This is a genomic window from Melioribacteraceae bacterium 4301-Me (assembly GCA_041538185.1).
GTDB lineage: Bacteria > Bacteroidota > Ignavibacteria > Ignavibacteriales > Melioribacteraceae > Pyranulibacter > Pyranulibacter aquaticus.
Genome location: JBGORM010000008.1, coordinates 57,672 through 115,342, shown reverse-complemented (window position 1 = coordinate 115,342; position 57,671 = coordinate 57,672). Strand labels below are relative to the sequence as shown.

At 33.8% G+C, this 57,671-nt stretch carries 38 protein-coding genes, 2 tRNA genes and 1 riboswitch (2 of these 41 cut by a window edge); of the genes, 9 read left to right on the top strand and 31 right to left on the bottom strand.

What is annotated here, in order from left to right; translation table 11 throughout:
• The 8 genes from ABRY23_12755 to ABRY23_12720 form a co-directional block, all read right to left on the bottom strand.
• On the bottom strand, positions 1 to 686 hold the 5' portion of the coding sequence (locus ABRY23_12755; GenBank protein MFA3783922.1) for an LOG family protein. Its footprint begins 133 nt before the window's first position; the window shows 686 of its 819 coding nt (coding positions 1-686); it begins with the start codon at positions 684 to 686; its stop codon lies off the left edge, out of view.
• Positions 687 to 863: 177 nt separating this feature from the next.
• The gene (gene secG / locus ABRY23_12750) at positions 864 to 1,217 is read right to left on the bottom strand and encodes a preprotein translocase subunit SecG (protein MFA3783921.1); all 354 of its coding nucleotides are present in this window, start codon (positions 1,215 to 1,217) and stop codon (positions 864 to 866) included.
• A 22-nt stretch (positions 1,218 to 1,239) separates the two neighbouring features.
• Positions 1,240 to 1,313 (bottom strand) — tRNA-Met (locus ABRY23_12745).
• A 71-nt stretch (positions 1,314 to 1,384) separates the two neighbouring features.
• On the bottom strand, positions 1,385 to 2,380 hold the full coding sequence (gene obgE / locus ABRY23_12740) for a GTPase ObgE (protein MFA3783920.1): 996 nt from the start codon (positions 2,378 to 2,380) through the stop codon (positions 1,385 to 1,387).
• Between the two features lie 6 nt (positions 2,381 to 2,386).
• Complete coding sequence (locus ABRY23_12735) at positions 2,387 to 3,973, bottom strand: hypothetical protein (GenBank protein MFA3783919.1); 1,587 nt, start codon at positions 3,971 to 3,973, stop codon at positions 2,387 to 2,389.
• Between the two features lie 423 nt (positions 3,974 to 4,396).
• The gene (locus ABRY23_12730; protein ID MFA3783918.1) at positions 4,397 to 5,167 is read right to left on the bottom strand and encodes a succinate dehydrogenase/fumarate reductase iron-sulfur subunit; all 771 of its coding nucleotides are present in this window, start codon (positions 5,165 to 5,167) and stop codon (positions 4,397 to 4,399) included.
• Positions 5,168 to 5,243: 76 nt separating this feature from the next.
• Entirely contained in the window at positions 5,244 to 7,154 is a 1,911-nt protein-coding gene (locus tag ABRY23_12725; protein MFA3783917.1) for a fumarate reductase/succinate dehydrogenase flavoprotein subunit, read from the bottom strand.
• Positions 7,154 to 7,822, bottom strand: coding sequence for a succinate dehydrogenase cytochrome b subunit (locus ABRY23_12720; GenBank protein MFA3783916.1), 669 nt, complete (start codon positions 7,820 to 7,822; stop codon positions 7,154 to 7,156). The genes ABRY23_12725 and ABRY23_12720 overlap by 1 nt, the downstream gene beginning before the upstream one ends.
• 237 nt (positions 7,823 to 8,059) lie before the next feature.
• A riboswitch (cobalamin riboswitch) is annotated at positions 8,060 to 8,303 on the top strand.
• 185 nt (positions 8,304 to 8,488) lie between these two features.
• Here ABRY23_12720 and ABRY23_12715 point away from each other — a divergent pair.
• Entirely contained in the window at positions 8,489 to 10,411 is a 1,923-nt protein-coding gene (locus tag ABRY23_12715; GenBank protein MFA3783915.1) for a TonB-dependent receptor plug domain-containing protein, read from the top strand.
• 191 nt (positions 10,412 to 10,602) lie between these two features.
• Here the strand turns inward: ABRY23_12715 and ABRY23_12710 are convergent, their stop codons facing one another.
• From ABRY23_12710 to ABRY23_12695, 4 genes are all read right to left on the bottom strand, one after another.
• Positions 10,603 to 11,742, bottom strand: coding sequence for an aminotransferase class V-fold PLP-dependent enzyme (locus ABRY23_12710; GenBank protein ID MFA3783914.1), 1,140 nt, complete (start codon positions 11,740 to 11,742; stop codon positions 10,603 to 10,605).
• A gap of 326 nt (positions 11,743 to 12,068) precedes the next feature.
• The gene (locus ABRY23_12705) at positions 12,069 to 14,054 is read right to left on the bottom strand and encodes an OPT family oligopeptide transporter (GenBank protein MFA3783913.1); all 1,986 of its coding nucleotides are present in this window, start codon (positions 14,052 to 14,054) and stop codon (positions 12,069 to 12,071) included.
• Positions 14,055 to 14,188: 134 nt separating this feature from the next.
• The gene (locus ABRY23_12700) at positions 14,189 to 14,953 is read right to left on the bottom strand and encodes a hypothetical protein (protein MFA3783912.1); all 765 of its coding nucleotides are present in this window, start codon (positions 14,951 to 14,953) and stop codon (positions 14,189 to 14,191) included.
• Between the two features lie 97 nt (positions 14,954 to 15,050).
• Positions 15,051 to 15,404 (bottom strand): Spx/MgsR family RNA polymerase-binding regulatory protein, encoded by a 354-nt coding sequence (locus ABRY23_12695; protein MFA3783911.1) that lies wholly within the window; start codon positions 15,402 to 15,404, stop codon positions 15,051 to 15,053.
• 227 nt (positions 15,405 to 15,631) lie between these two features.
• Between ABRY23_12695 and ABRY23_12690 the strand changes: the two genes are divergently transcribed.
• Positions 15,632 to 16,222 carry an SIS domain-containing protein gene (locus tag ABRY23_12690; protein MFA3783910.1) on the top strand — a complete coding sequence of 197 codons (591 nt, stop codon included), beginning with the start codon at positions 15,632 to 15,634 and terminating at the stop codon, positions 16,220 to 16,222.
• Positions 16,223 to 16,511: 289 nt separating this feature from the next.
• Positions 16,512 to 19,007, top strand: a complete 2,496-nt coding sequence (locus ABRY23_12685) for an aconitate hydratase (protein ID MFA3783909.1) — start codon at positions 16,512 to 16,514, stop codon at positions 19,005 to 19,007.
• A gap of 486 nt (positions 19,008 to 19,493) precedes the next feature.
• On the opposite strand, the gene serA is transcribed toward ABRY23_12685, so the two are convergent.
• Complete coding sequence (gene serA, locus ABRY23_12680) at positions 19,494 to 20,735, bottom strand: phosphoglycerate dehydrogenase (GenBank protein MFA3783908.1); 1,242 nt, start codon at positions 20,733 to 20,735, stop codon at positions 19,494 to 19,496.
• Entirely contained in the window at positions 20,732 to 21,697 is a 966-nt protein-coding gene (locus tag ABRY23_12675; GenBank protein ID MFA3783907.1) for a YpdA family putative bacillithiol disulfide reductase, read from the bottom strand. Before ABRY23_12675 ends, serA begins: the two co-directional genes overlap by 4 nt.
• 116 nt (positions 21,698 to 21,813) lie before the next feature.
• Between ABRY23_12675 and ABRY23_12670 the strand changes: the two genes are divergently transcribed.
• Positions 21,814 to 22,341, top strand: coding sequence for a hypothetical protein (locus ABRY23_12670; protein ID MFA3783906.1), 528 nt, complete (start codon positions 21,814 to 21,816; stop codon positions 22,339 to 22,341).
• A 42-nt stretch (positions 22,342 to 22,383) separates the two neighbouring features.
• On the opposite strand, the gene ABRY23_12665 is transcribed toward ABRY23_12670, so the two are convergent.
• Positions 22,384 to 22,671 (bottom strand): HU family DNA-binding protein, encoded by a 288-nt coding sequence (locus ABRY23_12665; protein MFA3783905.1) that lies wholly within the window; start codon positions 22,669 to 22,671, stop codon positions 22,384 to 22,386.
• 228 nt (positions 22,672 to 22,899) lie between these two features.
• On the opposite strand from ABRY23_12665, the gene ABRY23_12660 reads away from it, so the two are divergent.
• Positions 22,900 to 24,969: a putative porin gene (locus ABRY23_12660; protein MFA3783904.1), complete on the top strand. Its 2,070-nt coding sequence runs from the start codon at positions 22,900 to 22,902 to the stop codon at positions 24,967 to 24,969.
• A gap of 52 nt (positions 24,970 to 25,021) precedes the next feature.
• On the top strand, positions 25,022 to 25,474 hold the full coding sequence (locus tag ABRY23_12655) for a DinB family protein (protein ID MFA3783903.1): 453 nt from the start codon (positions 25,022 to 25,024) through the stop codon (positions 25,472 to 25,474).
• Here ABRY23_12655 and ABRY23_12650 read toward each other — a convergent pair.
• Entirely contained in the window at positions 25,471 to 26,238 is a 768-nt protein-coding gene (locus ABRY23_12650; protein ID MFA3783902.1) for a TrmH family RNA methyltransferase, read from the bottom strand. The two genes, ABRY23_12655 and ABRY23_12650, sit on opposite strands and share 4 nt — an antisense overlap.
• A gap of 101 nt (positions 26,239 to 26,339) precedes the next feature.
• Here ABRY23_12650 and ABRY23_12645 point away from each other — a divergent pair.
• Positions 26,340 to 26,412, top strand: a tRNA-Thr gene (locus ABRY23_12645).
• Between the two features lie 126 nt (positions 26,413 to 26,538).
• On the opposite strand, the gene ABRY23_12640 is transcribed toward ABRY23_12645, so the two are convergent.
• Complete coding sequence (locus ABRY23_12640) at positions 26,539 to 29,100, bottom strand: PAS domain S-box protein (GenBank protein ID MFA3783901.1); 2,562 nt, start codon at positions 29,098 to 29,100, stop codon at positions 26,539 to 26,541.
• Between the two features lie 516 nt (positions 29,101 to 29,616).
• Between ABRY23_12640 and ABRY23_12635 the strand changes: the two genes are divergently transcribed.
• Positions 29,617 to 30,687 carry a sensor histidine kinase gene (locus ABRY23_12635; GenBank protein MFA3783900.1) on the top strand — a complete coding sequence of 357 codons (1,071 nt, stop codon included), beginning with the start codon at positions 29,617 to 29,619 and terminating at the stop codon, positions 30,685 to 30,687.
• Between the two features lie 31 nt (positions 30,688 to 30,718).
• The gene (locus ABRY23_12630; protein ID MFA3783899.1) at positions 30,719 to 31,093 is read left to right on the top strand and encodes a response regulator; all 375 of its coding nucleotides are present in this window, start codon (positions 30,719 to 30,721) and stop codon (positions 31,091 to 31,093) included.
• A 100-nt stretch (positions 31,094 to 31,193) separates the two neighbouring features.
• Here the strand turns inward: ABRY23_12630 and ABRY23_12625 are convergent, their stop codons facing one another.
• The 14 genes from ABRY23_12625 to ABRY23_12560 all read right to left on the bottom strand — a co-directional run.
• The gene (locus tag ABRY23_12625; GenBank protein ID MFA3783898.1) at positions 31,194 to 32,024 is read right to left on the bottom strand and encodes a family 16 glycosylhydrolase; all 831 of its coding nucleotides are present in this window, start codon (positions 32,022 to 32,024) and stop codon (positions 31,194 to 31,196) included.
• A 114-nt stretch (positions 32,025 to 32,138) separates the two neighbouring features.
• Entirely contained in the window at positions 32,139 to 35,309 is a 3,171-nt protein-coding gene (locus ABRY23_12620; GenBank protein MFA3783897.1) for a glycoside hydrolase family 3 C-terminal domain-containing protein, read from the bottom strand.
• A gap of 169 nt (positions 35,310 to 35,478) precedes the next feature.
• Positions 35,479 to 37,971, bottom strand: a complete 2,493-nt coding sequence (locus tag ABRY23_12615; protein MFA3783896.1) for a glycoside hydrolase family 3 C-terminal domain-containing protein — start codon at positions 37,969 to 37,971, stop codon at positions 35,479 to 35,481.
• Between the two features lie 19 nt (positions 37,972 to 37,990).
• Entirely contained in the window at positions 37,991 to 39,223 is a 1,233-nt protein-coding gene (locus tag ABRY23_12610; GenBank protein MFA3783895.1) for a glycoside hydrolase family 5 protein, read from the bottom strand.
• 161 nt (positions 39,224 to 39,384) lie between these two features.
• Positions 39,385 to 40,131: an alpha/beta hydrolase-fold protein gene (locus ABRY23_12605; protein ID MFA3783894.1), complete on the bottom strand. Its 747-nt coding sequence runs from the start codon at positions 40,129 to 40,131 to the stop codon at positions 39,385 to 39,387.
• A gap of 29 nt (positions 40,132 to 40,160) precedes the next feature.
• Positions 40,161 to 42,020: a glycoside hydrolase family 3 protein gene (locus ABRY23_12600; GenBank protein ID MFA3783893.1), complete on the bottom strand. Its 1,860-nt coding sequence runs from the start codon at positions 42,018 to 42,020 to the stop codon at positions 40,161 to 40,163.
• 23 nt (positions 42,021 to 42,043) lie between these two features.
• A complete protein-coding gene (gene fucP / locus ABRY23_12595; protein MFA3783892.1) occupies positions 42,044 to 43,372 on the bottom strand; it encodes an L-fucose:H+ symporter permease in 1,329 nt (442 codons plus the stop codon).
• A gap of 26 nt (positions 43,373 to 43,398) precedes the next feature.
• Entirely contained in the window at positions 43,399 to 45,210 is a 1,812-nt protein-coding gene (locus tag ABRY23_12590; protein MFA3783891.1) for a family 16 glycosylhydrolase, read from the bottom strand.
• A gap of 7 nt (positions 45,211 to 45,217) precedes the next feature.
• Positions 45,218 to 47,254 (bottom strand): glycoside hydrolase family 9 protein, encoded by a 2,037-nt coding sequence (locus ABRY23_12585; protein ID MFA3783890.1) that lies wholly within the window; start codon positions 47,252 to 47,254, stop codon positions 45,218 to 45,220.
• A gap of 275 nt (positions 47,255 to 47,529) precedes the next feature.
• Positions 47,530 to 48,561 carry a PorV/PorQ family protein gene (locus tag ABRY23_12580; protein ID MFA3783889.1) on the bottom strand — a complete coding sequence of 344 codons (1,032 nt, stop codon included), beginning with the start codon at positions 48,559 to 48,561 and terminating at the stop codon, positions 47,530 to 47,532.
• 13 nt (positions 48,562 to 48,574) lie between these two features.
• Positions 48,575 to 51,643, bottom strand: coding sequence for a hypothetical protein (locus tag ABRY23_12575; GenBank protein ID MFA3783888.1), 3,069 nt, complete (start codon positions 51,641 to 51,643; stop codon positions 48,575 to 48,577).
• Between the two features lie 22 nt (positions 51,644 to 51,665).
• The gene (locus ABRY23_12570) at positions 51,666 to 54,368 is read right to left on the bottom strand and encodes a TonB-dependent receptor domain-containing protein (GenBank protein ID MFA3783887.1); all 2,703 of its coding nucleotides are present in this window, start codon (positions 54,366 to 54,368) and stop codon (positions 51,666 to 51,668) included.
• Between the two features lie 152 nt (positions 54,369 to 54,520).
• Positions 54,521 to 57,163 carry a sugar-binding protein gene (locus tag ABRY23_12565; protein ID MFA3783886.1) on the bottom strand — a complete coding sequence of 881 codons (2,643 nt, stop codon included), beginning with the start codon at positions 57,161 to 57,163 and terminating at the stop codon, positions 54,521 to 54,523.
• A gap of 114 nt (positions 57,164 to 57,277) precedes the next feature.
• On the bottom strand, positions 57,278 to 57,671 hold the 3' portion of the coding sequence (locus tag ABRY23_12560; protein ID MFA3783885.1) for a sodium/solute symporter. 1,232 nt of this gene lie beyond the right edge of the window; 394 of the gene's 1,626 nt are visible here — the last part of the coding sequence; its start codon lies beyond the right edge, outside the window; its stop codon occupies positions 57,278 to 57,280.

Below are 57,671 nucleotides of genomic sequence, written 5' to 3'. Positions count from 1 at the left end.
ATTTCACGCCAGTATTTTTCATCATAAACTATCACTTTCATTTCCTTTTTAATTTTTTTCGTTTGTACAAGCGTTAAAACCTCCATAAATTCATCTAAAGTTCCAAATCCGCCCGGAAAAACAATAAGCGCCTTTGCTAAATAAACAAACCAAAACTTTCTCATAAAAAAATAATGAAATTCAAAAGCTAACTGAGGTTTAACATAGGGATTAACAAACTGTTCATAAGGAATACTTATATTCAATCCAATTGAATCACCTTTAGCAAGAAATGCACCTTTATTTGCAGCTTCCATAATTCCAGGGCCACCGCCACTACAAATAATAAATCTCTTTTTTTCGGTTGGCAAATTCATCGACCACTCAGTAAGTCTGCGTGACAGCTCAACGGCGTCTTCATAATAGTTCGACATTTCAAGTAATTTTTCTGCATGAACAAGTTTTTGTTTTGTTGCCTTTTTTATTTTAAATAGTTTTTTTACATGTCGAAGATTGGCTAAGGCATCTTTTTTAGAAACAAGCCTCGCCGAGCCAAAAAAAACAATTGTATCAACTATATGGTTTTTTCTAAATCGTGTTTGCGGCTCATAAAACTCCGATAATATTCTGATAGTTCTAGCTTCAGCGGAATTTAGGAATTCAAGATTTTTATAGGCTTTTACAGGTTTGACAGGCTTTTTCATCATTATAACAATAAAGAAAGGTGAATAAATTTCTGCATTCTTAGATTGATTTTTTAATTGTTATTATTTTTATAAAAATGCTTTTTACCAAAAAAACATCAAATCTATAATAAATTTTTCAAAATACAGAATTGATATTCTACCAGTTTTTTGTGGCAGCTTGTGACCTCCTTTTGTTCTTTATTTTGAGTTATTATTCTGCTGAGAAGGAAGCGACTGTTGCGGCAATACTGGAGAAGTTGGAACTGCCTGTTGACTTGAGCTTTGAATTACACTTTCACGATTAGAATTGCCTTCAATTCTTGGTAAAAACAAAAGATTAATAAGTAAAGCCAGCACCAACAATGCACCGCCTAACCACCAGGTAGCTTTACTTAAAAAATCTGCTGTTCTTCTAGTGCCGAACATTGTACCAAAATTACCTGCACCGCCAAACGTGCCTGCAAGTCCCTCTCCTTTACTTGCCTGCATTAAAACAGCAACAATTAAAAGCAATGAAACTATAATTGATACAAATATCAAAAATGAATACATTTTTAACTCCTATGCTATACTGTAGCGAGGGAGGGATTCGAACCCCCGACACGTGGATTATGATTCCACTGCTCTAACCAGCTGAGCTACCTCGCCATTTTTTTATAAATTGGAGTGTAAATATACACCCGTCTAATTGTAACTTCAAGCTGTGCAAAATGAAAAATTTAATTGTATTGTTCGTTCAATATAAGCCATAAATGATTTAGTAACTTTTCAATACCGAAGCCAGTCACAGAAGAAATGAAAAATAATTTTCCATTATAACCATCTACTTTAGCTCTAAATTTTTGCTTTAATTCATCTTCATTTAATAAATCTATTTTTGTAATTGCTAATACTTTGGTTTTTTTAGCTAATACTTTAGAATATTGTTCTAATTCGTTCAATAAAATTTTATAATCTTTAGAATAATTCTTGGATGAGACATCAATCATCAACAGAAGAATTTTTGTTCTTTCAATATGTCTAAGAAATTTCAGCCCTAAACCTTTACCCTCATGTGCACCTTCAATGATACCAGGAATATCAGCCACAGTAAAACTTTGAAAATCTTTGTAAGGGACTATGCCGAGATTAGGCTCTAGTGTAGTAAAAGGATAATCTGCAATTTTAGGTTTAGCTGCAGAAATTTTCGAAATGAAAGTTGATTTACCTGCATTAGGAAATCCAACTAAACCCACATCGGCAATTAGCTTAAGTTCAAGTATAATCTCTTTTTCTTCGCCGGGTTTGCCTGGCTCTGCAAATCTTGGGGTTTGATTAGTTGGTGTTGCAAAATTTGCATTTCCCTTTCCACCTTTACCGCCTTTGGCAACAATAAATTTCATTCCGTCAACTTGTAAATCAGCAATTATTTTATTGCTCAAAGCATCTTTAATAATTGTACCAACAGGAACTTTAACAATAATATCACTACCGTTTCTTCCATCTTTTAACGATGAACCTCCGTTCTCGCCATTTTCTGCAACGTACTTCCGTTTATATTTAAAATCCAGCAAGGTATTTAAATTCCTGTCTGCTACAAAAATCACATCACCGCCTTTACCGCCGTTACCGCCTGCTGGTCCGCCTTTCGGTACATATTTTTCTCTTCTAAAAGCTACTGCACCCTTACCTCCGTTGCCAGCCTTTACATAAATTTTTGCATAATCTAAAAACATTGATAATTACTTGCGCTGGAAAAATTCTGAAATGACTGATTTAAATATTTCTGCCTCTTTCGAATTGGCATTAATTTGATTCTCTTTTAATATTTGCTCTAACATTGTGTTAGCTTCATCAAAATTTTTGCACTGCATTATATTTTCTACTGCATTGGCAAACTCTTCAATATCATAGTCAAAAATTACTTTGATAACTTTAGTCATGTCTTTATGCTCTAATATTTCTGTAATATCAATATTTTCTCTCTTTCCTTCAGTAGAACCATCACTCTCATTTTTCTCGCTTAATTCTTCTTTTTCTTCAATTTGATTTTCTTGTCCTATCAACATACTATCATCCTTTTTTATTTCTACATGACTTTCGTCTGCCGGAATTTCAGATTGTTCATTTGTCTGAGTATTTTCTAAAATGTTATTATCGTAATTGTACTCTTTAACTTCATCCAAAGCCTCTTCTTTATCTATTGTTTCTTTTTCTTCGGCGAGTTCAGTATGTTCTTCTACATTATTAGTTTCTCCATTTAAGGAGGAGGATGTATCTATTAAAGCATTATCTCCTTTAGAAGCTTTAATAATCTCTTCCAAATTCTCTGTTTCTTCCTCCTCTGTCATATCATCTTCAATTACTGGTTGACTTTTATCTTCTTCTGTATCAATCTGCTCAATTTTAATTTCATCGCTGATCTTAATCTTCAGTTTTTTGGATTTGCTTTCTACCCCCTCTTTTATTTCTTCATCTCTCTGTTCAGTCTCAACTTTTTCTTCTTGACCAACAATAATTTCTTCTTTCTCCTCGACTAATTTTTCGGGCTCTTTAAGTTCCATTTCTTTTTCAACGAGTACTTTGCTAAAGACTCTCTTAAAATCACCAATATCATACTTAGTGTTTTCATCTCCAGGCAGAAACTTATCCAGTTTTTCTACGTAATTATCCAATTTTTTTTCAAGAAGAAACGATCTAACTGCCACCAATGGGATTTTGGTTTTCTGAATTTCACCAATATTAAAAAATTCTGACATAGCTTTCAGAGTTGATTCCAAAATATTGTTCAGATATGATTCAATGCTCAACTTTTCAATTCGATTTAATAAATCAGAAAATTCTTTGGCATCTATCGATATTATTTTTTTTGAATTGAAATAGGAATTAATAATTTTAGGAAGATACTTATAATAGTAGACATAATTAAGAATTTGTCTTATTTCAATTGTAGTTTTATGACTACTTTCATCAAAAATAAATTTGTTTAATGTCCAAATAGGGCGAACTAAATAATTAACCGTAAATGATGAGGCATGTAAAATCAGCTTTGATATATAATCAAGTGAAAAGCGTTTTGTTTTTTTTATTTCTGAATTAATCGCTTCAAAATAGTAACCAATTTTTTCACCCGAATAATCAAATACAGAATCTTTTAATAACTTTTGTCTATCCTCAAAAATTAGATAATCAATTTCAGCTGATATGTATTGCAAAAAAGCTGGATGTAAGTTCGTAGTTCTTAGTTGCTCAAAGGTAAAATAAGGACCGAGCTTACTGATTTTGTTTAGATTAAAGTCGTAGATAAATTTAATTTCTCTCTCAAACATTATTTTTGCTTCAAAATAACTTAATCAATAATCAATTATAGCAAATTGGCATAAAAAAATCTCGATTAAACTTAAACCCAAATTTTCCACCCAGCCTGCTGGCAAGTTAGGAAAATGGGAATCCTTCACTTCGTGAAAAGTTAATCATTCATTTTTATCGGCTGTCTTTCTATTGTTATTACGAGTCCCTATGTTTTTTATCGGGACGAGGTAATCTCTAATGCAGATATGAATAACTAAACAATTTATTGCTGAGATTGATTCTCCCGTCGTTGACGGGGTTGCAACGACAGTAAATGAGTTGTAGTAATGATAATCATTTCAAAAAATAATGAGTTCAATTATGAACTTTGATAAGATACAGTGATTTTATCAGCTAATTCACAGAGCAAATAATCAACGATAAAATCAATTTACCAAAGATTATCCCTCAACAAGATCAGAAGCAATAGCAGCTTTAACAAATTCCCTGTTAAGTCTTGCAATATTTCTAACTGAAATACCTTTAGGGCATTCAGCTTCGCATGCGTAAGTATTTGAACAGCTTCCAAAGCCGGCTTCATCCATAACTTTAACCATTGCTTCAACTCTTTTTTGTCTCTCTGGGTGGCCCTGAGGAAGCAGTGCAAGATGAGAAACCTTAGCACTAACGAACAACATTGCAGATGCGTTTTTACAAGCAGCAACGCAAGCTCCGCAGCCAATGCAAGCCGCAGAATCAAAAGCTTCTGAAGCTAAGTCTTTGGGTATTGGTATTGCATTTGCATCTGGCACACTACCGGTATTAACAGAAATATAACCGCCTGCAGCAATAATTTTATCGAAAGCAGAACGGTCTACTATTAAATCTTTTAATACAGGAAAAGCTTTTGCTCTAAACGGTTCTACCCAGATTGTATCCCCATCTTTAAAATGCCTCATGTGAAGTTGACAGGTAGCAATTTTAGGCAATGGTCCATGAGGCTGACCATTAATAACAAGGCCGCATGTACCGCAAATTCCTTCTCTGCAATCACTCTCAAACGCGATAGGATCTTGATTATTTTTTTCAAGTTGATTGTTTAATTCATCCAGCATTTCTAAAAAAGAAGAATCAGGTGAAACAGAAATTTTATATTCTTTGAATTGACCTACAGCGGTTGGACCTGCCTGTCGCCAAATTTTAAGAGTTAAGTTCAATTTTTGTTCGTTCATATTATCACCTATTATTACAAAACTTTTGTATTTAAAATTAACTCTAAGTTCTTTACTTAATTCTCGACTTTATTTTCTACTTATAACTTCTTGTGGCTAATTTAACAGTTTCAAATTTTAGTTCCTCTTTATGAAGGTTCCATTTACCAATTTGTTCAAACTCCCAAGCAGCAACATAAGCGTACTCATCGTCATTTCTGAGGGCTTCACCCTCATCTGTTTGATACTCTTCTCTAAAATGTGCACCACAAGATTCATTTCTGTTAAGAGCATCTAATGCCATTAATTCGCCCAATTCAAGATAATCGGCCACTCTGCCTGCTCTTTCCAAGCATTGGTTTATGTCTTTATCAGAACCAACGACATTTACACTTGTCCAAAATTCTTCTCTTAAATCTCTAATTTCGCTAATGGCTTCTTTCAATCCTTTTTCATTTCTAGACATACCAACTTTGTTCCACATTAATCTGCCTAATCGTTTATGAATTTCATCTACTGTGTGCTTACCTTTAATTGAAAGGAGTTTTTTCACAAAATCATTTATTTGATTTTCAGCTTTAACAAATTCTTGGTGGTCAATAGAAATTTTAGCTGGTTTATAAGTCGCCAGATAATCACCCAATGTATATGGTATAACAAAATATCCATCAGCAAGACCCTGCATTAATGCGCTAGCTCCAAGTCTATTAGCCCCATGGTCTGAAAAATTAGCTTCACCTAAAACAAATAAGCCGGGAATTGTACTCATTAAATTATAATCTACCCACAATCCGCCCATAGTATAATGAGGTGCCGGGTAGATTTTCATAGGGACCTCATAAGGATTTTCACCAGTAATCGTCTGATAAATTTCAAAAAGATTGCCATATTTTTCTTCGATAACTTTCCTCCCAAGTCTTTTAATAGCATCTCTAAAATCAAGATAAACAGCTTCTTGACCTTGTGCACCTCTTCCTTCATCAACTACTTCCTTAGCACTTCTTGATGAAATATCTCGTGGAGACAAATTTCCGTATGAAGGATATTTTCTTTCAAGATAGTAATCCCTTTCTTCTTCAGGTATATCATTTGGTTTCCTTTTATCTCCTGGAATTTTTGAAACCCATATTCTTCCATCATTTCGTAAGCTTTCGCTCATTAAAGTCAATTTAGATTGCCCCTCACCATGAACGGGCAAACAAGTAGGGTGAATTTGAGTAAAGCATGGATTTGCAAATAAAGCACCCTTTTTATGAGCGCGCCATATTGCAGTAGCATTAGAGTTCATTGCATTAGTTGATAAGAAAAATACATTAGAATAACCCCCAGTTGCTAATAAAACTGCGTGTCCAGAATATCTTTCAATTTCTCCAGTTACTAAATTTCTACAAACAACGCCGCGAGCAGCTCCGTCTATTACAACTAAATCCAGCATTTCTCTACGAGTAAATAATTTCACAGTCCCTTTATTCACCTGTCTCATTAAAGCACTGTAAGCGCCTAATAAAAGCTGTTGACCAGTTTGTCCCCTTGCGTAAAAAGTTCTTGAAACTTGAGCGCCGCCAAAAGAACGATTATCTAAATACCCACCGTATTCTCTTGCAAAAGGAACGCCCTGTGCAACACATTGGTCAATTATATTATTGCTTACCTCTGCAAGTCTGTAAACATTTGCTTCACGAGAACGAAAATCGCCGCCTTTTATTGTATCATAAAATAAACGATATACAGAATCGCCATCGTTTTGATAATTCTTTGCTGCATTAATACCACCTTGAGCTGCAATACTATGGGCTCTTCTAGGGCTATCATGAAAAGTTATTGCTGTAACATTATAACCCAATTCCCCTAAAGTTGCTGCTGCTGATGCACCAGCTAAGCCTGTACCCACTACTATTATGTCATATTTTCTTTTGTTAGCTGGGCTAACAAGTTTCATATTAAACTTATGACTTGTCCACTTATCTTGAATTGGTCCACCAGGAATTTTCGAATCTAGCTTTACCATTAGTTACCTCCGTAAAAAAATAAAAAGTATACCGGAATAGAAGCAAAACCAACTGCTGTTACTAAAGCATAAATTGTTCCAAGTTTTTGTATAATTGGAAAATACTTCTTGTTGTTCCATCCAAATGTTTGAAATGCACTTTGAAATCCGTGGTTCAAGTGAAACCCAAGTAAAATCATAGCAAAAATGTAAAAAAGAGAATAAATGGGATTCTGAAAAGTCTCCACTGTAAACTGGTAGTAATGATGTAAGTCTGTCATTGGGTTGCCAAAGTTAAATGCATACCAAAATGTTCTTAGATGAATTACAAGAAAAATAAAAATTATACTTCCTGTAACAAAGGTGGTACGTGAATAGATATCGCTATTTTTAGAAGAAGCATTAATTTTGTATTTAACCGGGCGAGCCTTTTTGTTTTTATACCACAAATATGTACCGTATATTATGTGGAGCAAAAATACAAGTGCTAAAATAACTTCTATCACTCTCACTAAGGGTTTAATTGAATCTAGGTTTTTTACTACAGTGTCAAACAAATCGGGACCCCCGTAAAGTGTTAGATTATTAATTAGATGAACAATTAGGAACAAAATCAAACAAATACCAGTGACAGCCATAACAATTTTTTTACCGATAGATGAATTTAAACTTTCTAAAAACCAGCCCATTAAATTCCTCCCGAATTAGATATTATAATGTAATTACTGAACAAAGAAGAATGTTTTGAAAAGATTAATGATGTGACTGATAAGTTCAAAACTACTACCACAGAAATAACGATGATTAATTGTTTGTGTTAAAAATACAGCGAATAGTTTTTAATTTCAAAAATATTTATGAATTATCCGTTATTATTTTTCATCTAATTGCCTGAATATACTTTAATTCGTATTTTACTTTTGTTCTTAAAAAAATTGTTATACGGTGTCGTAATCGACTTAATAGGGAAACCGGTGAACCATGCAAAAAGTGGGTATTCCGGTGCTGCCCCGCAACTGTAAAAGACAGATAAAGTCGTTTAACTTTATGCCACTGGGAAATTAAAATTAAATTCATAGTGCAAGATTAAATTTTGCATTCTGAATTTCCCCGGGAAGGCGTTAAACGATGTCTTAAGCCAGGAGACCTGCCGTATGATATTTAATTAACTAACAAACCTTCGCGGGTGAGGTTTTGATTAATAAAATTATTCATACCACAGTTTGTTTCAAGCTTAATGTACAAATTTACTTGAAACAAATTATACCTACCCACGAAGTTACATCTTTTAACCATTGTGACAGTTTTTAATGTCACACCTGTTAATAACAGGAAAATAAAAAGGAGTAACTTCTATGAAAAAGATTTATATCTGCTTGTTTCTTTTGCTTTTTTCAGCAACTTCCTTCCCACAATCCGACACACTAAAAACAACACTTTCAGAAATAATTGTAACTGCTAACCGCACTGAAACACCTTATTACACTTTGGCAAGTTCTGTTTCTGTGCTTACACAGAAAGATTTAAAAGAAAGGCAAATAAATACAGTCGTAGATGCTTTACGGGAATTGCCGGGTGTAACAGTAGTTGAACAAGGTGGACCTGGCAAATTAGCAAGTGTGTTCATTAGAGGCGCCAGTCCGAATCATACCTTGGTGTTAATTGATGGAACCGAAATGAACAACCCGTCTTCACCAGATAATGCATTTGACTTCTCATATCTAAATGTTAACGACATAGATAAAATTGAAATTGTCCGAGGCCCCCAAAGTACCCTCTATGGTTCTGAGGCAATAGCAGGTGTAATTAATATTATTACAAAGTTTGGTTCACCAAATAAAAATTTTTCTTTTTACGGTGAAGGTGGATCAAATAATTATTACAGAGGTAATGTCTCTGCTTACGGAAACTACAATAAACTAAATTACTTCTTATCCTTTTCAAGAAATAAAACTGATGGAATATCTGCTGCTGATTCTAAATATGGCAATACGGAAAAAGATGGCTATTCAAATAATTCTTTTACCGGAAAAATTATGATACACCCAAACAATAATTTTAATAGTTCTTTTTTATATAAATACACAAAATCAAATAATGATTTAGACCAAAACGAAAAGTTGGGTGACGACCCTAATTTTAGTTATAAAGTAGAAGAACAACTCTTCTCATCAATTAGCAAACTCGAACTCTTCAATAAAAAATGGAAGCAATCTTTAACTGCTTCTATAATGAAAAGAATTTCTAAAGCAGTGGATTTACCAGATGAAATTAGACCAAATACATCAAGTAATAACTATGCTAATGGAGTACGATATAGTATCGACTGGCAAAATAATTTTTATTTCTTAAGCAATAACCTCATCACTGTTGGTATTGAACATAAAACGGAAAAAGCTTCGTCAAATTATTCATCAACTAGCATCTTTGGTCCATATCAAAGTATTTTTCCAGAACAAAGTGTTTATACAAATAGTTTGTATGCTCAAGATCAAATTAATGTATTTAATAAATTATTTACATCTGTTGGATTACGATACGACAACCATCAAAAGTTTGGTGGTGAACTTACCTACCGAATTACCCAAGCATTTTATTTTGACAAAATTAAAACTAAGTTCAAAGCAACTTACGGAACTGGTTTCAAAGCACCATCATTATTTTACTTGTTTGACCCCGCTTATGGCAATCCTTCTCTAAAGCCAGAAAAAAGTAAAGGTTACGATTTTGGAGTAGAACAATTTTTATTGGGTGGTAAACTATCTTTTGAGTTAAACTACTACAGCTTAATGCTAACGGATATGTTCAGTTTCGATGAAAATTTTAAGGCAATAAACGTAGCAAAAGCCTCAATGAAAGGTATAGAATTTAATTTAACGGGATATAGAATTAATCGCTTCAATTTTTCTATAAATTACACCTTAACAAATACGAAAGACGAGTACGTAAAAAGCACAGATTATAACTTGCCGTTGCTGCGTCGACCTAAAAACCAAGCATTTCTTTTAGTCGGTTATGATTTTAATACTGATGTTAATTTGCAACTTCAAGTAAAATACGTGGGCGAACGCTATGATAAAGATTTTACTACTTACCCAGCACAAAGGACTAAGTTAAGTTCTTACACAATAGTAAATTTACTAAGCTCAATAAAAATATCAGATAACCTAGAATTCTATGGAAGAATACAAAACCTCTTTAATGCTAATTATGAGGAAGTACTTTATTACGGAACATTAGGAAGAACTTTTTATCTTGGCGCTGGAATAAATTTATAAACACTGCGACTTGTTAGAAAATCATAACAAAAATGGTACTAAACTAAAGGGAATGCGGTTTTTGCATTCCCTTCATCATTTCATCATAAAAACGAAACTTCACAATTATTGCAGGCAATTAATCATCACTGTTAAATGCAAATTTAGAATAACTTATTAGCGTATATATGGTTAGGAATAAATTTTTGAGGTTAAAGTTTACTTATGATTAGTTTCAATTCATCTATTACAAAATCAATTTCTTCTTTAGTGTTATAAAAATGAGGCGAGAACCTAATTACCCCTTCCCTTAAAGAACAAATTATGTTTCTTTTTCCCAATTCGGTAAAAATCTGTTCAGATTTTTTGTGTCTGAATGAAACTATCCCTGATAGGTTTTCTCTTTTTGCATCTGCTAAAATTGGCCGAACACCAATAGACAACAGTTTGTTATTGAAGTATTCGGTATTAGATAAAATTTGTTCCTCAATGTTTTTCATTCCAATTTTAGTAAAAAGATTTAGACTTTCATTTAGTGCACAGACACCGATAGCGCTCATAGTTCCGCTTTGAAAGCGGTCAGCATTCTCCCGCAAAGTTAAATCATAATTAAGAAGGTTCCAAGCATTAACTACTGATGTCCATCCAACTACTTTCGGTTCAACTTTATCCTGTAAATCTTTTGAAATATAAAAGAATGATGTGCCTTGTAAGCCCATTAACCATTTTTGTGAACCACCGGCAATAAAATCTGCTTGGTATCTTTGCATGTCGGTATCAACAACACCAATCCCTTGAATTCCATCGATGCAAAAAATAATTCCCTTTAGCTTACAAAGTTCTCCTATTTTTTCTACGTCTGCTCTAAATCCCGAAACGAACTGAACTAAACTGATGGAAATCAATTTTGTTTTTCGAGTTACAGCTTTTTCTATTTCGTCAAATTGTACAGCGCCATTGGAAGATTTCACAAAATCAATTTCTACACCTTCACTTTTAAGATTCAAGAAAGGATAAACATTAGATGGAAATTCCATATCATTTAAAATTATACGGTCACCAACTTTCCATTTCAGTCCTTGAGCAATGATGCTGATTGCTGAAGAAACATTTTGAACAAAAGAAATTCTTTCTGGTCCAACATTCAATATTTTTGCTAATTTTTCTTTTGAGTTTTTTTGAGCATTTAAAAATAACTCATATATATCAATTGAACCTTCACTTCGCTGGTAAATATATTCATTAAGTTTATTTACCACCGGTGTTGATAATGGTCCTATTGCAGCGTGGTTAAAATAAATTTTACCTTTTGCAATATGAGGAAATTGATTTCTAACTTCTTTAATATTCATAAAAGATTTTCTTTTGGGTTAAACATATTATAATCATTTTCGATAATAAAATGAGAAAAAATACTTATCAAAAATGAACACTTTATTAGAAATAGCGGCTTCATTTTATGGAGTGCTCATCCCTAAAAAAGTTAGAAAAGTGTTTATTAGTTTTGTGCTAGAGTACCTTGATGAAAGATATTCAATTGAGACAGCCATAGGGTTAGCACTCCGCCGATTAAAATTGAATTAAACAGCCAGCAGAAATTTATTTTTTTATGAATAAATTCTTGCAAGTAATAAATTTCTGTGAAAATATGTCTTTGCTTATGCAGTTAAGCATTAATTTATTCTTCCTTTTTAGCTCTCATAGAATCCCAAATCATATAAAGTGATAACAGCATAAACATAATAATAGCAATAAGTTCAGCAGAATGAGATTCTTGCCATTCAGTATTCACCCAATTATATCCTGCATAGCGCAGAATAGCACTAATAACACCCATTAGAGCACCGCCGGCTATAAAACCCGAGGCAATGAGGGTGCCACGCTCCTTCCTTGTTTTATTAAGCGATTCATCTTTACTTCTTGTAGAAACAAAATGTGCAATTAGTCCACCTATAAGCAGAGGGGTATTCAGTTCCAAAGGCAAGTACATGCCCAGCGCAAAGGCTAAGGCCGGCACTTTAACTATTGTTAATATTAATGCCATAAAAGCGCCTGCTAAGTATAACATCCAAGGCGCAGCTTGATTAGACATTAAAGGTTGGATTACAGCTGCCATAGCATTTGCCTGCGGTGCAACTAATGCACCTTCACCTGTAAAGCCATAAGTATCGTTCAACACCATTATAATCCATGCTACAGTGGCAGCGGAAAAAATTGTTCCTAAAAATTTCCATCTTTCTTGTTTATGAGGCGATGAACCAAGCCAATAACCAATCTTTAAATCAGTTATAAATGAACCGGCTTGAGAAAGTGCCGTACAAACTACACCTCCAATTATCAAAGCTGATACCATACCTGCAGTTCCAGATAACCCGACAGAAACTAAGACTACAGAGGATAAAATTAACGTCATTAATGTCATTCCAGAAACCGGGTTTGTACCAACAATTGCTATGGCAGTTGCTGCTACTGTTGTAAACAAAAAAGAAATTATTAATACAATTAAAAGTCCAATTAAGGCTAAACCAAGATTGTGTACAACACCAAACATGAAAAAAACCAATATCAATACGGCAGTTAGAAATATTCCAACAAATATAATTTTCATTGGTAAGTCACGCTGGGTTCTAAGTTCATCATTAGTCGATTTAGCACCAAATAATTCCTTAAACCCCAAAGTAAAAGATTTCTTTATAATGTTACTCGATCTAATAATTCCAATTAATCCGGCCATGGCAATTCCACCAATACCAATATGCCGGACATAATTTGAAAAAATTTGTTCTGCCGACATGTCTTTAATCAGCAGTTTAGCATTTGGACCTATGGGGGCTACAATGTAGTTGCCTAAATATGCAAACACAGGAATTATAACATACCACGAAAGAAAAGAGCCAGCAACAATAATTGCACTGTAACGTAAACCTACGATATAACCAAGACCAAGAATTGCAGAGCTTATATTTATCTTAAAAACTAGTTTTAATTTGTCTGCAAGATTTTGTCCTACTTCTACAACACGAGTAGTAAACACTTCGCTCCACCATCCGAAAGTAGCCACAACAAAGTCATAAGCTCCCCCAATTAGACCGCTGATAATCAAAACAATAGCTTGCTTGCCTCCTTTTTCACCTGCAACTAGGACCTCAGTAGTAGCAGTAGCTTCAGGAAAAGGAAACTTACCATGCATCTCTGATACAAAGTATTTTCTAAAGGGGACCAGAAAGAGGATACCAAGGAAACCGCCGAACAACGATGCTAAAAATATTTGGTAAAACTGAACATACTTATCGAGACCAAGAATATACAAAGCAGGCAAAGTAAAAATTCCGCCGGCTACAACTGCACCAGATGTAGCACCAACTGATTGGATAATTACATTTTGCCCTAGTCCACCTTTCTTTTTTAAAATCGTGGTTATTCCTACAGCTAATATTGCAATTGGAATTGCAGCTTCAAAAACTTGTCCAATTTTTAAACCCAGATAAGCTGCAGAAGCTGAAAAAAGCACAGCCATTATTAAACCAGTTATCAAAGAATATGGAGTTACTTCAGGATATTCATTTTGAGGTGACATTACAGGATGATATTCTTCGCCAGGTTTTAATTCTGTATACGCATTATCTGGTAACCCTGGAATTTTAGTTACTTCATGCTCGCTCATTTAGTTTCTCCTTTTGTGAGAAAATTGATTCTATGCAAATTACTTAAATAAAATTCGATGGAGCAGGAAAAAAATAAAATCAAACTAATACCCTTGCTCTTATTAGTGGTTTACTGCTCTTCCTTTTCTTTCTGTTAAGAACTATGGGGTATCATATAAACAATTAACATTACTATTGCAGCTGCAAGCACTGCATATTTTGAACGCATATTTTTTTTAACCATAAAAAATGCAAGCAGCCATGTAATAAATGCTATTTGCGTTTTATTATCCGTCACATCTGTTCCAAAAGGCCAGCCACCCCAAATTTCTCCAAAAGCAAAACCATTCATTGCAAAGCCAAGCGGAAAGCCGCCAATAAATAATGTTATTACAGTCCAAAATGAAAACCTGTTCAACTTAGGCTCTTTATTAAAGAATTCCAAACCAGCGCGAGTAGAAAACATCATAGCTAAGAACATAACGATAATATGTGGAATTAATATCAATGCGGGCACATCATCCTTAAATCTAATTATTACCAAATTATCTTTAGGTATTTTAATTGTTTTATTGTCCTTGTAAAGCTCGATGTAATACTCAAGCTTTTCTAATCTTTTTTGTCGAGGCAGCTCAGCACTTAGAACTTTATTGCCCTTCATCTGAATAGAATTAAATTTCGAGTTAGACTTGTATTTTCTCCAAAATAAATTTCCTTTTATTTCTGATTCACCTGTGTTAATCTTAATTAAATAATTTGAAGAAGTTGAATAACTTCGTTCTAATCTATATTTTATTTCGTGCCCATCGATTAATACTCCACCAGTGAGAGGATAAGTAGGACCTGTAATTCTTTGATAAACAGCTGAGGCTATAGTTATTAGAATAGCGAGAACCCATAAGTAGGTCTGTTTACTCATAATGTGAAATAATGCTGATAAATAATGGTAACTTAGTCAATATCAAACTAAATATGCAATTTTTTTCTTATTATATCTAAAAAGAACATTTATTAACTCAATTAAAAAGCTTTGAAATACTTTCGGGCGGGCGCGCAAGTATTGCTTTTTCACCTTTTTCTACTATAGGTCGCTGAATTAAATCTGGATTTTTTATCATTAATTCTAATATTTCTTCTTCAGAAAGCTTAAGAATTTTTGCCTTTAATTTTTTATATGCTTCATCATTTTTTCTAAGAAGTTCACTCGGTGTCATGTTCATTTTTTTTAACAGCAATTTTAATTGCTCTTTTTTGAAAGGTTCTATGTAGTAATTAATACGTTCGAAATCCACTCCATTTTCTTGAAGAATTTTAATTACCTTCCTACACGTAGTGCATGTCGGCTTTTCGTAAATTGTTATCTTATCCATAAATTTAATCCTTAATTCAATAATTATTATTTAGTTTTAGACTCTTAATATTCACAAGCTCTTAAAAATCACAGCACCATTAAGTTATAATATCTTCTATCCCCACAGATGAACTAATACTTATTTCACAATTCTCTTAAAGATTTTTGCTGATAATTTTTTTAGGGTTAATAATAATAAACTTTGTTATCTTTGACAATAATTAATATTTCGGTGGAGAAGAGAAATTGAATAAAGAAAAATTTATTACAGACTCGCTAAAAGAAAGCGCTGAGACAAAATTAAAAATAGAAAAAGAATGTAAAGCAGAATTAATGAATGCAGTCGAATTAATAACAAATGCTTACAGAAACGGGAAAAAAGTTCTGTTGTGTGGTAATGGAGGCAGTGCTGCAGATTGTCAACATATTGCAACCGAATTAATGATAAGATTAAACCATGACATAAAGCGACCTGCATTGGCTGCTATAGCCTTAACCACAGATTCTTCTAATTTAACCGCAGGCGGGAATGATATCGGTTTTGAAAACATATTTGCAAGAAACGTAGAAGGATTAGGCAACAGCGGCGATATTTTAATTGCCATTTCTACAAGCGGAAACTCTGTTAATGTTCTTAAAGCCGTTGAAAAAGCTAAAGAGAAAGGAATGAAAGTTATTGGATTTCTTGGCGGAAACGGAGGCAAGCTGAAAAGCAATGTAGATTTACCTATTACAATCCCATCTTTTAATATTCAAAGAATTCAGGAGGGACACATTACAATAGCTCATATAATTTGTGAATTAGTTGAACTAGAATTATATGGTAATAAAAATTAATCCAAATTTTTTCCAAAGAATTTACTTATTAAAATTTACAACCAAAAAAATAATGTTAATTAAACCAGATACTAAACAATAAATAAGTAATAAAATCACCCTGTTTATCAACAGCATTAATACTTAGAAAAGAATTAACCATCAATGAATTTTTGAACTAAACAAACAACATAAACTTCCTTTAGAAATATATTTTAATAAACCCATTTTATTTTCTGGAATCCAACAGCAAAACACTTCGTTTTTTGTTATTTTTCAAAATAAAAAATAAATTATAAGGAAAATTAAAATGACCGCAAATTTTGATATGATCCAAGGGGTTTACAGTAAATTAAGAGACAAAGTTGACAGAGCGCGCAAGGTAGTTGGCAGACCAATGACTTATGCTGAGAAAATCCTTTATGCCCATTTATGGAGCCCAGCAAAAAATGAATTGAAGCGGGGTAAAGACTTCGCAGAATTTACACCTGATCGTGTAGCTATGCAGGATGCGACTGCACAAATGGCCTTATTGCAATTTATGCATGCTGGCAGGAAAACTTCAGCAGTACCAGCAACGGCACACTGCGACCATTTAATAGTTGCACAAAGCGGTTCAAAAGCAGACCTCGAACGCGCTATAGAGGAAAATAAGGAGGTCTATGAATTCCTTGAGAGTATTTGCAAAAAATATGGTGTGGGCTTTTGGAAACCAGGCGCAGGAATTATCCACCAAGTTATTCTGGAAAATTATGCCTTTCCAGGTGGAATGATGATTGGTTCCGATTCGCATACGCCAAATGCCGGAGGACTTGGTATGATTGCAATTGGTGTCGGCGGCGCTGATGTAGTAGATGTTATGGCCGGAATGCCATGGGAATTAAAATGGCCTAAACTTATTGGAGTAAAATTAACCGGCAAACTTTCAGGTTGGGTATCACCTAAAGATGTTATTCTTAAAGTTGCTGGTATCCTTACAGTTAAAGGAGGCACCGGTGCAATCTTAGAATATTTTGGTGAAGGTGCTAATTCAATCTCTTGTACAGGCAAAGGTACAATTTGTAACATGGGTGCAGAAGTTGGTGCTACAACTTCAATCTTTGCATTTGACCAAAAAATGGTAGAATATCTAAGAAAAACTGACCGTAATGATGTAGCTGACTTAGCAACTGAACTTTCTGATGTACTAAAAGCCGACGATGAGGTTTACGCTGAACCTGAAAAATATTTCGACCAAGTAATCGAAATAAACTTGAGCGAACTTGAGCCTCACCTTAACGGTCCTTTTACCCCAGACCGTGCATGGCCAATTTCCAAGATGAAAGAGGCTGTCAAAGAAAATAATTTTCCGGATAAAATTAGCGTAGCTCTTATTGGAAGTTGCACAAATTCAAGCTATGAAGATATTGACAGATCAGCTAATATTGCTAAACAAGCGCTATCAAAAGGACTTAAAGCTAAAACACAATTTACTATCACACCTGGTTCGGAACAAGTAAGAGCTACCATTGAAAGAGACGGTCAATTGAAAGTGTTAGAAGAATTAGGTGGATTGGTATTAGCAAATGCTTGTGGACCATGTATTGGCATGTGGAACAGAATGGATGTTAAAACTGGAGAAAGAAACACAATTGTTACTTCATTCAACAGAAATTTTGCAAAAAGAAATGATGGTAATCCGGAAACTTTAGCATTTGTTGCGAGTCCAGAAATTGTAACTGCGTTGGCAATTTCCGGAAGCTTATCTTTTAATCCAGCCACAGATTATATAACAAATGAAAATGGTGAACAAGTTAAGTTAGATCCTCCTATGGGAGAAGAACTCCCAATAGACAATTTTGTAAAAAACTTTGATGGTTTTATTCCTCCTTCACCTGACGGCTACAAAACTGAAGTGAAAATTCCTGAGGGAAGCGAAAGACTTCAACTGCTTGAACGTTTCCCGGCTTGGGATGGGAAAGACTTTATCGATTTGCCATTATTATTGAAAGTAAAAGGCAAATGTACTACAGACCATATTTCTCCCGCTGGCCCTTGGTTAAAATATCGCGGTCATCTCGATAATATTTCCAAAAATATGTTTTTGGGCGCTATTAATGCTTTTACTGGAAACGCCGGAGAAGCAAAAAACCAATTCACAGGTGAATATAAAAAAGTTCATGAAGTAGCGCGGGAATATAAAGCTAAGGGTATTGGATGGATTGTTGTAGGTGATGAGAACTATGGAGAAGGTTCGAGCAGAGAACATGCAGCAATGGAACCTCGTTACTTGGGCGGAAAAGCAATCATTGTAAAAAGCTTTGCTAGAATTCACGAAACTAATTTGAAAAAACAAGGCATGTTACCTCTTACTTTTGCTGACCCAAATGATTATGATAAAATTCAAGAGGACGATAAACTAAGTATAGTTGGATTAAAAAATTTCGCACCTGATAAACAATTAAAATTAATTGTAAAACATAGCGATGGTTCTTCAGATGAAATAATGCTTAATCATTCATTCAATGCTGGGCAAATTGAATGGTTCAAAGCAGGAAGCGCATTGAATTTAATTGCCCAAAAAATGAAACAAACTACAGTGACTCCCAAAGCAAAAAAGGCTGTTAAAAAAGCTAAGGCTGAAATTAAAAAAGTTACTAAAAAGAAATCGGTTAAAGCAAAACCGCAAAAAAAAGTTTCTAAGAAGAAACCCGCTATAAAATTAAAGAAAAAGATTACTAAGAAAAGCTCGGCTAAGAAAACTATTAACGTTAAAACTAAGAAAGGCAAAAATAAATTAACTAGGAAAGCAGCCAAGAAAAAATAATTTCTAATCTATCATTAGAAAAATTTGAGCAGAAATTTTTCAAGAAATTGGATGCAAGAACGTTAACTTCAATTGGCCTGCCTGCTAAAGTGTTTATGGGTAGGCCTTTTTTTTCATAAGTTATTTAATTGGGAAATTATTCTTAGACAGCTTTTAATAGTATGAGCAGTGCTGTCCAGAATAATTTTGAAATCAAATCCCGAAGGCATGAATTACCAAATAAATTTAGAAAACTTCAAGATTTTGGACTATTCTACTTGTCTTGTAAATCAATCCCTATCTCGTCCCTACGGGACTTTTAACTTCAGTTTGATATTTATTATTCTATAACTATATAATCCCTAAAGGGATTACATTGGTTTATACATAATCAAGGCTTTATTGTCCAGTCAGGACAAAATATTTATAGGATAATGAACAAAGAAATAGATTAAGTCCCTTTAGGGACGAAATAAAAAATATATTGGAGAAACATGAGTATGAGTTCTAATACAACATCCTTACTTTAATCGTACCAGGGATTAATTTAAGTTCCTTTAATATATTCTTAGCATCATCTTTACCATCAATATCAATAATTACATAACCAATATAAGGGTCGGTTTGTAGGTACTGTGCTGCAATATTTAAATTTCTTGAAGTAAAAACCTTTGTAATTTTGTTCAGCACTCCGGGGTGATTTTTGTGAATATGTAAAAACCTTTGATTATTTATATTCGGCTGTAAAGAAATTTCAACGAAATTAGTAGCACCAATTGTTGAGCCGACGTCACAGTATTTAACGAGCTTTTCAGAGACTTCTAAAGCAATATTGGCCTGAGCTTCAGAAGTACTCCCTCCTATATGCGGAGTTAAAATCACATTTTGAAATTTTTGAAGGACATTGACAAATGGTTCATTATTCGAAGCAGGTTCAACAGGGTAGACATCAATAGCAGCTCCGCCAAGATGTTTTTCTTCTAATACCTTAGCAAGGTCATTTAAATTAACAACCGTACCACGCGATGTATTTATAATATAAGAACCTCTTTTCATTAATTTAAGCTGCTCATAGGCTATCATGTTTTTTGTCTTTTCAGTTTCAGGAACATGTAGAGTAATAATATCTGAAATTTTTAATAACTCCTCTAAAGAATTGCACGCTTTTGCATTGCCAAGTGTTAGTTTTGGCATAATATCATAATAATAAACATTCATTCCCAAACCTTCAGCTAATACAGAAACTTGTGAACCGATATGTCCATAGCCAATAATACCGATATTTTTTCCTCTAACCTCAAAAGAATTTGAAGCGTCTTTTAACCATTTTCCATTATGAGCATAGAAATTTTTTTCTGGAATTTTTCGTATTAAGAAAATGCACTCGCTTATGACTAATTCAGCAACAGAACGTGTATTAGAAAAAGGTGCATTAAAAACAGGTATTCCCTTAATTTTAGCTGTCTGCAAATCGACTTGATTTGTTCCAATACTAAAACATCCAATTGCAATTAATTTTTTCGCATGTGTTAATACTTCCGATGTGATGTTTGTCCGCGACCTTATACCAAGCAAGTGAACATCTTTTACTTTCTCCTTCAGCTCATCTTTATTTAATGAGTACTTTAAGTACTCGACGTTTGTGTAGCCATTATTTCTAAAATAATCAATTGCATTCTGATGAATATTTTCTAACAGCAACACTTTAATTTTTTCTTTTGGCAAAGAATATTTTGGATTCAGGGTCATTTTATATAACTGTTCTTTATTTCTCTAATTATATTTTCAGCATGGTATCTTGAATTTTCAATAAACCATTTACCAGTATCCATTCCCCCGCAAACAACGCCAGCAAGAAAGAGACCTTTTTTATTTGTTTCAAAAGTTTCTGGGTTATAAGCAGGAGTTAAATTCTCAACTGATTGGAACTCAATACCAATTTTTTCTAGAAAACTAAAATCCGGATGATAGCCTGTCATTGCAAAAACAAAATCATTTTCGATAGTTATTTGTCCCTTAGGTGTATCAATCACTATCTCTTTTTCCAAAATTTCTTTTACTGTCGAGTTAAAGTAAGCTTTTATTGCACCTTCTTTAATTCTGTTTTCAATATCAGGCCGGACCCAATACTTAACGCCATCATCAAGTTTGTCTTTTTTAATAATCATTGTTACCTCTGAACCTTTACGATACGTCTCCAAAGCTACATCAACGCCGGAATTTCCACCTCCTATTACTGCTACTTTTTGGTATGCATATGGGTGAGCATCATCGTAATAATGTTTTACTTTTGGAAGTTGTTCACCTGGAATATTGAGATAATTTGGATTATCATAAAACCCAATTGCCGCAATAACATTTGCAGTCTTATATTCTCTTTTTGCGGTTATTACAGTAAAATTTCCAAATTCACCAACTACACTATTTACTTTTTCGTAAGTATGAACATTAAGATTCCATGAAGATTTTACTCTTCTATAATATTCTAATGCCTCTGTTCTTGTAGGTTTTACGCCGTGTGAGATAAAAGGAACGTTTCCAATTTCTAATCTATCTGAGGTCGAAAAGAAAACCATGTTAGTCGGATAATTATAAATAGAATTCACCAAACAACCTTTATCAATTATTAAATACTTCAAATTATTTTTTACTGCTTCAATTCCACAAGCTAAACCAATCGGTCCAGCACCAATTATAATTACATCGTACATAAAAAATTCACTCCTTTCTTTAAGTAACTTATAGTTAAGTACACCCTAAAAATTATTTTCACAAAAATAACTTTTATCTAATAGATTATTAAATTTAGCAGTAAAATTATAGGGAAATGATGTATACTTTTACTTATCCATTTATTCAGAAATTAATTTATCGATATGGAAATATTCCAATCAATTTAATGTTGATTTTTCATATAATATTTTCTTTCTACATGATTTCAGAAGAATGGTACTTTCCTATTTATATTTTATTCAATTTAGCCATACTTTTTATTGTAAATAAATATTTTTTTAAGACTTATAAACTATTCCCTTTCAAAATAACAGCAAATAACGAAAAGATTATTTGTGAAAATTTTTTTCTAAGCAAAAAAAAGATTGAAATTTATCATCAGAATATTAATAAGATAAGAGGCGGGATATTTTCAGGGTACTTAACAAGACCAATTTACATTATTGACGATAAACAAAATATCACAATTGGTTTTTACCCGCATGCAGGTAATTTTAACAAACTACTAACTATTATTTTACAAAACATCCCACAGAAACTGTACAATGACTTAATAAAAGAAATTACAACTAGAGGTACTGATACACGCTTTAAAAGAAAAACAAAAAAGCCCGTTAATTAAACGGGCTTTATTTTAATTAGCAGTTAGTGAGGTTAAAATGAATTATTTGCTATTACCTAATATAGCTTCTTTAGCTGCTTTAGCAATTCTAAACTTTACAACTTTTTTGGCTGGGATTAGCATTTGTTCGCCTGTTTTAGGATTTCTTCCCATTCTTTCTTTTCTTTCAGAAAGAACTAATTTGCCTAAGCCAGGAACCACAAAACTTTTTTTAGCTTCTCTGTATGCAAGTTTAACAAATTCGTCTAAAAATTCTCCCGCTGCTTTTTTTGTTAAACCTGATTTTTTTGCCATATAATCTAGAATTTGAGCTTTTGTCATTGAACCCATTGTAGCTTCCTTTGTTTTGTTGATGAATAATAATTTGTTAGAAAATTAACAGTTTTTTTATTCAAAATAAATAGTTTCTTTTATTTTATTAAAAAAATGATTAACTGCTCCAATGCGAAATCAGGCTATCATTTTATTTAGTTGTTGATGCTTTTAACTATAATTATTTGGATATTTTGTCACCAGAAATATAAATTTTATATTTGTCACATTTACTTTGTTTATTAAATGAACACATCAAAACCACTCGTAGCGATTTTTGTACTTCTATTTTTTTACTGGTCAAACTGGTGCATAGCCAAAAGTTTTTATGTCCAGCAAGTAATTAATAAGTTCGATACTACAAGTTCAACAAACAAAAACATAGCTGATACAACATCTGCAGAAAAGCAAACAAAAAATGACACATTAAAAATTATTTCAATAAAAAGTACTTTTTCGAATGAATCTCAAAACTCAATTAACAAAACAAAAATAAATTTTGAAGATTACAGGTACACAGGCGACCTTTTCTTTTTACTGCCTTTTGGCTATGTAAATGAATTAGGCTGGCTTGGTCAACCTTCTGAGGTAACCATTTACGGCAACGGCTGGGGAAAAGTATCATATACTGAAAACGGTATTCTTTTAAACAACAGATTATCTAATTCATTTGACTTAAACTACTTTCAATCAGAAAGCATTGACTCAATTGTGGTTTTATCTTTACCTCGAAGCTTTTTAGCCAGTGTTACTCTTAATAATTCTGCTGTCGAATTTATAACAAGAAACAAAATAGAATTACACCCGTATTCAAGAATAAGATTTTATCAAGCACCAAACAACGAGGGTTTTGTAGATGGAATGTTTAATGCTTTTCTATCAAAAAGATTAAAAACTCTTTTTGAGGTTACAAACAACTCTGTTGACTCTAAATTTGTTAACAGCGATTACAGTGGATGGAAATTCTCTTCACGCTTTCATTATTTGCTTTCTTCAACTACTAACATAATATTAGATTATTCGTTCAATAAAAATGAAGTAAAATTAAATGGGGGCGTAGATTTTCAAAAAATATTAACTGATTACCCCCATAGTGATCCAAACAGCATTTTGTATGACAACTTCTTAGCACCTGTTAATTTTCAAAATAGATATATGAAAACTACTGCTCACAGTCTAAACTTACATCTACTAAATAATTTTACTGAACATACCTCAACCAACTTTTCTTTTTATTACAGATATTCATTGAATGAATTTCGTCAAAATGAAAGACCTGATTTAAATTACCAAAGCAATACACCTCAAATTATTCATAATAACAGTTATAACACGATCGGATTAAATATTTCACAAGAATTCCATGCTAAATTTTTAAATGCAACATTCAATAGTAATTTAGAAAATACAAAAATTAATTCTCCGCTTTTACCCTCGGCAAAAACACTTAATATGTATTCTATTGCTGGTGTTATAAAACCCGACTTCTTTACTTTATTACATCCAAATATATTCGGAAAATTATTACAATACGGTGGAAAACAATATTTGGGAGTAGGAATTGATTTTACTTTAAACATTGATACCACAGCAGGACTATATTTCGGTTACTCATCCTTTCAAAAACCGAACGATGTCTGGGAAGAATATTTAACAACACAACCGCTAAATAAAAGTAAGAACAATATCAGCTCTTTGGAAACATCACTGAAAGTGAACCTTAGCAATATTCATTTTTCATTAGGACTATTTCAACAAAAGTCTTCAAACCAATACTTTGCGGCAATACTTTTAAATGATACACTAAAAAGTACTAATGCAATTTATTTTAAAAATTCAAGCACACAAAAAAGCGGAATAAATTTCTCATTCACACTAAAAGAATGGAAATTACTTTTATCTTCAAACATGACTTACTTCTTCCCAAAATTTAGAGAAGAAAATACACTGCCAGAATACTTTTCAAGCGGTGGAATTTATTACTTAGATACTCTTTTTAACAATAATCTTGAACTAAAAGCCGGATTTAATTTTAAACTTTATGGTAACAGACCCGGTTTTGTAATTGATTTTGAAAAGGAAATTTCTGCAGTTTATTTTATAACTGATTATTCTTCACCAGCTAAAAAAATATTTACATCAGAAATTTCACCCTTTTTTAAGCTCGATTTTTTCTTAAGCGGGAAAATCCAAAAATCAGCAATAGTTTATTTCACATACGAAAACGTCTTAGACGGTAATTATTTTGTCGTCCCTTACTACCCAATGTATGGAAGAGGAATTCGTTTTGGTGTTGCATGGGAATTTCTTGATTAAGCTTAAAATTACTTATTGTCATTTCTCGACAAAAAAATTTAGGAGAAATTTTATGATAGAGTATTTTATCGATTTGCTTAATTACAATCACTGGGCTAATTCTTTAATTATGGAATCATTAAAGAAAAATCGTATTAACGGAAAAGCATTAGAGCTTATTTCACACATTATTCTTTCGCAAATTATTTGGCTACAAAGAGTAAAAAATGAAGCCCAATCAATTGAAAATTTCTGGGAGATTTTACCTATTAACAAATTGGAAAATTTACATCAGGCTTCTACAAATGACTGGCTGAATTATCTTTCTGAAATTGACGAGGATGGATTGAATCAAAAAATTAACTACAAAAACACAAAAGGCAATTCTTATGCTAATACTTTAAGTCAAATTATTACACATGTTATCAATCATTCTTCTTATCATCGTGCACAAATAAATATGCTATTAAGACAAAACAATTGTCAACCCGAATCAATAGATTATATTGTATATAAGAGAAACTAAACTATTTTTTTTGTTAAAAAGGCAAGAATTACTGCGGATGCATTTGCAACATTTAATGATTCTGCTTTCCCGAGTCTTGGAATAGTTATTTTTTCATCGGCAATTTTTAGCAATTTTTGAGAAGGTCCAGATGCTTCATTTGAAAATAAAATTACACTCTTGTTATCAATTATTAAATTAAAAACATTACAGCCTTTTAAATCACTGCAGTATATTTTGTATCCTGCCGATTTCAATTCATTTAACTCATCGTAAAAGTTTTCCGCTTCTAAAATTTTCAAATGAAAAATTGAACCAGCAGACGCCCTGATTACTTTTGGATTATAAATTTCAGCGCAATTACTGTTTAACAAAATCTCTTTAATTCCAAACCAGTCACAATTTCTAATGATAGTCCCCAAATTACCAGGGTCTGAGATGTTTTCAAGTCCAACAATTAAATTAGAGCTATGGCTTTTACTTTTTGTATTATTTTTAAAATTAAATACAGCTACAATTCCACTTGGATTTTGAGTATCCGTTACCTTTTTTAACTCTACGTTTTTAACAATTACTTTTCTGATTAATTTTATTCTGTCAAAAATTTCAGTGCTCTCATATTTGCTCAAAAACTCATTGGTATAAAAAACAATTTCACAATTATAATTATAGTCTAACGCTTCTCTAATTAGTTTAACTCCTTCCACTAAGAATTTTTTTTCTTTTTTGCGGTATTTTTTTAGGAGAAGCAGAGAGTAATATTTCAACTCATTTTTAGAAAGCATTTGTTTATTTTTTTGTTTAAAAAATATCTGAAAAATTATAGAACTCAAAATATTGCATAGGAAACCAAATTATATTAGATTTGAGCCTCAAAATTTGATTTGCTGGCGTAGCTCAGCTGGTAGAGCAGCTGATTTGTAATCAGCCGGTCGGCGGTTCAAATCCGTCCGCCAGCTCAAAAAGCCTGTAAATAATTTTTTTGGCTTTTGTTTTAATAGATAACAATCAGATAACCGCTTTTACTAAAGTGTAGTCCATACTTTAAAATATCGACAATATTTTTCTTCAATTTTTCTTCAGCATCATTTAAAAATAACTGTAAAAGCACTACCAACCCCTTTTTTACTTTCGACGAAAATCTCTGCATTGTTAATTTCACAATACTTTTTAACAAGTGCTAATCCCAAGCCATTGCCTTCATATGGCCTGGTATAACCAGTTATCTCCTGTCTAAACGGTTCAAACAGATGTTGAATAAACTCATTACTCATTCCAATGCCAGTATCGGTCACTTTTACAAAAAGGTAATTTTGTGGATTACGATCAATAACTACATCAATCCCGCCTTTTTTGGTAAATTTAATGGCATTATCAATTAAATTAGCAAATACCTGTGTTAGACTGTACATATCACCGATTAGGAATGTGTTATCCGTTTTACAATTAAAACTTAGTTTTAAATTTTTGTTTTCAGCAAGCATGCGGTATTCTGATATGACATTATTAAGGACTTCCTCTCTTAAATCGATTTTTTTGTAATTAGGTTCAAAAGAACTTGCTTGCAGCTCAGAGTAATTAAGAATCAAGTCGATGGTTCTAATAATTCGTTTAGTTGCACTATCTATACTGAAAAACAGTTCTGAGATTTCACTGTTATTTTTTTCTTTAATTTCTTCTTTAATTAATTGGACGCATCCTGTTATTATATTAAGCGGTGATCTTATCTCGTGCGACATTTGTGCCATAAACTCACCTTTAATTCTGTCAGATACTTCTGCTTTTTCTTTTGCTAATTTCAAATCTTGTAAAGCCTTAACGCGAAGGATAAACTGTCCAATTTGAGAAGCTACTATTTCTAAAGTAAGTAAGTCATTCTTAGTATAAGCGTTTTCATCTTTATAATCTTGTAAAGCAATTACTCCTAACACTTCGCCGGTAGATGAATCAAATAAAGGCGCACCCATCCAAACTTTGCATGGGCTGCCTACAAGTTTCACCTCGCCTGCTTCACGCAATTTTTTATCCTCTTCTTCTTTTATCAAATAAGCTTTACCAGTCTTTCTTACATAATCTGTAAGACTTCCATCCAAAGAAGTTGGACTATCTGTTTCATAATTATCAAACTCATCAACATGATATGGGAATGTATATTGATTCAATTCTTTATCATATAATGCGATATAAAAATTATCTGACTTTATTAATTTTTTTAGTTCTTCATGAATTTTTGATAAGTATTCTTTTAGACTAATATCTGTGAATGAAATTTTAGATAGATTATATAAAACTTGGCGAGCATGTTCTTGTTTTTTAACCTCTGTAATATCACGAGTGATATTAAGTATGTGAGGAATTCCATCAAGTTCAATAATAGTTGCTGACATTAGTCCAATCTTGATACTTCCGTCTTTAGCTCTAAAAGGAGCTTCAAGGTTTTCTACTATACCGTTAGTTTTTAATCCCTCTACCAAACGTTCTCTATCTTTTGGATTAACCCAAATATTTAATTCCAAAGATGTTTTACCTATAACATCAGCTTCAGTAAATCCCATAATTTTAGTAAACCCTTGGTTAATTGATACATATTTCCCGTCTGATAATCTGTTGATGTTAATCGAATCTGGACTGGTAAAAAATGCTTTTCTGAATTTTTCTTCACTAATTTTTAAATTCTCTCGCATTTTATATTCCTGGGTAACGTTCCTAAAAACAAGAACAACGCCACTAACAATTCCGTCCTCGTTAATTATTGGTGCCGCTGAATCTGCAATTTGATATTCTTCACCAGACTTTGAAATAAGCTTAGTGTGGTTGGCAAGCCCAACAATTTTACCAGTCATTAAAACTTTTTTTACAGGGTCTAAAACTTTCTCACCAGTTTGAGCATTAACTATATTAAATACCTCTTCAAGCTTTCTGTTCTTAACATCTTCAAAGTTATAGCCTGTAAGCTCCTCTGCAACAGGATTCATGCTGGTAATTTTACCTTCAATATCTGTTGCAATCACAGCGTCGCCAATTGAATTTAATGTGATTCGCAGATTATCCTCCCTCTCTGCCAGGCTAACTTCTGCACGAAAGCGCCTTTCTTCATTCCTAAGCAAAAGTCCTATAAGCAAAGTTGCAATAGGAAAAACAAAAATTATAGGCAACCAAATTTGCTTAATTACTATTATCCCATTTGGGAATGGTTGAATAAGAAGCTGAGAGGCTAACATGACAAGGTGAGCAATTACACCGACCACATAAAGGGAAAGAATACTGATTCTGTCAATTTTGTTTTTATAAAGCCGCCGAAACAGTAATCCGGTAACAGCTGTTCCTAAAATTGTAGAAAGTCCAGCCCAAACACCAGAACCTCCAATTCCAAGACGATAGGCTCCAGCAATTATAACAGATATAATTGCACTTGTACCACCGCCAAAAAGTCCAGCTAAAACTAAAATTATTGAGCGACCATCATAAATAATGCCCGGTGAATAATAAAATGGTATCCTCATACCAATTATAGCTAAACAGCCAAAAATTATCCCTGATATAATCTTAAATAGTTTCTCATTCCTTCTGCGTATTTGCGAAACAAGATTATACAAAGTCGAAAGTGCTACTAACAAAATTGCATTCTGTATAATTTGATAATACATGCTTACCTCGACTAAAATATTTTTACTTTTGTTTTATACGCACAGGTAGCTGTTAATCTCTTTACAACATAATAAACAAATACTTTTAGGTCAATAAATTAAAATTTTCTTTCTATTATGATTTTGATAAAATGAATAACAGATATAAAATGCCCCCTTTAGTCGTCTACACCTTAGACTTTTTGTTTTAAAATAATTCTGCTTTCTCACATTAAGTCATTTGCAATCAAATGGTTAAGCCAAATATGCTAATAATGTGTTTTATTTCGTGGTATGTTATTTGTTTATCACAAAGCAATTTGTTCTGAGAATACTTAAAAAGTCTAATATAGCGGTAAGGTGCAGACTGTTTGAATTTTGGTGTACGTTAAATAGCAATATCTGTAAAGGCTGAACAAGGGCGCAGCCAAGATTTTTTACAGATTATGAGGAATTGAAAAATTACTTTTACGATAACTTGCGGTTGTCCTTTAGTTTCCAGTTAACAAAAAAATTTTTCGTTAATAGAACACAAAAATGAAAGGAAGAACTTTTATTAATTTTTACGGATATGCATCAAAATTCAGAATATTATTAGTAATACTCTGTCTAATTCCAGCTCTTGCACAATCAAATACCAACAGTGAACAGAACATAATAATTAATAAAACAAATCAAGAAGTTCCCAACTCAACAAAAAAATCATTATCTAAAATTACCTTAGCTCAAGTATTCAACATTGAGTTAAAAAATTTTTTATCGCAGAAAACAAATTATATTTTATTGCTTTTAATAATTGCTTTATGCTTAACGACTTCACTCGCTGTCAAGACTTTTCAATCAAAGAAAAAATTAAAAAAATTAGTGGACATTAAAACAAAGGAATTACAGAAAGCATTAGACAAGGCTCAGCAATCGAATAAACTTAAGTCAGAATTTTTAGCTCAAATGTCTCATGAAATTAGAACTCCTATTTTTGTAATATTAGGCAACATAGCCATCCTAAAGGGAATCTTGGAAGAAAATTCTAAAAGCAAGAACAAAGAACTTTTTGATAGCATTGAATTAGCATCAAAAAGAATAATTAGGACTATTGAATTAATTTTAAATATGTCTGAAATGCAAATAGGAACATACAAACCAACATTAAAAAAAATTGACTTGGACAAAGATGTTTTATCAAAATTAGTAGATGAACATAAACAAATGGCTGCAAGTAAAAATCTAGAACTTATTTACAATTGCATGACAGAAAACACAATAATTACAGGCGATGAATACAGCTTAACACAAATTTTTGCAAATTTAATAGACAATGGAATAAAATATACAAAAAAAGGGAAGGTGGAAATCAGCATTAAAAGTAACGAACAAAATGAAATAATTGTTGAAGTAAGTGATACCGGTATAGGAATGAGCAAAGAATTTCTTAGTCATCTTTTTGAGCCTTTTGTCCAAGAAGAGCGCGGCTACTCGAGAACTTATGAAGGCAATGGACTTGGATTAGCATTAGTAAAAAAATATTGCGAATTAAACAATGCTAATATTGAAGTCGAAAGTGAAAAGGGTATTGGTTCTACTTTTCGCGTTATATTAAAAAATTTATGAAGCAGAAAATTTTACTAAAGGAGTAATTTCAATGAGGAATATGTTAGTTGTTGAAGATGATTATTTAGTTCAAAAAGTATTTCCGCGTATTTTTGATAAAAATTTTAAAGTAGATTTATGCGATTCTGCAGAAGAATTTTACAGCACATACAGCAACAAAAATTATGATATTATAATAATGGACATTTCACTAAAAGGGGGTAAAAGCGGCATTGAATTAGTACACGAAATAAAGACTAACCCATTATTCACGAAAACCCCAATATTATGTTTAACTGCAGACGTAAATGCAAAGGAAAGAAAAAATATTATCAATTTAGGAATTGACATGTTTTTAACTAAGCCAGTATCGATTGATATTCTAAAAAACTCAGTTGAGTCACTTCTAAAAAAATACAATCTGTAATATGATATGGTCAAATTTCAGCTAATTATTAATACAATTAATTAGGTTGGTGCTAAATTCATGTCTATTAAAAAATTTACTTGGACAAAACAAATCACATCTAAATTTTCTTATAAACTCTAACATAGTCAACTTCCATTTTTTGTGGGAATATAGAATTATCAATGCCTTGAGCGCCGCCCCAATTACCACCAATTGCAATATTTAACAAAAGATGGAAATCCTTAAAAAACGGCCAATATTCCCAGCCTTTACGTTCATTATTAAATGTAAAATAATTTATATCATCAACGTAGATTTTAATTTCAGTAGAATCCCATTCAAGCGCATAGGTATGGAAAGAAGTTGTAGCATCTAAAATTTTTAAAGTTGCTGTTTTGCCTGTGTTATCCACCCAATTATATTTATTAGTATGAATTGAACCATGAATAACGCCAGGATCATAACCAACGTGTTCCATAATATCAATCTCACCATTATCTGGCCAGCCTTTATTGCCTAACGACCAATCAGTAGGCAGCATCCAGATAGCTGGCCACGTTCCTCTGCCCGAAGGCAATTTTGCTTTTATCTCAAATCTGCCGTAAGTCCAATCGCCTTTATTTGCAGTAACTAAACGTGCCGAAGTATATTCATGGTTTAAATAAAAATCGCGTTTGGCTTCAATAATTAGTTTACCATCTTCAACTCTTGCATTTTCCAATCTAAAAGCAGAATAATATTGTTTTTCATTGTTTCCCCAGCCATTGTCCCCAACATCATAGCTCCATTTGCGCGGGTCAGGTAAACCTGTATAATTAAATTCATCTGACCAAACTAATTTCCAGCCAGGCAAGTCAGTTGTATCTGCCTCTGTAGGTTTAGAAGTATCTTGGCATGAACTAATAGATACGGATATTATCAGCATTAATAAAATTTTAATATAGTTCATAATAAAATCCAAATATTAGTTAAATGAGTTTTAGAGAAAAATAATCCAAGCACACAAAAACCTAAATATCAAATCCATAAAGTTCGTTTGTTTCTGTTTTGTTATATTCTTTCGTTATCTCAATAAAATCATCTTTTTCGTCGAAATAAAATCCCCAACTTCAAGTCTATCCGAATGGATCACTATGCGATAGAAGTACACGCCGCTTGGTAATTTAGCACCGTCAAATTTAATTTCATAAACGCCTGGTGATTTTCTTTCATTAACAAGAGTTGCTACTTCTCTTCCCAATAAATCATAAACCTTTAATTTGACATGTACTTCAACTGATTTGAGTGCATCAGCTGCCGAAATATGATAACGAATAACAGTAGACGGATTAAAAGGATTAGGGTAATTCTGTTCTAACAAAAAATTCTGTGGGGTAACCTTTAGATGTTCATTAACATTTGTTGTATTTACCACATTAAACACCTCTATTTCGTATAAGGAATAACCCCATTGTGTTGCTCTTTTTATTCCATAGATTCTCAAGTAACGTCCTTTTGATTGCACATCATATTTTTCAATTCCGCCTTTCCCATCAGTTTGGTGAATTAAAGTTATTGCTGAATTCCAATTCAAATTATCATCAGAAATTTGAATTAAATACTCTTTCGCGTAAGCTGTTTCCCAATTTAATTTGATTTGGTTAAACTCAATTGTTTGTCCAAAATCAATTACAATCCACTGTGGGTCTGAAAATTGTGAAGACCATCTGGTTGAATAACTGCCGTCAACCGCCTTTTCACCTTCCAGTCCAGCTCTTTCTACTGAAGAAACAAAGACAGTCTTATTCAATGCTAAATTCTGAGGAGGCAAATTATAAACTTTTACTTCAGAACGCTTTGTATTATTTGAGTATATAGTTTCAGAAATCAGGTTATTACTATTTACCTCTGCTTCAATGGAATAAGTACCAGGTTTATCAGCAACCCAAAAGTTATAAGAATTATTTATGCTTTTGTTGCTATTAGCTAACGCCATTCCGCCAGCAGGTATTGAATTAGTAAGTTCATCCGATTTACAGATTGGTACTTCATTTACTTTAAATATTACCTCGTGTGCTTCTCCGTTTGGACTTGCGCCCGTTCCATAATTAATAATTGATGCTATGAACCTTACTGTATCCCCTACTAATGGATACGGCGGAATAGTTCTAATATTTGCAATCTGCAAATCTGGCAGTGGCTCTGCTGGTGTGATTTCAAAACCCGAAGAAAGAGGTAAATTATCGGATGAGTCTCCGACCTTTACTATGTAATATCCACTCTTTACTTCATAATTTCCTGTAGATTCATTATAAACATAAAGTTCATTTGGTGTAATCTGGAAAATAACATTTTTAGTTTCACCTGGATTAAGATTGACGCGTTTGAATCCTTTTAACTGTTTTAATGATAAATCACCTTCATTCCCGTTGTAAGATAAATAAAGTTGCACAACATCGTTGCCATTTAAATTGCCAGTATTTGTGATATCTACGCTAACATTAACTATTTGTCCAGCTGAAGCAGTTTGAGGAGATACAAAAAGATTACTAAAAGAGAAAGTTGTATAACTTAGTCCAAAGCCAAAAGCAAACTGCGGTGTAAGACCTTGTTTATCAAACCATCTATATCCGCCGCCGTAATCGTCATCAAAGTTAAAATTTTGCGGTGGAAGTTGAGAATCATTTACAGGCATTGTAACTGGCAATTTACCACTGGGGTTATAATCGCCAAACAAGACTTGTGCAATTGCATTACCACCTTCCTGACCGGGATAAAACGCATATAACAAAGCTTTAATATCATTTATAAAGTAATTAACACCACAAATTCCGCCACTTATTAGGACAACAATCAAATTTTTATTGACCGATGACAAATACTTAATCAAATCTTTTTGTTTGCCAGGCAATTCAATTGAGCCGTTTGCACGGTCAAAGCCTTCACCTTCTTGTGTGCCATCTAATCCGCCAAAGTAAATTACCACATCTGCTTGTTTTGCATAATTAATTGCATCTGAAATATCGCTTGCAAAGCCATTAGCAATGTCGCATCCTTTAGCGTATAGGACTTTATTTTCGCCAACATAATTTTTAATTCCATCAAGAGGAGAAACTTTGAATAATGGTTCAACCCAACTGCTGCCTGAGCCATCTGTAATCATCACACCTGCAGAAGGACCAATCAAAGCAATTTTATTAATTGAGTTTTTATTTAATGGTAAGATATTATCCTGATTTTTCAATAATACTATACTTTCTTTTCCAGCTTGAAGGCATATTTCTCGGTGCTGGATACTATTTACATCCAACGGGTCACCTGGTGGGTAATAGTCTAATAATCCCGCAGTAATTTTTGTCCTTAACACCCTGCGTACTGCTTCGTCAATTACATTTTTTGAAACTATACCATTTCTGTAAAGATTAAGCAGGTTAGTTTGATATAAATCAGAACCCATTTCAATATCGCAGCCGGCATTTATTGCTTTCTGAGCGTTCCACAAAGAGCCCCAGTCTGAAACTACATAAAAAGGAAATCCCCATTTCTTTCTTAAAATATTAGTAAGCAGATTATAACTTTCTCCGCATTTTTCTCCATTTATTAAATTGTATGCATTCATTACACTCATAGCTCCGCCAATTTGTATTGCTCTTCTAAACTGCAGACCATAATGTTCCATCATCATTTTATCAGAAATTAAATAATTATTTTGTGTCCTGCCCGCTTGTTTATATTCGCTGAAGAAATGTTTAACAGTTGCAATAGTAGGAGTTGATTGGATACCTATAACTAAAGCGGTATTTATCATTGCACTTAGATAGGGGTCCTCACCGCTGCTTTCTGGACTTCTGCCGTTTCTTGGGTCTAAAGTTAAATCAAGACAAGGACCTAATGCTTGATTAATACCTTTGCCTCGAAATTCTTCACCCATTGCAATCCCTACTTGCCGTACAATGTTGGTATCCCAGGTAGCTGCAAGGGCAATACCAACTGGAAACGAGGTTGCATATCCGTTCCGAACACCATGAGGACCATCTGACATAATAAACCCAGGAATTTTTAATCTCGTATTATCAGCAGTATTAAATCCACCCTCTTTATGAAGCTGCTGAATTTCCTCTTCAATTGTCATTTGAGAAATAATGTTATTTATCCGGTCCTCAATTGTCTGTGCAAATAAGCAGCACTGAAATGTTTGAAATAAAACAAGAAAAACAATTATTACTTTTTTACTGTTAAGCTTTTTCTTGTTCATGATTATTCTAAATATGATTGTCAGTAACAAATTCACCAAGATTAGGTTGAGGAGATCTCGACCCTACAATTGTTGAATCGTCAGTTTTCATCAATGTAGGGGCGGGGTCATCCCGCCTTTTCATCAGCAATCAGCACAATAATCATACGTCTTTAATAACCTAAATTTCTCACAGATCTACATCAACTTCCAATGGCAAATTTCTTGAAGAAGAACCAATTAAAATTTTGTATTTGCCTGGGTCTATTTTCCATGAGTCAGATTTCTCATCAAAATAAGCAAATGAATTTTTATCGATTGTCATCTCAACAACTTTTGATTCACCAGGCTGTAGAGAAATTTTCTTAAATGCTTTTAACTCTTTTACTGGTCTATCTAATTTAGGGTTAATTGGTGAGATATAAAGTTGGGCTATTTCCTCGCCCTGTAAATTGCCCGTATTTTTTAGTTCAAAAGTTACAGTAATATTGTTTTCATTCTTGTTCAACTTAATGTTACTATAAGAAAAAGTAGTGTAAGATAAACCAAAGCCAAATGGAAATAAAGGTTCGATATTATATTTATCAAAGTGGCGATAGCCGACGTAAATATCATCGGCATAGTAAGTTCTTGCCTCATATTTTTTATATGAATTAAAAGCTGAGCAATCTTCCCATTTTTTAGGGAATGTGATTGGTAATTTTCCAGAAGGATTATAATTTCCTAATAATACATCAGCTATTGCATTGCCACCTTCTGTACCGGGGAACCACGCTTCAACAACAGCTTTAACTTTATCAATCCATTTATCCATTACAACAGGTGAACCGGTTTCCAACACGACAATTACATTTTTATTTACCTCAGCAACTTTTTGAATAAGCAAATCTTGATTATACGGTAACTCAATATTATCCCTATCTTTTCCTTCGGTTTCTATATTATAAGAATCCCCTACAAAAAGCAGGGCACAGTCAGCATTTTTAGCAATTTGAACTGCTTGCTGCAATAAATTTTCTCCTGGCAAACGCCATCCTAAAATTATTCCTGCATCGCCGCCGTTTTCATAAAACTCCACTTTTATTGGATATAATTTTTCTTCTTCTAAGGTTACTTCAAAGCTTCTGCTCTCAAATGCGTGGTCGTTCCAATCATTTATCATAAGCTCATTATTAAAAAATACTCTTGAACCATCATCACTTGTCACAGTTATAGTATATTTACCAGATTTTGGCGCCTTTAAAAAGCCAGTCCATCTAACAGAGAAATTATCTTTTTCAATTAGTGAATCTGGACTCCCCCCATGCCATTTAAAATTTATTTCATCATCGACTCTTTCAAGTTTAGGCACTCCTGATAAATTCATGTTATTATAGTATTCTGCATTCAAACCATTTTTTCGCATTGAACTATCAGTAAAAAAATATTTGCTGCTAATTCCCTCTTCGTCGCCCTCCATTACTACTCCCTGTGCAAATTCAATTTTAATTTTCTTGTTAATTTTGTTTTTTAATCCTTCTAAAGGGCTCACGGGATTAATAGGGGAGACGAGAGCACTACCTCCACCTCCAGTTCTTGCTTTATTTGCGTTAGGACCAATAACAGCAAGTGTTTTTATATTATGCTGTTTTAGAGGAAGAATTCCGTCGGTATTTTTTAAGAGTACGATACTTTCCAATGAAGTTTTGTAAGCTATTTCCCTATTTTCTTTGCTATTAATCATTGATTCATCTGGCTTAATTTCTTTATCAAACAATCCCAGTTTAAAAATTACAGTCAATATTCTTCTAACCTTTTCATTAATTTTACTTTCAGGAAGTTCACCATTTTTAACAGCATCTAACAAAGTAGATTTATTCATATACTTCCCAGTTGGCATTTCAAGGTCGAGTGCTCCATTTGCAGTTGGTAAAGAGGAGTGCACAGCTCCCCAGTCTGACATAACCAAGCCTTTAAATCCCCATTCCTTTTTCAATTTTTCATCCAATAAATAATCATTTTCGGCAGCAAATCTCCCATTAACTTTATTGTAAGCACACATTACACACAGTACATCAGCTTCAGTAACAGCAGCTTTGAAAGCAGGAAAATAAATTTCGTTTAAAGCACGTTTACTTACCCAAGTATCAATGTACAACCTTTCATATTCCTGGTTATTTGCTGCAAAGTGTTTAACAGTTGCAGCGGCACCATTTTCTTGTATCCCTTTAATATAAGCTACTGTTATTCTGGAAGTTAAATATGGGTCTTCACCAAAGCTCTCAAAATTTCTACCGCCTTGAGGGATTCTTGCAATGTTTACACAAGGTCCCAGTATAACATTTCTGCCTTTACCAATTAATTCGTGGGCTATTCCTTTTGCTACTTCTTTTACAATTTCCTGGTTCCATGTTGCAGCCATTGCAATCGATACAGGAAACGCAGTTGAATTTCCCCATCGAACTCCTACTGGTCCGTCTGACATTTTTAATTCTGGAATTCCCAAACGGTCATTAGGCTTGGTAGCAAAACCTGTACCGCCAAGAAGGTCTATTTTTTCTTCGAGAGTCATTCTGCCTAACAGATCTTCCACCCTTTTGTCTACAGACATTGTTTTATCTTTATATGGAAGATTTTGAGCAACTAACATTTCCGTGGTTAAAAGAAATGCTGCGAATAAAAAAAGAAAATCCTTCTTTCTCATAACTGCCTCTACTTTCTACTTAGGGATGGTTTTTAAATTTACATCCAAGAGCATTTATATAGCTGTTATTAATTTTGCAATTTTTTAGTTTTATATTCTCAAGCAGATCATTAAAAGCCTTTTTTATAATTTGATTTGAGGGGCGGTTTTTTCTTACAGCTTCAAAATTATTTCGAAGAGAGTTTGCGTACTTTATTATTTCATCCCATTCTTTTGTTCTTGAAAAGGAAACTATTGAACTTTGCGAATCCATTTTTTTATAAGGCCAAAAGCACCAACCGATACTATTTTTTTCTAATAACTCTCTAAAAGAACTAATCCATTCATCTTTATTTTCTCCCGATTCTCCAAGCCAAATAGGAACGTTGTATTTATCTCTAAAATTAATGTATTCTTGAATTTCTTTTTGTTGAATAGGCATCCAATATTTATGAAATGTGTAAGCCAATTTTTTATCAAATGGTTCGTTAAAAACTTTGAAATTAGTATCCCATTGGGCACCGCCCAAAAATATAATATGGTTTGTGTCGACTTGCCGTATTGCACTAACTATTTTTTTATAAAGCGGTTCAAGTTTGGGATTAAAATAATTTTGATCGAAAAAATGTGGTATAGGTTCATTAAGAAGATCATAGCCTAATACTGTTGTTTCATTTTTGTAACGAGAAGCAATTTTCTGCCATAATTCTGCGGTCAAATTTTGCATTGCCTCACTGTCGTATAAAAATGGATAGCCCCAGCTGTCATCTATATTATCTCCAGTCTGTCCGCCAGGTGCAGCATGCATATCCAAAATTACAAGCAAACCAACTTTGCTGCACCACGATATTAAACTATCCAAATACTGAAATCCTTCATCATTATAAATGGCAGGATATTCTTCAGTACAAAACAATCTAAAATTGAAAGGTACTCTTATTGAATTTAGACCTATTTTCTTAATAAATTTTATATCTTCTTGAGTGATATAATTTTCACGAAAACTTCTCCAAAAACTTTTTGTTTCTTCTGGTCCAAGCAGTTCCGTAAAAACGTCATTAATTAAACGAGCAGAATTAGCATTTTTAAAGTGGAACATGTATCCTTCTGGATTAAGCCAGTTACCCAGATTAATTCCTTTAAGCAGCAAAGTCTCACCATTCGGTTTGATAAATTTTTTGCCTTCTACTTTTACAAATTGATTCTGTTGTGCGCTGATGGGGGTAAGGAAAAGTAAAAACAAAAATGAAATAGCTTTATAAGTATGCTCCATAGATTTCCAATTTATAGTTATCTAAAAAATTTACTGGAAATAGTCATAAAGAGCCTTGTGGAACTCACTTAAGTCGTAAATTTTTGCTTCACTAAGTTCCATCAATACAACACAAAGTTCCACAGCGTCGAAATAAAGTTTTGTAATAGTAATTTATTTAATTACTTCCTTCTAGTATTAATTTGTTGCAGCATCCACACGTACAAATTTGGATTGTTGTAAGTTTCTGTCCATGCATCATGTCCTGCTTCGGGATAAATAGTAAACTGAACGTTGCCACCGCATTGTTTTAATGCATCAACCATTCTTTGTTCAGCTTCAATAGGGACAACATTATCTTTAGCACCATGGAAAACCCAGAGAGGCACATTTTTAAGCTTGCAAACTTCAAAAGTATCACCCCACCCGCATATTGGAATTACTGCAGCAAATCTATCTGGATACGCAATAGCTAACTGCCATGCACCATATCCGCCCATACTTAAACCAGTTAAATATACTCTGCTTAAGTCCACATTATAATTTTTTTCTATTTCATCTAATAGACTTATAAGGACGTCCGTTGACCATCTTTGGTTAAGAGGGCATTGAGGAGAAACGACTATGAAGGGAAATTGTTTTCCTTCGTCAATTAATTTTGGCGGCCCATGTTTTTTAACTAAATTTATATCCGTACCTCTTTCGCCTGCACCATGCAAAAATAAAAGAAGAGGCCACTTTTTATTAGAGTCGTTATATCCTTCAGGAAGATAAATTAAATAATTCGCTTCAACATTTTTTGTGATTGTTGCCCGAAAATGTGCCGCCGTTTGGGTTCCTTTAATATTTATTGCTTTATCCATTGTTGAACACCGAATAAGTAATAAACCTAATAAAGAAATTAATGCCGATATAAAAAAATTCTTCATAATAAGGCCTCATTCTTCTATAGAAAAACTCAATAACTTAATCCAAAGCTGTAAGGAAACAATGGTTCATAATTTTTATCATTATAATTAATTGGAATTTGATCCATGGATTTAGGCCAGCTGCAGGGCAGTTTACCAGTAGGTTTAAAGTCACCAAATAAAACATCTGCAATTCCGTCACCTTCTGTACCAGGCAGCCAAGCTGCTATAAAAGCATCAGCTTTTTCTAATTCATCATTAATAATTAATGGTCTTCCGGAAAGGAGCAGAACAACAAATGGAACTCCTGATGCTTTAAGATTATTAATAGTATTTTTATCTTCTTCGGAAAGATACAAGCTTTTTCTATCGCCAATCATTTCAGCGTAGGGTTTTTCACCAACAACAACAATAGCAGCATCAGAACCTTTGGCACCTGTTCCATCGACAGAATAAGTAATTTGAGTTTTTGGGGAAACGGCTTTTTTAATTGCAGTCAAAATCGTAGTACCACCTTCTATAACATTACCTGGTTTGCCTTGCCATGTAATCGTCCAGCCGCCACATTGTATTCCAATATCATCAGCTGCACTACCGCTAACATGCAAACGTTTTAGATTTTTAGCAAGAGGCAGAATTTTCTTTTCATTCTTTAACAAAACAAGAGATTGCCGAACAGCTTGGCGAGCAAGTTGACGATGTTCCTTTGAACCGATTTTTTTTAAGAGCGTGGTATCAGCAAAGGTTCTGTTAAACAAACCAATTTTATATTTGACTGTTAATATTCTTTTAACAGCATCATTAATTCTATCAAGTGAAACCTTGCCCTCATTCACTAATTCTTTCAAATAAGTAACAAATTGAACATAATTATTTTTCTCGTTGGGTTTATTAGGAATCATAATCATATCTAAGCCAGCGTTTATTGATTTTTCAATATCATCTTTATAATCATCTCCCAGCTGGTCAATTGCGGCCCAATCCGATACTGCAAAGCCGTTAAACCCCAATTGTTTCTTCAATACTTCTGTTATTAAATATTTATTCGAGTGCATCTTAACACCATTCCAGCTGCTATAGGAAATCATTATCGTACCAACGTCGTTTTTAATTGCTTCGAGGTAAGGAGGCAAATGAATAGAGAACAATTCTTCTTTGCTACATTCAACATTGCCTTGGTCAACTCCATTAAAAGTTCCACCATCACCCAGATAATGTTTAGCACATGCAACAATTGAAGTATTATCCTTAAAGATCTCTTCCTGCAAGCCTTTAATAAAAGCTGCGCCAAGATTTTTTACTATATCAGGTGTTTCACCAAAGCTTTCATAAGTTCTGCCCCATTTTTCATTCCTGGCAACTGCAATACATGGAGCGAAACTCCAATTAATTCCTGTAGCAGCAATTTCAGCTGCAGTGGCTTTACCTATTTTTTCTACAAGCTCGGCATCTCGAGTTGCGCCTAAACCAATATTATGCGGAAAAATTGTTGCACCGTTTACGTTATTATGCCCATGAACGGCATCTATACCTAATATCAATGGAATTTTTAATCTTGTTTTAAAAGCGTAGCTTTGTAAATCATTTGAAATTTTCAGCCAAGTTTTTGGGTAAGTATCAGGCGGTTCAGAATCGCCGCCCCACAAAACTGAACCAATAAAATATTTTGCTATATCCTGAGGATTGTCTTTAATTGCATTGTAATCTACTTGTGTCATCTGACCAATTTTTTCTTCAAGTGTCATTTGAGAAAGCAAGTTTGCTACTTTTTGTTCTATCACTTTCATATCCGTCTGATAAGTCACATTTTGTTTGTCTTCTCTTAAACCGCTGTTATTGTAAAAGCCTGTACCGGCAAAAAGTGCCGTTATAAAAACAAATATTATAATAACAAAAGATTTTTTACCCATAGTATTTACTCTTTAGTTTGGAATTATTTTGAAATAGCTGCAAGCTGATATTCATGTTTATGACCCTTAAAGCCATAATAAGCAATATATAAATAACAAATTATAGGCAAAAAGAATGCGTGATGAATTCCTATATTATCAGCAAAGTAACCTTGCAGAACGGGAATTAGAGCACCGCCAACTATCGACATACACAAAATGCCAGATGCTTGGCCTGTATGTTTACCCAGTCCATCAATTGCAAGCGTAAAAATTGTAGGGAACATTATCGAATTAAAAAAACCAACAGCCAAAATTGACCACATAGCTATTTTGCCAAATGTAGCCATAGAAACAATAACAAGAACAACCGCCATAAAGGCATTAAAGCCAAGCACGCTTCCAGGTTTAATTTTTCTTTGGACTGCCGAGCCGATAAATCTGCCAACCATAGCACCACCCCAATAAAAGGAGACCAGTTTACCGGCTTGAGATTCCGGAAGTCCAGCAATAAAAGGCTGACCAATGTAGTTAACAAGGAAGCTGCCAATAGAAACTTCAGCACCTACATAAACAAAAATACCTATTGCACCAAGTATTAAATGCCTATACTTCCAAGCACTCTGATGATAATGATCGTAGGAGCTGTTCAAATCTATAGCCCCTTCCACATTACCACCCTCTATTTTAGGGAGTTTTATAAATGCGAAAACTGCAGCTATTAAAAGTAATAATGCAGCTAATCCTAAATACGGAACTTGCACTGCGCTGGCTTGTGCCAATTTATAAGCATTAAGTTCTTCCATATTAAGCGATTTTAACTCTTCAGCAGTTTTAACTGCGACTGAAAGTATTAATAGTGAGCCAAAATATGGAGCAATTGTTGTACCTAACGAATTAAATGCTTGAGTTAAATTAAGTCGACTTGATGCAGTTTCAGGCTTACCAAGAATTGCAACATAAGGATTAGCAGCGACCTGCAAAATTGTTATCCCCGATGCTAATATAAAAAGTGCTACTAAAAATATTCCGTAAGACTGATACTCTGCAGCAGGGTAAAACAATAAACATCCCACACCAGCTGTTATTAAACCAAAAACAATTCCATTTTTATATCCAATTTTTTCGACTAACATTCCAGCAGGTAAAGAAACAACAGCATAAGCAGTAAAAAAACTAAATTGAATTAACATCACTTGTGTGTAATTCAATGAAAATATTGCTTTTAGATGTGGAATAAGGATATCATTCAAACATGTTATAAATCCCCACATAAAAAAAAGAGAAGTTAAGATAGTTAAAGCGGGCGTATAATTTTTTTCGCCATTGATAGTCGTGCTTATTGCATTTGCGGAAGTACTTGAGATATCCATTTAGTTCTCCTAACGTTAATTTTTTCTTACTGAAGTAAAATCATCTTTTTTGTCTCTGAAAATTTGCCTGCGGTCATTCTGTAAAAATAAATGCCGCTCGATAGATGATAATCTGATGTCGAAAGTTTAATTGAATAACTACCGGAACTTTTCTCTTCATTAACAAGTGTCGCTATCTTTCTACCAAGCAAATCGTAAATTTTTAATGTAACATGAGTGCTAACAGGTAATTGGTAACTAATTACTGTTGTTGGATTAAAGGGGTTAGGATAATTTTGCTCAAGCTTAAAATTTTTTGGAGTAACTACTCCATGTTCTACTTTAGTTGATATTTGCTCAATTACTAATCCATTTATTATAGGATTGTCAATCACCGATGAAAAGTGAATATCTAAAATTCCGTTATCTCCTATATAAATATTATCAAATACTTTATCATATTTTGTTCTTACACCTGCAACATTAACCAAGTCCAAAGAATTAATTACTTTGTTACCCTGAACGTAAACATCAAAAACTCTTTTGCCAGGTTCTGTAAAGTAATTTTCAGCAAACTTAAGTGCAATTCGATAAATGCCAGGTTCTAACTGAAATTCATACTTTGCCATTCCCCATCTTTCAGTTTGGTAAACAAGCTGTTCATCCGATGAAGCATTAACAATCGGCAAATTAAATTGACTTTTTCCCCCGTCTATATACCCGTATTGTGACTGATAATTCCATTCTTGATCTTTTAAAAAATCTTTGTAAGCTGATTCATATCCAGCAATCACTTTAATAGGGTATTGAAAAGTTTGAGGTATAAAAATTGGTTTCGATGAGGGATTAATTATATTACCAAACAAATCTTTAACTCCTCCACGTACAATAACACTTCCTGTAGTGACATCAGCGTCAAGAGTAAACAAAACTGTGCGTTTATCTTTTAGTAAATCGATGTTTTGAATTTTACTTCCCGGCAGATTAATTATATAGTTAGAAAAATTAACAGCGGAAGCTGAATCCAGTTCTTCAGAAAAAAAAGCAAAGATTTTTTTTCCAACTGCTCTTGCTGAAAGAATTGATGGCGGTGTTTTATCATTATAACCTGTCTCATTGTTGTTAGTTAAACACAAAACAAGTTTGCCATTAACAAACACGGCATTATCAGGTATAAAGTCACAGTTATTTCCATCCCAAGTGTGAGTTGCTTTTTGCCATCTTGTCGAATCAAAGAAATTAAAATCGTCTCTCCAACTAAATTTAAAATTATTGTTTGTCCCATAATCACCTTCACCAGGTTTATATTCATAATATGCAGCCCAATCATAGTAACCATAAGCCGGTAATACGGCTTCGTTCCATTCACCCGCCCAGTTTGTATATGCTGGGTTCCATATATTCATCATAAATTTTTGTGGGTGAATAAGCGTTTTTATATGTTCTCCAGTTTGACGATAAACCTCATCTCCATCAATAAACCAGGCGACATAATCAGGCGTCCATTCAAAAGCATAAGTATGAAAATCTTCTGCAGGGTTAAAGTTTACAAGTTGATGCCTTACGTGGTTCGTTTGTCCAGGAGTTATTGTATTGAATTGCACATCATTGTTATAGCGCCCTAAAATTTCTATATCAATTTCATTCCATTTTGAAGACGACCATGGGTCAGAAAGAGTACCATCAAAATAAGTAAATAATGAGGTTAACAGCCCTTCTTTGCCTGGAGCCTTGATGCTTGCTTCAAATCGGCCATAGAGGAAAGATTGTTTTGTTCTATATTCTGCACCCTTATAATTTTTGCCAAAACAAACCGATAAAAGTGCTGTTAAAAAAATTATTGCAGTGATAGCTTTCATGTTAGGCTCATCTTAAAAGCAACATTTTTTTTATTAATGAATTTTTGTCAACAGTTATTTTATAAAAATAAACACCGCTCGGTAAGTTGTTGCCGTTAAATTCAACTTTATAATCTCCAAAAAATTTTTCTTCGTTAACTAGAGTTGTAATTTCTCTCCCAAGAATATCAAAAACTTTTAGTGTTACACTAACTTGGTCTGCTAATACATTATGATTTTGTGCATTAGCAGAAGTAAGTGAGTATTTTATTGTTGTGCAAGGGTTAAATGGATTTGGGTAATTTTGATCTAATCTAATTTCTAAAGGTAAGGTACAATTTATTCTTTCAACGTTATCTAATTTACTTTCTCCATTAAAAAATCCCGCAACAAAAACCAAAGGAGCGTTCCAATTAATAGCAACCTCATTTGATGCATAACTATCAGTCTCGTCAACATAACAAAGCGCAGGTGGAGTTGAACTGTTGAAGCGACTTTTTAAAATATCATCTTGAAGAAATTGATTAGGACCTCCAGCAACAAATCCAGGCACAGGTTCATCAATACCATCCGAAGCAGAAGCCCGGTGATGGGGATGCATTACATGTTTTTCGCCGATACCAGTTACAAACGATAATTGATGTGCATTAATACCTAATATGTAATTCAATTGCTGTAATGCAGTATTATAATAGTCATTATTGCCTGTTAATTTATATGCGCAAATTAAAATAACAGCATTGTTCAACACAATTGAATTACTTCCCCAAGTATATTCCCCAGGTTGAATAGTAACATTAAATCCATCATTTTGACTTTTCGATATTAATTCTGCAGAAAAATTTTCAATGGCGGCCAACAATTCTTCTTTTATTGTTAAATTCGACAAAGTATTATTACTCATTAAGTAGGAAAGCAGCGCCATGCTCTGAACATTTTGCCAATTCATAGTGCTGTTAAAAACTCCACGACTTTTATAGTTAGTTAAAAAATAATCATGATATTTTTGATCTTGGACTGAGTTGAATAATTCAACAGAAGCCCATAATCTTTCGTCAGTATCATTATCGTCTCCATATTCGCCAGTGTGTGTACCAGCTGGATTTTTAAAGCCACCAGTTGGAACGATGTAACGGTTTCTTTCAAGAAAGGACCAAGCTTTAATTGCAGCATGCATACATTCATCTGCAAAAGTCTTGTCAAAATCCTTATAAATTCTTGCTGCCATTGCTGTCACCGCTGCAAAGTCTGCAGTAGCAGTACTCGAGACTTTATAAATATATCTTTTTGAACTATCGTATTGGGGCATTAAAAATGGAGCAAAATTTTCTGGAGTTAATTTTGTGAATACTCCACCGTCCCCCCTTTGCATTTTTAATAGCCAGTTAAGTTCATATTTAACTTCGTCTAAAATATCTGGTACACCATTACCGCTTTCAGGAATATTTAAATCATCTGCAGAGAACCTATCGGGAAAAAATTCATAAGCCATTAAAAGAGTTCCAACGCTCACACCTGCATTTACAACATACTTTCCAAAATCACCAGCATCGTGCCAGCCGCCTGTTGCAAGCATAAAACCTGCAGTATCAGTACTTGTATGAAAAAATCCATCTGCTATATGACATTTTGGATGGTAATATTGATTAGCATATTGGAGATTCAATTCCATCCCACATCTTTGAAAATAGAATGCCTTAAGTGATTTACGAAAAAGTGTATTAAATACAGTATCGGAAATCTCAAATGAAACTGATTTGTTGTTGAAATTATCTCTAATAAAATATTTTCCTTCGGATGAGAACTCTGTAAAATCCCCTTTATAAATGACCAAGTCGGTAGCAGGGTCTACAAATTTTGAAATTTCAGCCCTGTCTTTAAAAACAACAACTGAATTTTGTGAATTACACACATAAAAACTATCAACTGGTTGATCGAAGTAAACAGTTTTTACAGAATTTCTAAGGTATCCAGCTTGGTTAACAAAAACCTTTTGAGCAGAAAGATTGTAGTTGTAAATTAAAATGCTCGTTAGTATAACCATATAATAAATTTGACTTTTCATAGGCAAGTATTGTTAAAAGTAAGAGGCTTTCTAAAAAAGTTCTTTGTGATTTTTTTCATACATTTATTTCTCTCCAGGGTTTAGAAAATACTTCAATCCAAATTTTTCTCTAAAAAATTTACCCCTCGGTTTAGCCAAACCTTTTATATCAGATTGCTGAAAACATCGCTCCAAAAAAATTATTGTGCAAAGCGTAATAAATCACGAAAAGAACAATTTTTAAATTGCCTCTTACTTTTTTAACACAAGCATTCGCGGAGGCACCATGAATGCTATTAAAAACCGAGACCAATTGAAAATTTTTGAACGTTATTCAGTCTACCAAAATCACCATAAGAATAATCTATACTTATAATAAAACTGCTAAATAGTTTCTGTTTTACTCCAAATCCAAAAGTGAAAGACTCTTCAGAATCTCTTAAAAAAAGTGACTTATAGCCGCCTCTAACAAAGAACATATTGTTAAAAGCGTATTCTACGCCAACATTAACACTTTCATAATTATCACTTGGGTGAGCAGCGTCAACAGCTAAGGTTAGTTTATTCAAATCTGATTTAAGCGGCTGGTAAGCTAAACCCACTCGGAAATTTAACGGTAATTCCCAATAGTCAGTCTGATATTCAGCAGGTATCATACCATTGTTTCCAGTAGTTGTGGGATCGGGGTCATAAAGAACAAGATCAGTAGTTCCGCTTAATTTCATTTTTGTACCAAAATTTGAAATTGACATGGCAAGCACAATGCCATCAAAAGGGGTTATGTATTGAACTCCCATATCAATAGCGAAAGCGGTAGCAGAAGTCTTCCAAATAGATTGTTGAATAAATTTAGGATTAAATCCAATAGAAAAGTTATCAGTCAGATTAATAGCATAAGCAACGCTTATTGAAACATCAGAAACAGAAAAGACCTCGCCGGTACCTTCTGGTTCGTCAACAGTTCGAACTTTCATTTCACCAACATCAGATGAAATAAAACTTACTCCAACTGTACCAATACTGCCTAAATTGTAAGATGCAGCGGCGAAGTTGTATTTAATATCTGCAATCCATTCTGTATGGTCGAAAACTACAGCTCCACCTTGCACTTTAGTTAAGCCAGCAGGATTCCAGAAAATTGCAGTAGGGTCATCAGCAATTGCAACAAAAGCACTTCCCATTCCAGTTGCCCTAGCGCCTTGACTAATAGATAAAAACGGAGCTGCTGTAGTTCCACGCTTTGACACATTAGAGACAAATTCCTGAGGATATATACTTACGCAGGTAAAAGAAATTACAATGAAAAGAATTACCATTTTAGATTTCATATTAACTCCATAGCTATTTAATAACTGCAAATTTGCCCACATATTCACCTATGCCAGGTGCATCAACGTGGTAGATATAAAGGCCATAAGCTATATCCATTCCATCTTCAGAAACTAAATTCCATGAAATCGAACCATCTTGAGCACCGCCATCTTTATACAAAGTTTTTACCAACGCACCAGTAACTGTATAAATTCTTATCGTACATTTTTCCGGCAGGTGTATAAAATCTAATCTTCGTTCGCCCCGGCCAGTATAATTTATATTTCTCTTTTCCCATGATGCAGCTGCAATGTAAGGGTTAGGAACTACTGCAATCCGGCTCAACTGATTTTTGGCGAGTGAAACATCTACTTTAGCAGCTTTAGTTGCAAACGTAAAGTAATCCCCAGCTTTAAATGGTTTTTTAGTTGCAACAATAAATTTATCACCTGCTCTCGGTTCTATAGCAACTGTGGTTGTTGTAGGTCTATAATAACCTATTCTCCAAGTAAGTTTATATGCAGTGCCAACATATTGAATTATTACAATATCATCTCCTAAATCAAATTTTTTATTTTTATTATTATCGAATACTTCGGCATCGGCAGGTTGACCAGTAGTTAAATTTGTTACTTTGAATGGCACTTGCATTTTAGTAAAAGGTGTAGTGTAAACTAAGTTTTCTCCAGTAAATTCAATCTCGAAATCAGCAGGCCATTTTACATCTCTTGCAGGCGAACTGTTGTCTGCAGTTACTACCATGTCTAAGTTGCTAATGCTTTGAACAAATTTTGTTCTTTCAGCATCAATAGTAACCGAATCATTTATAACGCTAAGCACCAGGCCATCAAAAGGTGGGCTTACTTTATCACTTCCAATTAAAGTAGAATCAACAAAAGCTTGAAGAGTATCTGTTTTACCATCAGCTGTGCGGATAATTGAATAGCCAGTTGTTTTATATTGTGGAAAATCACCGACTGACTTAAAAACAATTTTGTAAGAATTGCCTTCTTTTATTTCATTTGGATTCAGAATAGAAACATTGAGATGCCCTGTGCCTATTCCTTCAGCAGGTTTAGTCAGTTCACCTTCAACATTTGGTGGAGTGTACCCAGCAACTGGTGCATTAGGTCTAACCACAGCGCAGTTTATATCAACAAATCTTATATTACCTACAAGGTCCTGCTGAATTATTTTAGTAGTTTCAGTTGGAATTAGGCCGGCTGTTCCGTAGTTTGGGTCACCTTGGTCATAAGCAACAAGAGCATAATAATAAGTTTTACCGTTAGTAACATTAGTATCGATGTAAGAATGCTGCAGCCCAGTATCATCTCCTCTCCAAAAATGAGCACCGTTAATACCCACAGGGTCTGGTCCTTTAATACCATCTTTAAGGTCGAATTGAGCGATTGGCTTCCAATACTTTGGTTCACCTTTTGAGTCCGTAATTACTTTGATATCGTTGAATTCTGGTTCTTCACTTTTATAGATTAAATAGCCTTCAAAATCAAACTTCCTCAAAAAATTGTCGTATGAATTTTCCGATTTGCTATCCCAATAAAGAAACACTTTTTTATCTCCAGCCACTGCAGTTAGAGTTGGTTTGTAGGGCGGTTTAGAAAAGTTATAATTTGCGTTATATATAGCTTGAACTGTTTCTTTATTAAAAATCATATCGGATAAATCGTTTCCAAAGACCAAAGCGACAGAGAATCTTTCTCTTCTATATTGTTTTAGTGGAAATGGGCCTGACCCAAAGACCATGCTTATATTTGAATTTTGCAAAGTTGTATCAAAATTATGATAAGCCATTTTCCTCCACATAACTTCGTCGTTTTTCGGCCAGCCATCGGTAGGTCCCTTACCAGAAAGTCTGTAAATAGATAAACTTGTTAGTCCAATTTGGTCTGATTCATCTTTATCAGTTCTATCAAAATTTGGTTCGCCGTCGGTTGGAATTCCGTCACCCTCGCCTTCATCAGGTCCAGTATATTGCGGGTCAAAAGGCCCAACACCATCTTTACCAAGATCATCGTTCAATGGCTCGTTTAATTCTGGGTCCCACTTACCATTTCCGTTCACATCAGTAAAACCAACCCAATCGTGATCATTATCAATTCCATCGTCTCTTCTTTCATCTACCATCCCATCTTCATCATCATCAATTCCGTTAAATCCATTGCCTGGACTTTCTAGGTAAGCATAACCAACGTAACCGGTTTTCCATCTATCCGGCGGAGCAATTCCATCTTTATCAAATGCATAGGCAATATCTAATTTAGTACTAAATGAAGCACAATCATCGCCGTTATCATCAACACCGCCAACACCCGTATCACAATAAAAGCCAAAGTAGGTGGTATCATAATCGTAGTCTGACATGTTAACTATATCAAAGTGCCAAAAGATTATATCTTCAGCTAAAACGTGAGACCATTGAAAACCTCTTACTTCTTCTCTAAGGCCTAAACCGCCGCGGTTTGAATCGGTTGCAATAGGATAATATAAATATGGCAATCTTGTAAATTCTTTGTCTTTCGAATCATCAATTACGTAAAAAGTTTCAAAGTCGGCATTTTGTACTCCTCTGCCAAAATACCCAAACCAGTAGCCATCCCAAGAGGGGTCGATATTAGGCAGTGATCTGGGCCAAGTTAAAGGCCATGTTCTTGGTTTAGTACTAATTGCTGGTTCTTCAGAAGCAGGGTTAGCATACCCGGGGACTGGTTCCATTACCCATAGTTCATTTGTAACGGGGTCAAAGTCAACTTCTTCGCGATAAGATGTTTGGCAGGGATGAATTAATTGGTGATTACCCGGTGCAATTACGGCCGAAGATGTCATTGGAGTACAACCATCAATGTAATTGTGTCCCGTACCTTTTGGCCATTCGCCAGAAGGTCTATCAGGCCAAGTTCCAATTTGTCCATCATTTCTAAATATTGTACGAATTAAATTCCCATCCATAATACCTTTTTTTCTATAGGTCTTATCACCATAAGGTTCAGTTCTGTATTTAAGAATTTGTTCTTGAGTTTGAGCTAAAAGCACTGAACCATATAAAGAGAAAAGAATTATACACAAATATTTAATTTTCATTAGTTCTCCTCACTTTCAGTAATTAAAAACCAACATTAAATCCAATTGCTATTCTCCGTGGAGCAGAATAAAAAGAAGGATTTATTACGTACTCTTCAATTGTATTTAATCCTATTACAGGCCCAGCAAATTTTGTATTAAGGTCAATTCCTGCTCTACCAGATGAGCCGTAAACGCCATATTCATTTTTAATGTCAAGCAGATTATAAACAAGTATAAATGTGTTGAATTCGTAACCAAGAATATTAAAATGCTTATTAGCTTTTAAGTCGAGGTTATAAACAGCAGGTTTACGTCCGTTGTTTTCGAATCTTAATCCAAGTGTGTATCGCGGTTCAACTGTATAGGGTGCGCCAGACCCGTAGTTAAAAATAAGTCCAATTGTCCAATCCGTAGGATTACCTATTGTAAGCGAAAGGTTTAATGTATGTGTTTGGTCCCAATTAAGAGGAACAGTTTTTTTATTGGATTCAACCGGCGGGTCTGCTGTATTGTTATAATAAACTTCAAATGGGTCAGATGCATTACCCTCTGCTATTTGATATGTGTAATCAATTTTAGCAGAGAAGAAATTAGAAAATCTTTTATCCAGAGTTATAATTAATCCTTTTACATTTCCATAATCTCTGTTAATAAATCTACCAAATAAAAATCCCTCATAGGTTTGCAGTATTTCCATTCCAAGCAAATTACGGATATCGCTGTAATAAACAGTTGCATCAATAGATACATCATTGAAAAGGACTTGTTGAAGACCTAACTCATACTTTATTGTTTTTTGAGCTTTTAGTTCAGGATTACCAACCACAGAAGAAAGGGAAGTAGTTTGGTCAATAATATAAGAACTATTTGAATAAAGATTTTCGAATGATGGAATTTGGAAAAAATGGCCGTAGGAAAAATGTATAGCTCCTTTATCAGAGATAGGGAATGAAACGCCAAGTCGGGGACTTACTTGATATTCTATTCCAGCTTTCTTTCTCTCGTAAGCTCCAGGGAAATTAGGATTATTAAGAGGGTTTCTAATATCAACAGGTAAATCGGCATTGGGATTAAAATAATCGAATCTAAGTCCAGCATTAATAATCATAATATCATATTCCATTTTATCTTGAACATATACTGCAAGTTCATAAGGTTTACGAAAACCATCACCGCTGTAAATATCATTATATTTTGTACCAGGGTCACTATATCCCAAAGTAAAAATTGGATTACCTTGATTGTCTAATTGACCTTCGGTTAAATTTCTAATATCCATCCAATGGTAAAACAGTTTGTTCAATTTTACATCAGCACCAAATTTCACTTTATGTTCTTTGGATAGCTGAGATTCTATTGCAAATTGAGCAATATAAGTCAATGTATATCGGTTATATCTATCAGTTTCATTACCGCCGGAGTAAAAAGTGTAATTTGAAAGAGGACTGCCTTGATTAGGGTCAACGTATCTTGGATCATAGGGGTCTGGATACAGATAACCCCAGTATTTATTTAGATTTGCTGAAAGTTTAAGAGTTGCGAATGTATTGTGGGAAGGATAATATGCAATTTGCAAGGCGTTAATTGTATTAACTCTATAATGATTTTTTATTGCATCTGGCGTTAAGCGATATGCATGATTATAATACTTATTCCAGTTATCATCCCAAAAGAAACTATAACTAAACTTCCAATTAGGTAAATTATAAGTAAGCTTGCCATTAAAAGATTTTCTTTCTGCAGGATTCATAGAAACATAAGCACCATCACCTGTGTTTCTATTAATATAAAAATTTGGGTCACTTGGATTTGGGAAATACGGCCTGTTATCCCAAGTGTTATATACCCTTTTACCAAAAATATATCCATTATCTTTGTAGTATCTACCGGTTAGAAAAAAAGTTAAGTTATTAATTAACTTAGTAGGACCGCCGAACGTAAATTGAAAATCCCGTGGGCCGCCTAAATTAAATTTATCAATATTAGGGAAAATATCGGAATGATTCGAAAAATAATTTCCACCGTAAACAGAAATTGTACCTTCAAACTTTTGTGTACCATCTTTAGTAACAATATTTACAATTCCAGACATAGCTTGCCCATACTCAGCATTAAAAGTCCCGCTGATTGCCTCCATTTGTCTAATTGAATTGTTTTCTACATCCAAAGAAAGAGAATTATTGAATGCGTCATTTACTGGAATTCCATCTATAAGATAAGCAACTTCGTTTGCCCTACCGCCTCTAAAATGGCCATTAACAACACCTGCCTGCAAATTAATTACTTGATTAATGTTCTCTACAGGCATTGCCTTAATTTGTTCTGCAGTAACAATTGCAGAAGAAGAAGTTAAATCTTTTGTAATCAGCGGCTGTTTGGCTTCTATTACAACTTCGCCAATGCTTACAGCTGTCGACGTTAGCTCAACATCTAACCTTGTTGTTAAATCTATTCTAATAACAACATTAGTAATTCTTGTTTTCTGATAGCCGACTGAACTTACTGTTACATTATAAACTCCCGGGGGAATACTATTTATATAATAATAGCCGTCAATATCAGCAGCAGCACCAAAATTTGTACCTTCAACAATTACATTTGCACCCACCACAGGCTCGCCAGATTCTTTATCAGTTACCTTGCCAACAAGTTTACCCGTAGTACCAGCATAAGTAGTTATGGTGAAAATAGAAAATAATATAAAAGCAGATAGACAATAAGTAAGGTTGTATATACGTGCCAAGTTAAAATCCCTCCAATTTATAATGATTGTCTATTAATCATCGTATCCATATAACAAGGATATGGGGTTGGCTAAAAAGCAAAGCTCGAATAAAAAGTTCGTATAGTTCATGTTATATCTTCACTTTACTTTCAGACAACCCCATGTATAAATCACTTTATAAGCATTAATTTTTTCACACTTGTAAACGAACCACTTTCTAACTTATATAAATAAATACCGCTTGCTAATCCCGAAGCATTAAAATTAATTGTGTACTGTCCAGCTTCTTGATTTTGATTTACAAGTTCTTTTACTAAACGACCCAAAATATCATAAACTCTTAAAGTCACTAGACCTGGCCTTGCAATTGAGTATTTAATTTGTGTTGTTGGGTTGAAGGGATTAGGATAATTCTGTTCCAAAGAATATTGAACAGGGACCGATTCATTTTTAACACTTGTAACAGGTTCCATTGCATCCCCAATCCAAGTCCACAACCATCTTGAAGCATCTGCCCATGATTGATCCTGATTATACGGAGAGTAACAAAGTATGCCGTCTCTATCACCGGTGTCATTATCATTTATTGAAAAATCTATAGGGACTCTAAAACCTTTCTTAACATAAATTGTATCTTTCCTTGCATCAGGGGAATTTCTTTTGTTCATAAGATCATCTAACGAAATTTTAGCTTCTACAGTATACCCGCTTGGGAATTTTTCTCCCCAGAAGTAATTTGGGCCAGGTTTCATTACAGTATCAATATCAGCTCCACCCTCACTTCTAACAGCGCCAATATTAAAACGAATATGATAATCCGGCTGTTTCCCTCTTTGATACGCACTATGAGGAACACCACTCATGTTATATAAGCCAATAAATAAGTCGGGTGAATCGTTTAAATAAGACGCTGCTTGGGAAGATGGATTAACAATGTCATCATCAACATCAAAAGCAACATATAAGTATTGGTTATCAATTGCAAGGTAAGCCTTAGCAGAACAATCCGCATCGTCTGTTACAAATGTATTAGGTGCAGGGAAGCCTGTTCCTTTGCTTATTGCAATTTCAATCGGTTGAATGCCAGACCATTCACTCAAATCGCCATCAGGATTAAAATTTGCAGGAGGATTTAGTGAAATTACAGGAACACCCTTTGCAGTGTTAGTCGCAGATGAATTCTCACTTACTACTGAAACATTCCCTGCTTTATCTGTACAAGTAACCGCATAATAGTAAGTAAGAGTTGTATCCCTTACTGGTGAACGTAAAAGATGTTCAACTTGACTTACACCTTCAGGGATTTTCACTTTAACTGCATTAACACCAGGCGCATTAACATCTGTAATTGGCTGTGTGCTAAAATAAACATTATATTTTTCTTGACTTTCGCCCGGCACATCATTCCAAATAATAAGATTTGAATAGTTGCCTGCAATAGCTGTTACACCTTGAGGTGCGTCAGGGGGAGTTTTATCGGTTTCCTGATAGCCTGCTGGAATAATAAAATCAATCATCATTGTTCCTTCGGAAATTACATCGGCGCCTACGGAACCTTTATCACTTCCGTTCACAGAAAATTCGATTTTAAATCCAGTTATAGTAGTCAAATCCATTTTTCCATCGTCGTTGCCCTGTCCAGGAGGATTAATAAACACACCTTTTTGTAAATCCCATGTTTGGTCTGAGATATATTCAAGTGGAATTTTTACGGTCGTCCATTCGTTGTAAGTTGAATCAATATTAAAATTAAGTAGTTGGAACCAACTTTCTTCTCCGTTTCCACTTCCATCAAAAAGGATAAATCTGCACTGCAGTCTGGTTGGTAGATTATTAGGCACAAGATTTTTTATTGCGCAATAAAGGGCGGTATTAGAAGCAAGATTTCGTGGTGTATCAAATTTATGGGTCATATTTACATAGCCGCCCCAGTCCTGATTTGCATTTACTTTATAATGAATTTGAAGGCTTGAAGCGCCTTGGAAAACATCAGTTGTTACATCTGTTAAATCGAGAGCAGCATTTGCATTAGCCCATTCCATTTTATCAAAAGTAAAGTAATTAGGGTCAGCAGCCACGTTATCGAATGTAGCGATAGGTTCATATTTGGAACCCATTAATCTAAGATCATCCCATAAAGTTGTCCCATAAGCCCATTGGTCGCCTCCAACTTGTGGAGCAGTAACTTCAATACTATAACCTACAATTTTATCTAAATCCAGTTCACCATTGTTTCTTGCACCACTCCAGCCAGGTAAAGAAAATCCTTCATCTGTAGGCGGAGCTCCGTCAAAGCCATTAATAGTTTTTAAAGGAATAATTAATTCCTGCCATTGACCTGTGGAATCATCGTAAGGCACAGCTGTTTCAAAATACCAGTCTTCATGGTCATTTTGAGAGTTCCAATAATCAGCTCCTCCACCTGCTTCGTGCAGTTTAAATCTCATGTGTACAAAACCAGGTGCAGTTGAAGGGCGAATGGTCTTATACCAAATGCTAAGATGGTCTGCCATACTAAAATCAAGATACCGATGCTCGGTAATTGGAATTAAGTACATCAGCTGATTGAAACCACCCCACGATTCAGTAGTATTACAATGCCACATAACTTTAAGGGATTTCTGACCTTGATGAGCATCATTTGTATCGGATAAAATCACATAGCCTTGACCTGTACCTAACCCGTGCAAGTTACCCGGTTCGGGATGGTTAAAAAAACTATCAGCTGCTGCTGTTTCGAACGGATTTACCATAAATTGAGCGTTAACAACAGTAGCTAATAAAAAAGCAAAAACTATAAACAACCTCTTCATTAATGCCTCCCATTAATTAATTGATTGAATGGTGATTCTTATTTTTAATGTAAAAGCCCATCTCTATTGGGCTGACCAAAAAGTAATTTTTTCTCTATGAATCAAGTTTGCTTCTTAAATAAAAATGGTCCATAAGCTTAGTGTAAGAATTAAAATTAAACCTGAGATTAATACATTGAACTTTAATCCACCTGATTCTACAATATTTTTATTATAACTTAACTCTGACGACTTTAGACTAACCATCCAATTATATCCTTCATCTACTTTTTCACTTGCTGTTGAAGGCAAGTAACTTAGTAATAGTATTATTAATGCAGATGTAAGAAATAAAAAAATTGTAAAGTGCAAGTAGTTTATCTGCACAAAAGATACAAGGAATAAATTAGAAATAAGATTAGACTTTATAAGTATCTCAACTATAAACCGTGAAATACCTATAAACTCACCTATTATTAAAGCCGTAAACGCTGCACGAGCATTTGTTTTTTTCATTGTAAATCCAAAT

Coding starts and splice junctions, on each gene's coding strand:
- secG (MFA3783921.1), bottom strand. CDS start 1,217: ATGTATTCATTTTTGATATTTGTATCAATTATAGTTTCATTGCTTTTA.
- obgE (MFA3783920.1), bottom strand. CDS start 2,380: ATGTTTTTAGATTATGCAAAAATTTATGTAAAGGCTGGCAACGGAGGT.
- ABRY23_12735 (MFA3783919.1), bottom strand. CDS start 3,973: ATGTTTGAGAGAGAAATTAAATTTATCTACGACTTTAATCTAAACAAA.
- ABRY23_12730 (MFA3783918.1), bottom strand. CDS start 5,167: ATGAACGAACAAAAATTGAACTTAACTCTTAAAATTTGGCGACAGGCA.
- ABRY23_12725 (MFA3783917.1), bottom strand. CDS start 7,154: ATGGTAAAGCTAGATTCGAAAATTCCTGGTGGACCAATTCAAGATAAG.
- ABRY23_12720 (MFA3783916.1), bottom strand. CDS start 7,822: ATGGGCTGGTTTTTAGAAAGTTTAAATTCATCTATCGGTAAAAAAATT.
- ABRY23_12715 (MFA3783915.1), top strand. CDS start 8,489: ATGAAAAAGATTTATATCTGCTTGTTTCTTTTGCTTTTTTCAGCAACT.
- ABRY23_12710 (MFA3783914.1), bottom strand. CDS start 11,742: ATGAATATTAAAGAAGTTAGAAATCAATTTCCTCATATTGCAAAAGGT.
- ABRY23_12705 (MFA3783913.1), bottom strand. CDS start 14,054: ATGAGCGAGCATGAAGTAACTAAAATTCCAGGGTTACCAGATAATGCG.
- ABRY23_12700 (MFA3783912.1), bottom strand. CDS start 14,953: ATGAGTAAACAGACCTACTTATGGGTTCTCGCTATTCTAATAACTATA.
- ABRY23_12695 (MFA3783911.1), bottom strand. CDS start 15,404: ATGGATAAGATAACAATTTACGAAAAGCCGACATGCACTACGTGTAGG.
- ABRY23_12685 (MFA3783909.1), top strand. CDS start 16,512: ATGACCGCAAATTTTGATATGATCCAAGGGGTTTACAGTAAATTAAGA.
- serA (MFA3783908.1), bottom strand. CDS start 20,735: ATGACCCTGAATCCAAAATATTCTTTGCCAAAAGAAAAAATTAAAGTG.
- ABRY23_12675 (MFA3783907.1), bottom strand. CDS start 21,697: ATGTACGATGTAATTATAATTGGTGCTGGACCGATTGGTTTAGCTTGT.
- ABRY23_12670 (MFA3783906.1), top strand. CDS start 21,814: ATGATGTATACTTTTACTTATCCATTTATTCAGAAATTAATTTATCGA.
- ABRY23_12665 (MFA3783905.1), bottom strand. CDS start 22,671: ATGGGTTCAATGACAAAAGCTCAAATTCTAGATTATATGGCAAAAAAA.
- ABRY23_12660 (MFA3783904.1), top strand. CDS start 22,900: ATGAACACATCAAAACCACTCGTAGCGATTTTTGTACTTCTATTTTTT.
- ABRY23_12655 (MFA3783903.1), top strand. CDS start 25,022: ATGATAGAGTATTTTATCGATTTGCTTAATTACAATCACTGGGCTAAT.
- ABRY23_12650 (MFA3783902.1), bottom strand. CDS start 26,238: ATGCTTTCTAAAAATGAGTTGAAATATTACTCTCTGCTTCTCCTAAAA.
- ABRY23_12640 (MFA3783901.1), bottom strand. CDS start 29,100: ATGTATTATCAAATTATACAGAATGCAATTTTGTTAGTAGCACTTTCG.
- ABRY23_12635 (MFA3783900.1), top strand. CDS start 29,617: ATGAAAGGAAGAACTTTTATTAATTTTTACGGATATGCATCAAAATTC.
- ABRY23_12630 (MFA3783899.1), top strand. CDS start 30,719: ATGAGGAATATGTTAGTTGTTGAAGATGATTATTTAGTTCAAAAAGTA.
- ABRY23_12625 (MFA3783898.1), bottom strand. CDS start 32,024: ATGAACTATATTAAAATTTTATTAATGCTGATAATATCCGTATCTATT.
- ABRY23_12620 (MFA3783897.1), bottom strand. CDS start 35,309: ATGAACAAGAAAAAGCTTAACAGTAAAAAAGTAATAATTGTTTTTCTT.
- ABRY23_12615 (MFA3783896.1), bottom strand. CDS start 37,971: ATGAGAAAGAAGGATTTTCTTTTTTTATTCGCAGCATTTCTTTTAACC.
- ABRY23_12610 (MFA3783895.1), bottom strand. CDS start 39,223: ATGGAGCATACTTATAAAGCTATTTCATTTTTGTTTTTACTTTTCCTT.
- ABRY23_12605 (MFA3783894.1), bottom strand. CDS start 40,131: ATGAAGAATTTTTTTATATCGGCATTAATTTCTTTATTAGGTTTATTA.
- ABRY23_12600 (MFA3783893.1), bottom strand. CDS start 42,020: ATGGGTAAAAAATCTTTTGTTATTATAATATTTGTTTTTATAACGGCA.
- fucP (MFA3783892.1), bottom strand. CDS start 43,372: ATGGATATCTCAAGTACTTCCGCAAATGCAATAAGCACGACTATCAAT.
- ABRY23_12590 (MFA3783891.1), bottom strand. CDS start 45,210: ATGAAAGCTATCACTGCAATAATTTTTTTAACAGCACTTTTATCGGTT.
- ABRY23_12585 (MFA3783890.1), bottom strand. CDS start 47,254: ATGAAAAGTCAAATTTATTATATGGTTATACTAACGAGCATTTTAATT.
- ABRY23_12580 (MFA3783889.1), bottom strand. CDS start 48,561: ATGAAATCTAAAATGGTAATTCTTTTCATTGTAATTTCTTTTACCTGC.
- ABRY23_12575 (MFA3783888.1), bottom strand. CDS start 51,643: ATGAAAATTAAATATTTGTGTATAATTCTTTTCTCTTTATATGGTTCA.
- ABRY23_12565 (MFA3783886.1), bottom strand. CDS start 57,163: ATGAAGAGGTTGTTTATAGTTTTTGCTTTTTTATTAGCTACTGTTGTT.